The 57671-nt window shown below is 71.6% G+C and carries 43 protein-coding genes (2 of these 43 cut by a window edge); 30 read left to right on the forward strand and 13 right to left on the reverse strand.

The window, feature by feature from the left end; translation table 11 throughout:
- Both ACZ516_RS32040 and ACZ516_RS32045 read right to left on the reverse strand, forming a co-directional pair.
- On the reverse strand, positions 1 to 151 hold the 5' end (the start) of the coding sequence (locus ACZ516_RS32040; RefSeq protein ID WP_469013098.1) for a trypsin-like serine peptidase. The gene continues 1070 nt to the left of window position 1, outside the view; only the first 151 of its 1221 coding nucleotides appear in the window; its start codon is at positions 149 to 151; its stop codon lies off the left edge, out of view.
- Positions 152 to 433: 282 nt separating this feature from the next.
- Positions 434 to 1666, reverse strand: a complete 1233-nt coding sequence (locus ACZ516_RS32045) for a trypsin-like serine peptidase (RefSeq protein ID WP_469013099.1) — start codon at positions 1664 to 1666, stop codon at positions 434 to 436.
- 551 nt (positions 1667 to 2217) lie between these two features.
- On the opposite strand from ACZ516_RS32045, the gene ACZ516_RS32050 reads away from it, so the two are divergent.
- The 5 genes from ACZ516_RS32050 to ACZ516_RS32070 all read left to right on the forward strand — a co-directional run bounded on the left by ACZ516_RS32050 (position 2218) and on the right by ACZ516_RS32070 (position 10674).
- On the forward strand, positions 2218 to 3621 hold the full coding sequence (locus ACZ516_RS32050) for a diaminobutyrate--2-oxoglutarate transaminase family protein (RefSeq protein ID WP_469013244.1): 1404 nt from the start codon (positions 2218 to 2220) through the stop codon (positions 3619 to 3621).
- Positions 3622 to 3718: 97 nt separating this feature from the next.
- The gene (locus ACZ516_RS32055) at positions 3719 to 5692 is read left to right on the forward strand and encodes an IucA/IucC family protein (RefSeq protein ID WP_469013102.1); all 1974 of its coding nucleotides are present in this window, start codon (positions 3719 to 3721) and stop codon (positions 5690 to 5692) included.
- Between the two features lie 42 nt (positions 5693 to 5734).
- A complete protein-coding gene (locus tag ACZ516_RS32060) occupies positions 5735 to 6541 on the forward strand; it encodes a GNAT family N-acetyltransferase (protein WP_469013103.1) in 807 nt (268 codons plus the stop codon).
- A gap of 169 nt (positions 6542 to 6710) precedes the next feature.
- Positions 6711 to 8663, forward strand: coding sequence for an IucA/IucC family protein (locus ACZ516_RS32065; protein WP_469013245.1), 1953 nt, complete (start codon positions 6711 to 6713; stop codon positions 8661 to 8663).
- 40 nt (positions 8664 to 8703) lie between these two features.
- Positions 8704 to 10674 carry an ATP-dependent DNA helicase gene (locus ACZ516_RS32070; protein WP_358696513.1) on the forward strand — a complete coding sequence of 657 codons (1971 nt, stop codon included), beginning with the start codon at positions 8704 to 8706 and terminating at the stop codon, positions 10672 to 10674.
- Positions 10675 to 10768: 94 nt separating this feature from the next.
- On the opposite strand, the gene lexA is transcribed toward ACZ516_RS32070, so the two are convergent.
- Positions 10769 to 11554: a transcriptional repressor LexA gene (gene lexA / locus ACZ516_RS32075; RefSeq protein WP_223777175.1), complete on the reverse strand. Its 786-nt coding sequence runs from the start codon at positions 11552 to 11554 to the stop codon at positions 10769 to 10771.
- A 530-nt stretch (positions 11555 to 12084) separates the two neighbouring features.
- On the opposite strand from lexA, the gene nrdR reads away from it, so the two are divergent.
- Entirely contained in the window at positions 12085 to 12630 is a 546-nt protein-coding gene (gene nrdR, locus ACZ516_RS32080) for a transcriptional regulator NrdR (RefSeq protein ID WP_358912375.1), read from the forward strand.
- A gap of 138 nt (positions 12631 to 12768) precedes the next feature.
- Positions 12769 to 15669 (forward strand): vitamin B12-dependent ribonucleotide reductase, encoded by a 2901-nt coding sequence (locus tag ACZ516_RS32085; protein WP_469013106.1) that lies wholly within the window; start codon positions 12769 to 12771, stop codon positions 15667 to 15669.
- A 147-nt stretch (positions 15670 to 15816) separates the two neighbouring features.
- Here the strand turns inward: ACZ516_RS32085 and ACZ516_RS32090 are convergent, their stop codons facing one another.
- Entirely contained in the window at positions 15817 to 16398 is a 582-nt protein-coding gene (locus ACZ516_RS32090; RefSeq protein WP_469013108.1) for a TerD family protein, read from the reverse strand.
- Between the two features lie 115 nt (positions 16399 to 16513).
- Between ACZ516_RS32090 and ACZ516_RS32095 the strand changes: the two genes are divergently transcribed.
- Together ACZ516_RS32095 and ACZ516_RS32100 are read left to right on the forward strand one after the other, a co-directional pair.
- Positions 16514 to 17335 (forward strand): arylamine N-acetyltransferase family protein, encoded by an 822-nt coding sequence (locus ACZ516_RS32095; RefSeq protein ID WP_469013110.1) that lies wholly within the window; start codon positions 16514 to 16516, stop codon positions 17333 to 17335.
- Positions 17336 to 17368: 33 nt separating this feature from the next.
- Positions 17369 to 17974, forward strand: a complete 606-nt coding sequence (locus ACZ516_RS32100) for a YdbC family protein (RefSeq protein WP_358912368.1) — start codon at positions 17369 to 17371, stop codon at positions 17972 to 17974.
- A 24-nt stretch (positions 17975 to 17998) separates the two neighbouring features.
- Here the strand turns inward: ACZ516_RS32100 and ACZ516_RS32105 are convergent, their stop codons facing one another.
- Positions 17999 to 18646 carry a TetR/AcrR family transcriptional regulator gene (locus tag ACZ516_RS32105; RefSeq protein ID WP_361076540.1) on the reverse strand — a complete coding sequence of 216 codons (648 nt, stop codon included), beginning with the start codon at positions 18644 to 18646 and terminating at the stop codon, positions 17999 to 18001.
- Positions 18647 to 18811: 165 nt separating this feature from the next.
- Here ACZ516_RS32105 and ACZ516_RS32110 point away from each other — a divergent pair, with 165 nt between their 5' ends.
- From ACZ516_RS32110 to ACZ516_RS32120, 3 genes are read left to right on the forward strand one after another with little or no spacing between them, the layout of a single operon-like run.
- Positions 18812 to 20422, forward strand: coding sequence for an ABC-F family ATP-binding cassette domain-containing protein (locus tag ACZ516_RS32110; RefSeq protein WP_469013114.1), 1611 nt, complete (start codon positions 18812 to 18814; stop codon positions 20420 to 20422).
- Between the two features lie 34 nt (positions 20423 to 20456).
- Positions 20457 to 21116, forward strand: coding sequence for a histidine phosphatase family protein (locus ACZ516_RS32115; protein WP_358583316.1), 660 nt, complete (start codon positions 20457 to 20459; stop codon positions 21114 to 21116).
- Between the two features lie 12 nt (positions 21117 to 21128).
- Positions 21129 to 22037 (forward strand): ADP-ribosylglycohydrolase family protein, encoded by a 909-nt coding sequence (locus tag ACZ516_RS32120; protein ID WP_361076547.1) that lies wholly within the window; start codon positions 21129 to 21131, stop codon positions 22035 to 22037.
- Between the two features lie 54 nt (positions 22038 to 22091).
- Here ACZ516_RS32120 and ACZ516_RS32125 read toward each other — a convergent pair whose 3' ends face one another.
- A complete protein-coding gene (locus ACZ516_RS32125) occupies positions 22092 to 23648 on the reverse strand; it encodes an MFS transporter (protein WP_469013118.1) in 1557 nt (518 codons plus the stop codon).
- A 451-nt stretch (positions 23649 to 24099) separates the two neighbouring features.
- Here ACZ516_RS32125 and ACZ516_RS32130 point away from each other — a divergent pair, with 451 nt between their 5' ends.
- The 3 genes from ACZ516_RS32130 (at position 24100) to ACZ516_RS32140 (ending at position 26330) form a co-directional block, all read left to right on the forward strand.
- Entirely contained in the window at positions 24100 to 24717 is a 618-nt protein-coding gene (locus ACZ516_RS32130) for a TetR/AcrR family transcriptional regulator (protein ID WP_469013120.1), read from the forward strand.
- 106 nt (positions 24718 to 24823) lie between these two features.
- Complete coding sequence (locus ACZ516_RS32135; protein WP_469013122.1) at positions 24824 to 25525, forward strand: ribonuclease HII; 702 nt, start codon at positions 24824 to 24826, stop codon at positions 25523 to 25525.
- Positions 25526 to 25604: 79 nt separating this feature from the next.
- Entirely contained in the window at positions 25605 to 26330 is a 726-nt protein-coding gene (locus ACZ516_RS32140; RefSeq protein ID WP_469013125.1) for a hypothetical protein, read from the forward strand.
- Between the two features lie 179 nt (positions 26331 to 26509).
- Here ACZ516_RS32140 and ACZ516_RS32145 read toward each other — a convergent pair whose 3' ends face one another.
- On the reverse strand, positions 26510 to 27148 hold the full coding sequence (locus ACZ516_RS32145) for a hypothetical protein (RefSeq protein ID WP_469013126.1): 639 nt from the start codon (positions 27146 to 27148) through the stop codon (positions 26510 to 26512).
- Positions 27149 to 27447: 299 nt separating this feature from the next.
- Here ACZ516_RS32145 and ACZ516_RS32150 point away from each other — a divergent pair, with 299 nt between their 5' ends.
- From ACZ516_RS32150 to ACZ516_RS32185, 8 genes are all read left to right on the forward strand, one after another.
- Positions 27448 to 29607: a RecQ family ATP-dependent DNA helicase gene (locus ACZ516_RS32150; protein ID WP_469013127.1), complete on the forward strand. Its 2160-nt coding sequence runs from the start codon at positions 27448 to 27450 to the stop codon at positions 29605 to 29607.
- 199 nt (positions 29608 to 29806) lie between these two features.
- Entirely contained in the window at positions 29807 to 31333 is a 1527-nt protein-coding gene (locus tag ACZ516_RS32155) for a DUF4192 domain-containing protein (RefSeq protein WP_469013128.1), read from the forward strand.
- Positions 31334 to 31759: 426 nt separating this feature from the next.
- The gene (locus tag ACZ516_RS32160) at positions 31760 to 33670 is read left to right on the forward strand and encodes a glycogen debranching N-terminal domain-containing protein (RefSeq protein ID WP_469013131.1); all 1911 of its coding nucleotides are present in this window, start codon (positions 31760 to 31762) and stop codon (positions 33668 to 33670) included.
- Positions 33671 to 33799: 129 nt separating this feature from the next.
- On the forward strand, positions 33800 to 34561 hold the full coding sequence (locus ACZ516_RS32165) for an NUDIX hydrolase (RefSeq protein WP_358912357.1): 762 nt from the start codon (positions 33800 to 33802) through the stop codon (positions 34559 to 34561).
- A gap of 180 nt (positions 34562 to 34741) precedes the next feature.
- Positions 34742 to 36700 carry an ABC transporter ATP-binding protein gene (locus ACZ516_RS32170; protein WP_469013132.1) on the forward strand — a complete coding sequence of 653 codons (1959 nt, stop codon included), beginning with the start codon at positions 34742 to 34744 and terminating at the stop codon, positions 36698 to 36700.
- A 162-nt stretch (positions 36701 to 36862) separates the two neighbouring features.
- Positions 36863 to 37753 (forward strand): FadR/GntR family transcriptional regulator, encoded by an 891-nt coding sequence (locus tag ACZ516_RS32175; RefSeq protein WP_361076569.1) that lies wholly within the window; start codon positions 36863 to 36865, stop codon positions 37751 to 37753.
- A gap of 450 nt (positions 37754 to 38203) precedes the next feature.
- Entirely contained in the window at positions 38204 to 39751 is a 1548-nt protein-coding gene (locus tag ACZ516_RS32180; protein WP_358581525.1) for an RNA polymerase sigma factor, read from the forward strand.
- A gap of 162 nt (positions 39752 to 39913) precedes the next feature.
- Positions 39914 to 40747: a S1 family peptidase gene (locus tag ACZ516_RS32185; protein WP_358581523.1), complete on the forward strand. Its 834-nt coding sequence runs from the start codon at positions 39914 to 39916 to the stop codon at positions 40745 to 40747.
- A 189-nt stretch (positions 40748 to 40936) separates the two neighbouring features.
- Here ACZ516_RS32185 and ACZ516_RS32190 read toward each other — a convergent pair whose 3' ends face one another.
- The gene (locus ACZ516_RS32190; RefSeq protein WP_358581520.1) at positions 40937 to 41167 is read right to left on the reverse strand and encodes a DUF7455 domain-containing protein; all 231 of its coding nucleotides are present in this window, start codon (positions 41165 to 41167) and stop codon (positions 40937 to 40939) included.
- Between the two features lie 439 nt (positions 41168 to 41606).
- Here ACZ516_RS32190 and ACZ516_RS32195 point away from each other — a divergent pair, with 439 nt between their 5' ends.
- From ACZ516_RS32195 to ACZ516_RS32215, 5 genes are all read left to right on the forward strand, one after another.
- Positions 41607 to 43730 (forward strand): DNA gyrase/topoisomerase IV subunit B, encoded by a 2124-nt coding sequence (locus ACZ516_RS32195; RefSeq protein WP_358581518.1) that lies wholly within the window; start codon positions 41607 to 41609, stop codon positions 43728 to 43730.
- A 341-nt stretch (positions 43731 to 44071) separates the two neighbouring features.
- Entirely contained in the window at positions 44072 to 45217 is a 1146-nt protein-coding gene (locus ACZ516_RS32200; RefSeq protein WP_469013135.1) for a sensor histidine kinase, read from the forward strand.
- The gene (locus ACZ516_RS32205) at positions 45214 to 45960 is read left to right on the forward strand and encodes a response regulator transcription factor (RefSeq protein ID WP_469013137.1); all 747 of its coding nucleotides are present in this window, start codon (positions 45214 to 45216) and stop codon (positions 45958 to 45960) included. Before ACZ516_RS32200 ends, ACZ516_RS32205 begins: the two co-directional genes overlap by 4 nt.
- Before the next feature lie 116 nt (positions 45961 to 46076).
- Positions 46077 to 46637: a DUF485 domain-containing protein gene (locus ACZ516_RS32210; RefSeq protein WP_361077308.1), complete on the forward strand. Its 561-nt coding sequence runs from the start codon at positions 46077 to 46079 to the stop codon at positions 46635 to 46637.
- Entirely contained in the window at positions 46634 to 48226 is a 1593-nt protein-coding gene (locus ACZ516_RS32215) for a solute symporter family protein (protein ID WP_469013139.1), read from the forward strand. The genes ACZ516_RS32210 and ACZ516_RS32215 overlap by 4 nt, the downstream gene beginning before the upstream one ends.
- Before the next feature lie 31 nt (positions 48227 to 48257).
- Here ACZ516_RS32215 and ACZ516_RS32220 read toward each other — a convergent pair whose 3' ends face one another.
- The 4 genes from ACZ516_RS32220 to ACZ516_RS32235 form a co-directional block, all read right to left on the reverse strand.
- Positions 48258 to 48935 carry a response regulator gene (locus tag ACZ516_RS32220; RefSeq protein ID WP_361076583.1) on the reverse strand — a complete coding sequence of 226 codons (678 nt, stop codon included), beginning with the start codon at positions 48933 to 48935 and terminating at the stop codon, positions 48258 to 48260.
- On the reverse strand, positions 48932 to 50605 hold the full coding sequence (locus ACZ516_RS32225; RefSeq protein WP_469013141.1) for a sensor histidine kinase: 1674 nt from the start codon (positions 50603 to 50605) through the stop codon (positions 48932 to 48934). The genes ACZ516_RS32220 and ACZ516_RS32225 overlap by 4 nt, the downstream gene beginning before the upstream one ends.
- Positions 50606 to 50755: 150 nt before the next feature.
- Positions 50756 to 51676 carry a sucrase ferredoxin gene (locus tag ACZ516_RS32230; protein ID WP_469013144.1) on the reverse strand — a complete coding sequence of 307 codons (921 nt, stop codon included), beginning with the start codon at positions 51674 to 51676 and terminating at the stop codon, positions 50756 to 50758.
- 37 nt (positions 51677 to 51713) lie between these two features.
- A complete protein-coding gene (locus ACZ516_RS32235; RefSeq protein ID WP_469013146.1) occupies positions 51714 to 52994 on the reverse strand; it encodes a citrate synthase family protein in 1281 nt (426 codons plus the stop codon).
- A gap of 120 nt (positions 52995 to 53114) precedes the next feature.
- Between ACZ516_RS32235 and ACZ516_RS32240 the strand changes: the two genes are divergently transcribed.
- Together ACZ516_RS32240 and ACZ516_RS32245 are read left to right on the forward strand one after the other, a co-directional pair.
- Positions 53115 to 54290: a citrate synthase/methylcitrate synthase gene (locus tag ACZ516_RS32240; RefSeq protein WP_361076595.1), complete on the forward strand. Its 1176-nt coding sequence runs from the start codon at positions 53115 to 53117 to the stop codon at positions 54288 to 54290.
- Positions 54291 to 54544: 254 nt separating this feature from the next.
- Positions 54545 to 55822 carry a CobW family GTP-binding protein gene (locus ACZ516_RS32245; RefSeq protein WP_469013148.1) on the forward strand — a complete coding sequence of 426 codons (1278 nt, stop codon included), beginning with the start codon at positions 54545 to 54547 and terminating at the stop codon, positions 55820 to 55822.
- An 8-nt stretch (positions 55823 to 55830) separates the two neighbouring features.
- On the opposite strand, the gene ACZ516_RS32250 is transcribed toward ACZ516_RS32245, so the two are convergent.
- Positions 55831 to 57671: the 3' portion of a DNA gyrase/topoisomerase IV subunit A gene (locus tag ACZ516_RS32250; protein WP_361076601.1), read on the reverse strand. 613 nt of this gene lie beyond the right edge of the window; 1841 of the gene's 2454 nt are visible here — the last part of the coding sequence; the start codon falls outside the window, past its right edge; the stop codon is at positions 55831 to 55833.

The raw sequence follows: 57671 nt of genomic DNA on the forward strand, positions 1-57671 counted from the left end.
GGGAGGCGGCCGCGTCGGACCGGTCGCCCGCCTTGTCGTCGTTCGGGCCGCAAGCGGTGGCGGTGAGCGCAAGGGCCGCGGCGAGCCCGGTCGTGGCGAGCGCGACGCGCCGCCCGCGACGGCGGGCGAAGGGCGCAGGAGTGGAACGCATGGTGCTGTTACCCCCGAGAGAACGTGTGGGTGCGAGAGCGCGCGCGTGGCGGCGCGGCCTCGCGGAATTCGGAATCGTAGGTGCGGGTGCGGGTGCGGGTGCGGGTGCGGGTGCGGGTGCGGGTGCGGGTGCGGGTGCCGAGATGTTGTCATGCGCGTGTCACCTGTACGCCCCTGCGAGACCGCGCGGCTCCGCCTTGACACAACACCCCACTATGCCCATGAGGTTGGGGACGAACGGCGGCGGGGTCGTGAAGGTTTCCGGCGACCCCGCCGCACACCGTCAGTGGCCGGCGAACTTCTTGCTGACCGCGCTGTAGACGCCCTTGGCCTCCTTGCCCAGGCGCGGGCCGGCCAGCCAGCCCGCCGTCACCGGGCCGATGGAGGTGTTCGACACCAGGGCGGGCTCGCCGTCCCGGCCCTGCGCCACCCAGCCGCCACCGGACGAACCGCCCGTCATGGTGCAGCCGACGCGGTACATCGTCGGGTCGGACTTGGCGAGCGAGAGCCGGCCCGGCTCGTCGGCGCACTGGAACAGCTTCTGGCCGTCGTACGGCGGCGCCGCCGGGTACCCGGTCGCCGTCATGGACTTGATCTCGGGCACCGCCGGGGCGTTGAAGTCCACGGGGAGCGCCGAACCGACGGTCTCCTCGAGCGACTTGCCCTCGCTGCCCTTCTCGGGCTTCACGTGCATGACGGCGAAGTCGTACGGCGCGCCCTTTCCGCCCGTCGGACCACCCTGCTCGATCCACTGGTCGGAGGTCTGCGCCCAGTCGCCCCACCAGACGCCGTACGGAGCGACCTCTTCCTTCGGGGCGTTCCGCAGTTCCTCGGCCGACTTGCCGCTGTCGTTGTACGAGGGGACGAAGACCATGTTGCGGTACCAGCCGCCCTTGGCGCCCGCGTGCACACAGTGGCCGGCGGTCCACACCATGTTGGACTTGCCCGGGTGGGCGGGGTCCTTGACGACGGTCGCGGAGCAGACCATCGAGCCCTCGGGCCCGTCGAAGAAGAGCTTGCCCGACTCGGCGGCCCGGCCGTGGTACGGCGCCTGCACGGCGGCCGCCTTCACGGGGGCCGGTGCCGGGTCGGTGACGCCCTGGTCACCGGAGATGTCGCTGTCGTCGACCCTCCGGTCCGGATTCTTGTCGGCGTCCCGCATCCGGTCCGAGTCCCAGAGGTCCTCGATGATCGGGTTGACGAACTCGCCGGCCTCGCGCAGCCAGTCGTCCTTGTCCCAGTTCTTCCAGGCGCCGTTCCGCCACTTGTCCAGGTCGATCCCGTGCTCCTTGAGCCGGTCCCGGAGGTCGCCCGGTATCTGGACCTTGCCGTCGCCGGCGCTGTCACCGGGCTGCGTCGACGACGCGTCACCGCCGGCGTTGTCCTCGCCGGGGCCACAGGCCGTGGCGGTCAGTGCGAGCGCCGCGCCGAGCACCACCGCGGCCGCCACGGGGGAGGTTCTGGTGCGCGTCCTCCTCCCCTCGCGGGCAGTGAAGAGCGGACGTATGGGTCGCATCGTGAGATTCCCCCTGGGCCTCGAAATCTTTCCAAAGTGCCGGACATCCGGGCGCGCGGCACCCGTCGCACACCGGCGCGCCCCCTTCCGTGACTCGACGGGCGGCGCACCTGTCCCTGGTGAACGGCACCCCACACTATGCCGGTGCCGTTGGGGACGGCCGACGGAAGGGCAACGGTTCCGTCACGGCAAGGATCTTCCGATGACCCGTGATCCCGCGGGGTCGCCGTCGTTGGTACGTACGGGGGAGTCGCGGCCTGCGTTCATCTCCCCTGCCAACTTGCCCGCGCGTCCGGCCACATGGGCTCCCCGGGATCGCCCCGGACCGGACGTGCTCGTCCACAGCGGGAGGACCAACAGTCGTGGCCGTGACCGAGCCTGCGTCCGCGGCGGCGTCCGCGGCACGCTCCGCAACGCAGTCCGCGCCGTCAGGGGCATCTGCGCCGTCCGTGCCGTACGAGGTGTATGCGGCATTTGTACCTTCTGCGCCGTCTGCGCCTTCTGTTCCACCCGCGCCGTCCGGGTCCTCCGCTCCCTCCGTACAAGAGGGCATCCTCAGGCGGCAGGCCGCGCGTGAATCGGCGGCCCGCACCTACGCGCGAGCGCTGCCGATCGTGCCCGTGCGGGCGCGCGGCATGACCATCGAAGGCGCGGACGGAAGCCGCTACCTCGACTGCCTCTCGGGCGCCGGGACCCTGGCCCTCGGCCACAACCACCCGGTCGTGCTGGAAGCCATCAGGAAGGTCCTCGACTCCGGAGCACCGCTGCACGTCCTCGACCTGGCCACACCCGTCAAGGACGACTTCACCACCGAACTGTTCGCCACCCTGCCGCCCGCTCTCGCGGAGCGCGCCCGGATCCAGTTCTGCGGGCCAGCCGGGACCGACGCCGTGGAGGCCGCGCTGAAACTGGTCCGCGCCGCCACCGGCCGCGACGGCGTACTGGCGTTCACCGGCGCCTACCACGGCATGACGGCCGGGGCGCTGGCCGCCTCCGGCGGCGCGCAGGACGTACGCGTCGCGCGCCTGCCCTACCCGCAGGACTACCGCTGCCCCTTCGGCCTCGGCGGCCCGAGCGGGGCCGAACTCTCCGCCCGCTGGACCGAGAGCCTCCTGGACGACACGAAATCCGGCGTACCGCTTCCGGGGGCCATGATCCTCGAACCGGTCCAGGGCGAGGGAGGCGTCCTCCCGGCGCCCGACGCGTGGCTGCGCCGGATGCGGGAGATCACCGCGGCCCGCGGCATCCCGCTCATCGCGGACGAGGTGCAGACCGGAGTCGGACGTACCGGCGCCTTCTGGGCCGTCGAGCACAGCGGCGTCGTACCGGACGTGATGGTGCTGTCCAAGGCCATCGGCGGCAGCCTTCCGCTCGCCGTCGTGATCTACCGGGACGACCTGGACGTCTGGCCGCCCGGCGCCTACGCGGGCACCTTCCGGGGCAACCAGCTCGCCATGGCCGCGGGCACGGCGACCCTCGCGTACGTCCGGGCGAACGGCCTCGCCGAGCGTGCCGCCTCCTTGGGCGAGCACATGCTCACGCAGCTCCGCTCACTGGCCGACGCGCACACCTGCGTAGGGGAGGTGCGGGGCCGGGGCCTGATGCTGGGCGTCGAACTCGTCGACCCCGAGGAAGCGCCCGACGGCGCCGGGGCCCGGGGTGACAACGCCGGGAACGCGTCGGACGGCCCCTCCACCACCGCGTACGACCTGTCCACCCGAACCGCGCTCATCGCCCTGCCGGCCGCCGCCCGTCCGCGCCCGCCGGCACCCCGGCTGGCCGCCGCCGTGCAGCGCGAGTGTCTGCGCCGCGGCCTGATCGTCGAACTCGGCGGCCGCCACTCCAGCGTCGTACGACTCCTCCCGCCCCTGACCATCACCGACGAACAGGCGGCCGCGGTCCTGGACCGCCTCGCCGACGCGCTGGCCACCGCGGCGCACGCCCACCACGGATAGCAAGGACGGACCCGGGCCGCCCCCGCGGCCACGAGACGCCGGGCCCGCCCCGGCCACCGCCGCCACACGGAGCCCGAACAACCACAAGGAACCCCTCTTGAACGCCACCCCCACACCCGAAGGCCGCCCCCACCCCGACGCCCCCGGCGCGTGCGTCACGCAACCCTCACGGGTGACGGAGTCCGGCACGGTGCCCCGGCAGAAGGGTGGCGGCCACGAGGCCGAGCACCTGTGCGGCACATCCACCGACCTGCTCGAGCACCCCGATCCGCACATCGCCGCGCAGGCGGCGGCCGTGGAGAACCTCCTGCGCTGCTGGGTCAGGGAGAACGACCTCCCGGCACCGGACCACGGCGCCCTGCGCGTCCCCCTCCACGCCAGCGGCACCGCCCTGATCGTCCCCGTGCACTACTGGTCGGTCACCGGCTGGCACCGCTTCGGCCTCCCCTACCTGGAGGACGGCCCACCCGGCGCGCCCCCCGTCGACGCCGTGACGGTCGCCGCCCTCCTCGGCCGCGAAACCGCCCGCCGCGGCGAGGAACCGGCGAGCGCCCCGAGGGACACCGGCGCCGAACCCACCGCCGCTTCCGAAGCGGCGCACCCCGCACGCACCGGAGACGGCGCCGACCTGGTCGGCCGGGTCGCCGACTCCGTCCGACGCACCGCCGAGTTCCTCGCGGACCGCCGCGCCGACCCGCAGGACGAGCCCGACCTCTTCCTCGCCGCCGAACAGTCCCTCCTCCTCGGGCACCCCCTGCACCCGACCCCCAAGAGCCGCGAAGGGCTCTCCGACGCCGAATCCCGGCTCTACTCACCGGAGTTGCGCGGCGCCTTCCCGCTGCACTGGCTGGCCGTCGACCGCTCCGTCCTCGCCACGGACTCGGCCTGGACCGAGCGCGGCCGCGCGATCCCCGCCGAGCAGCTCACCGCCCGCCTGGCGGAAGCGGAACTGCCACTGCCGGACGGCTGCGCCGCCCTGCCCGTCCACCCCTGGCAGATCCGCGAACTGCGACACCGCCCCGCGGCGGCCGAACTCCTCGACGCCGGGCTCCTGCGGGACCTCGGCCCGCACGGCGCGCCCTGGCACCCCACCTCCTCCGTCCGCACGCTGTACCGTTCCGGCGCGGCCGCCATGCTGAAGCTCTCGCTGGGCCTGCGCATCACCAACTCCCGGCGCGAGAACCTCCGCAAGGAACTCCACCGGGGCGTCGAGGTGCACCGGCTGCTGCGCAGCGGCCTCGGAGACCGGTGGCAGGCGATCCACCCCTGCTTCGACGTCGTCCGCGACCCGGCGTGGCTGGCCGTCGACGGCCCCGACGGCGCTCCCGTCGCCGGCCTCGACGTCATGATCCGGCACAACCCCTTCGGCCCCGGCGACGATGCCACTTGCGTCGCGGGGCTCGTCTCGCCGAGGCCCTCGGCGCGGCCCGCCGGCCAGGACCTCCACCTCATGCGCTCCCGGCTCGGCGAGATCGTCACCAGGCTGGCCGGCCGCACGGGCCGCCCCCGAGGGGCCGTCGCCGCCGAGTGGTTCCTGCGCTACCTGGAGAGCGTCGTCCGCCCCATCCTGTGGCTGGACAGCGAGGCGGGCGTCGCCCTGGAGGCCCATCAGCAGAACACCCTCCTGCTGCTCGACCCGGACGGCTGGCCCATCGGCGGCCGCTACCGCGACAACCAGGGCTACTACTTCCGCGAGTCCCGCCGCGTCGAACTCGACCGGCGGCTCCCCGGGATCGGCGAGCACAGCGACACCTTCGTCTCCGACGAGGTGACGGACGAACGGCTCGCCTACTACCTCGGCATCAACAACATCCTGGGACTGATCGGCGCCCTCGGCGCCGAACGGCTCGCGGACGAACGGCTCTTGCTCGCCGCCTTCCGGCGCTTCCTGCGTGACGTCGCGACCGGCCCCGACAAGCTGCGCACCTCTCTGCCCGCCACGCTGCTCGACTCACCCGTGCTGCGGTGCAAGGCCAACCTCCTCACCCGGCTGCACGGTCTCGACGAGCTCGTCGGCCCGGTCGACACCCAGTCCGTCTACGTCACCATCGCCAACCCCCTCCATTCCTGAGGAACATGCCCACCTCCTCCGACTCCTGACAGGAGCGACGCCGTGCCTCCCACCGATGCGAGCACCGACGCCGAAGCCGATGCCGGAACCGAGTCCGCGGCCGCGGACTCGGACTTGGCCGCGGGTGCCGACGGTGCCGACGGCGCAGACACTCTGGACCTGCGCCTGCCCGACGAACTCATCGCGCTCCTGGCCGAGGGCGAGGAACGCCCTGCGCGCGCGGCACCCATCGACCGGTCGGAGCGGGCGCGGGGCCCCGCTCCGGGCACGGTGGTCGAGGACCTCCTGGACAACATCGCCGGCTGGGGCCCGGTCACCACCCCGGTCGGCGTCTTCCAACTCGTACCCGTCCGCCTCGAACGTGACCTCCCGCTGATCAGCCGGTGGATGAACGACCCCGCCGTGGCCGCCTTCTGGGAACTCGCCGGTCCCGAGTCCGTCACCAAGGCCCATCTCAGCCCCCAGCTCGACGGCGACGGGCGCAGCGTGCCCTGTCTCGGCGTGCTGGAGGGCGTGCCGATGAGCTACTGGGAGATCTACCGGGCCGACCTCGATCCGCTGGCCCGGCACTACCCCGCGCGCCCGCACGACACCGGAATCCACCTCCTCATCGGCGGCGTCGTCCACCGGGGCCGCGGCCTCGGGACGGCGTTGCTGAGAGCCGTCGCCGATCTCGTGTTCGACCACCGGCCCGCGTGCGCGCGCGTCATCGCCGAACCCGATCTGCGCAACAGCCCTTCCGTCTCCGCGTTCCTGAGCGCCGGCTTCCGGTTCTCCGCCGAAGTGGAGCTGCCCGACAAAAGGGCGGCGCTCATGGTCCGTGACCGCGCCCTGCGCGCGGTGCTCTGACCTGATCACTCCTGCCGCACCACCCGCCCCGACCCGGTTCCCTCACGGAGGAGTCCCTGTGCCGCATCCGTCCGCACACCCGTCCCCCCGGCCCTCTGCCGCGCTCTACGACCCGCCCGAGCTGACCGAGACCAGATGGCACGCGGCCGGACGCCGACTGCTCGCCAAGATGATCGCCGAGTTCGCGTACGAGGAGCTCATCCGACCCGTGCCGGTCATAGAGAACGGGGCGGACGGCCGTGACGCGTCCGCCGAAGGGGCCGGACCCGGCGACAGCGCGAGCCCTTACGCAGGGGGCGCGTCCGGGGGAGAGGCCGGGCCCGCCGAGTACCGCCTCTACCGCCTGTACCTCGAACCGGCGGAACCGGCGGACCCCGACGGACCGCTCGCCCCGGCCCGACGCATCACCCCCGGGGGCAACGTCACCACCGCCCCCGGCGTGAGCACCACCCCTGCGAAAGGCCCCGCCGCCGCCCCCGGCGCCAGCCGCAGCGGCGCCCTCCTCACCTTCCGTGCCCGCCGGGGCGCTTACGGCGGCTGGCAGGTGAGCCCAGCCGGCCTGGCCCTGTCCGAGGGCGGCGCGCCCGCCGTCCCCTTCCACGACCCCCTGCGCTTCCTCGCGCTGGCCCGCCGGACCCTCGGACTCGACGGCGCCACCCTCGGCCACCTCATCCGCGAGCTGAGCGTCACGCTCAGCGCCGACGCCCGTATCGACCACACCGCGCTCGGCGCGGCCCAGCTCGCCGACCTCGGGTACGCGGAGCTCGAAGGGCACCAGACCGGCCACCCCTGGCTCGTCCTCAACAAAGGGCGCATCGGCTTCTCCGCCGGCGACACCGCCCGCTGGGCCCCGGAGTGCCGCCGTTCCACGACGCTGCCGTGGATCGCCGTCCACACCGACCTCGCCGTGTACCGGGGCGTACGCGGGCTGGACACCGCTCACCAGCTCTACGCGCGCGAGCTGACCGCGGCCACCCGAGAAGAGTTCGCGGAGTTACTCCGCGCGCGCGGGGTCGACCCGGAGGAGTACCTCTACCTCCCCGTGCACCCCTGGCAGTGGGACGAGATCGTCCTGCCGCTCTTCGCGCCCTCCGTCGCCGCGAACGCCGTCATCCCGCTCGGGAGCGACGGCGACCTGCGTCTCCCGCAGCAGTCCATCCGTACGTTCCTCAACGCGTCCCGCCCCGACCGGCACACCGTGAAGCTGCCGCTGTCGGTCCTCAACACACTGGTGTGGCGGGGCCTGCCGACAGAACGCACCGTCGCCGCGCCCGCCGTCACGGCGTGGATGCACGCGCTGCGCGACGCCGACCCCTTCCTGCGCGACGAGTGCGGGGTGATCCTGCTCGGCGAGGTGGCCTCCGTGGCCGTCGAGCACCCGGTGTACGACGGGCTGCCCGAGGTCCCCTACCAGTACAGGGAGCTGCTCGGAGCCATCTGGCGCGAGCCGATCACCCGCTACCTCGCCCCCGATGAACGCGCGCGCACCCTCGCCTCACTGCTGCACGTCGACCCGGACGGCAAGGCGTTCGTCGCGGAACTCGTGGCACGCTCCGGGCTCGCCCCCGCCGTCTGGCTGCGCCGGCTGTTCGCCGCCCTGCTGCCCCCGCTGCTGCACTTCCTCTACCGCTACGGAACCGTCTTCTCCCCCCACGGGGAGAACGCCATCGTCGTCTTCGACGACCAGGACGTGCCCGTCCGGCTCGCCGTGAAGGACTTCGTGGACGACGTGAACGTCAGCGCCACGCCGCTGCCCGAGCACGACTCCATGCCGGCCGACGTGCGGGACGTACTGCTCACCGAGCCGCCCGACTTCCTCACCCAGTTCATCCACTCCGGACTCTTCGTGGGGGTCTTCCGCTACCTCGCGCCGCTGTGCGAGGAACAACTGGGCGTTCGAGAGGGCGACTTCTGGTCCGCCGTACGCGCCGAGATCCTGCGGCACCAGGCGCGCGCCCCGGAGCTCAAGGAGCGATACGAGATGTTCGACCTGCTCACACCCCGTATCGAGCGGCTGTGCCTCAACCGGAACCGGCTCCTCCTCGACGGGTACCGGGACCGCCCGCAGCGCCCCCACGCAGCCGTGCACGGGACGGTCCCCAACCCTCTGCACCAGCCGTGATCGCGGGATTGTCAGTGGGGCACCGTAGGGTGGTCGCGCTATGACGAAGCCCTCCCTCCCCGAGCTCCTGCACGCCGCCGTCACCGCCGTCGGCGGCACGGAACGCCCTGGCCAGGTGGCCATGGCCGAGTCCGTCGCCGAGGCGATCGACGACGGCTCCCATCTGCTGGTCCAGGCCGGCACCGGCACGGGCAAGTCCCTCGGCTACCTCGTGCCGGCCCTGGCGCACGGGGAGCGCGTGGTGGTCGCCACGGCCACCCTCGCCCTGCAGCGCCAGCTCGTGGAGCGGGACCTGCCGCGCACGGTGGAGGCGCTGCACCCGCTGATGCGCCGCCGCCCCCAGTTCGCGATGCTCAAGGGCCGCTCGAACTACCTGTGCCTGCACCGCCTCCATGAGGGCATGCCCCAGGACGAGGAGGAGGGGCTCTTCGACCAGTTCGAGGCGGCCGCGCCCACCAGCAAGCTGGGCCAGGACCTGCTGCGGATGCGGGACTGGGCGGACGAGACCGAGACGGGCGACCGCGACGATCTCACCCCCGGGGTGTCCGACCGCGCGTGGGCGCAGATCTCCGTCTCCTCCAGGGAGTGCCTCGGGGCCTCGAAGTGCGCGTACGGGGCGGAGTGCTTCGCCGAGGCGGCCCGCGAGCGCGCCAAGCTCGCCGACGTCGTCGTCACGAACCACGCGCTGCTCGCCATCGACGCCATCGAGGGCGCCCCCGTCCTTCCCCAGCACGAGGTGCTGATCGTGGACGAGGCCCACGAGCTGGTCTCCCGCGTCACCGGCGTCGCCACCGGCGAGCTGACCCCCGGGCAGGTCAACCGCGCCGTCCGCCGCGCGGCCAAGCTCGTCAACGAAAAGGCGGCCGATCAGCTCCAGACCGCCGCCGAGGGCTTCGAGCGGCTGATGGAGCTGGCTCTGCCGGGCCGCCTGGAGGAGATTCCCGAGGACCTGGGGTACGCGCTGATGGCTCTGCGGGACGCGGCCCGCTCGGTGATCACGGCGCTCGGCTCCACCCGCGACAAGTCGGTCCAGGACGAGGACGCCGTCCGCAAGCAGGCGCTGGCCTCCGTGGAGTCGATCCACGACGTGGCGGAGCGCATCACCAACGGCTCCGAGTGGGACGTCGTCTGGTACGAGCGCCATGACCGCTTCGGCGCCTCCCTGCGCGTGGCCCCCATGTCCGTGTCGGGCCTTTTGCGGGAGAAGCTGTTCGCCGACCGCTCGGTGATCCTCACCTCGGCGACGCTCAAGCTGGGCGGCGACTTCAACGGGGTCGGTGCCTCCCTCGGCCTGGCCCCGGAGGGCACCGAGTCCGAGGACGCGCCCCAGTGGAAGGGCCTGGACGTCGGCTCGCCCTTCGAGTACGGCAAGCAGGGGATCCTGTACGTCGCCAAGCACCTGGCCCGCCCGGGCCGCGAGGGCACGCGCGACGACATGCTCGATGAGCTGGCCGAGCTGATCGAGGCGGCGGGCGGCCGCACGCTGGGGCTGTTCTCCTCCATGCGGGCCGCCCAGGGCGCGGCCGAGGAGCTGCGGGGCCGCCTCGACATGCCGATCCTGCTGCAGGGTGAGGAGACCCTGGGCGAGCTGATCAAGGGCTTCGCGGCGGACGCGCGCACCTGTCTGTTCGGGACCCTTTCGCTCTGGCAGGGCGTGGACGTGCCGGGCCCCAGCTGCCAATTGGTGATCATGGACAAGATCCCCTTCCCGCGTCCCGACGACCCGCTGATGAGCGCTCGCCAGAAGGCGGTCGACGAGGCCGGGGGCAATGGGTTCATGGCGGTCGCCGCCACGCACGCGGCCCTGCTGATGGCCCAGGGCGCCGGTCGCCTCGTCCGAGCGTCCGGGGACCGTGGGGTGGTCGCCGTACTGGATCCCCGCCTGGCGACCGCTCGCTACGGCAGCTATCTGCGGGCCTCGCTGCCCGACTTCTGGTACACGACGGACCGCAATCAGGCCCGTAGGTCCCTGGCCGCGATCGACGCGGCCGCGAAGGCGGCCGAGGCGTAGCCCTGCGGCTGGCCCCGGTCCCAGCGAGGTGCCGGACACAGCAGGGCCCCGGAACCGGCGCAGTTGGTTCCGGGGCCCGGTCAGGGGCGGTGGCTCACACCCGCCGCAGCACCGCCACGACCTTGCCGAGGATCGTCGCCTCGTCGCCGGGGATCGGCTGGTACGCGGAGTTGTGCGGAAGCAGCCAGACGTGCCCGTCCTCCCGCTTGAACCGCTTGACCGTCGCCTCGCCGTCCAGCATGGCGGCCACGATGTCGCCGTTCTCCGCGACGGGCTGGCGGCGGACCGTGACCCAGTCGCCGTCGCAGATGGCGGCCTCGATCATCGAGTCACCGACGACCTTCAGCACGAAGAGCTCGCCGTCGCCCACGAGCTGGCGGGGGAGAGGGAAGACGTCCTCCACCGACTCCTCGGCGAGGATCGGGCCACCGGCCGCGATGCGGCCGACGAGCGGGACGTACGAGGCGGCCGGCTTGCCGGTGGTGTCGGTGGGCTGGCTGCTCGGCTGGTCGGAGCCGCGCACCTCGTACGCCCGGGGGCGGTGGGGGTCGCGGCGGAGGAAGCCCTTGCGCTCCAGGGCCATCAGCTGATGCGCGACCGACGAGGTGCTGGAGAGACCCACCGCCTGCCCGATCTCACGCATCGACGGTGGGTAACCACGCCGCTGCACCGAGTCCCTGATGACCTCGATCACGCGTCGCTGCCGGTCCGTGAGTCCCGAGCTGTCGGCACGGATGCCTGGAGGTCGGCCCGGCAGGGAGCGAGCGGGCTTGGGCCCCTCCTGGTTCGTGGCTGCGTCATTCATGGCATGCACCGGCTCGAGTCGGCTCTGGGAGCGGTCCTGGGCAGTGATGGTGGCGCTGTCTGCGGTGGTGGTCACGTCGGTCGGCCCCTCTCGAGATGTTCTCTCCCTAGCTAGCCAACGGTAGTTGCTTTCGAAAGGTTGCGCCAAACACACGTTCGAGTGAAAAACCAGCGATTACCTGACGTGATCAGGCATGCAGGTGTATGGCCCGCGACCGGGCAGAACGGCAATTCGGTTCATTACGGTACGATTCACCGCCGGGCCCAGGAGCCCCTCGGTGGCGCTCCCATACTGCCACCCGGTGCCTCGTCGGACCCGCACCGACCCCCGTTCCGGCCCGCCCCCGGCCCCCGGTCCCGCCCGGCCCGGGGTGTCGCGGTGGGCGACTTCGTAGGTCTGACACGCTTCGGGGCGGTGCGACACGCTAGGGGCCGAAAAAGCGGCTCAACCCCAGATCTAGTGGTTGGATTGCGGCAGCAGCCCAGAAGTTGTGGTCCCTGGTCCTCCAGAGGTGCAGGGATCGCCTATGCTGGGGGCTGCTTCGAGGGGCCCCGAGGGCCCACTGAGGCTTATGAGTCGTGCCGTCAAGGAGGGTTGGAAGTTCCATGCACTGCCCCTTCTGCAGGCACCCCGACAGCCGCGTGGTCGACAGCCGTACCACCGACGACGGCACGTCGATCCGAAGGCGCCGCCAGTGCCCTGACTGCTCCCGTCGTTTCACGACCGTGGAGACGTGCTCACTGATGGTGATCAAGCGCAGCGGCGTCACCGAGCCCTTCAGTCGTACCAAGGTCATCAACGGCGTCCGCAAGGCGTGCCAGGGGCGGCCGGTCACCGAGGACGCTCTCGCCCTGCTCGGCCAGCGGGTCGAGGAGGCGGTGCGCGCCACCGGAAGCGCCGAGCTGACCACTCATGACGTCGGACTGGCCATACTCGGTCCGCTGCAGGAACTCGACCTCGTCGCCTACCTGCGCTTCGCGTCCGTGTACCGGGCGTTCGACTCGCTCGAGGACTTCGAGGCCGCCATCGGGGAGCTGAGGGAACAGCGGCTCGACGCGGAGCCGCGCGAAGCGGGCGCGGAGCGCGTCGTGGATGACCGCGGGGCCGGAGGGACTGTCGAAGTCCCGGTGCCCGCCACCGCCGCCGACTGACCGGCTGACCGACCGGCCGGCGGCGAACACAGACCTGTCGTGGGTTTCCTTTGCGATGCCCGCGACGCCAGATACACATCCGTGCCACGGGAAGAACGTGGTACTTCAGGGCGTTTTAGCCTGAAACAGGGAGGCGGCATGACCGAGACGACGAGCGGCCCGGCACGAGGTTCCCGCGCCAAGGGATCCAAGGCCAAGGGTCTGCGCATCGAGCGCATCCACACGACCCCCGGCGTGCATCCGTACGACGAGGTGGTCTGGGAGCGCCGTGACGTCGTCATGACCAACTGGCGCGACGGCTCGATCAACTTCGAGCAGCGTGGCGTCGAGTTCCCCGACTTCTGGTCGGTGAACGCGGTCAACATCGTCACCAGCAAGTACTTCCGCGGGGCCGTCGGTACCCCGCAGCGCGAGACCGGCCTCAAGCAGCTGATCGACCGCATCGTGAAGACCTACCGCAAGGCCGGCGAGGACTACGACTACTTCGCCTCGCCCGCCGATGCCGAGATCTTCGAGCACGAGCTGGCGTACGCCCTCCTGCACCAGATCTTCAGCTTCAACTCGCCGGTCTGGTTCAACGTCGGAACGCCCCAGCCGCAGCAGGTGTCCGCCTGCTTCATCCTGGCCGTCGACGACTCCATGGAGTCGATCCTCGACTGGTACAAGGAAGAGGGCATGATCTTCAAGGGCGGCTCCGGCGCCGGCCTGAACCTCTCCCGGATCCGTTCCTCCAAGGAACTGCTCTCCTCCGGAGGCAACGCCTCGGGCCCCGTCTCCTTCATGCGCGGTGCCGACGCCTCCGCGGGAACCATCAAGTCCGGTGGCGCCACGCGCCGCGCGGCCAAGATGGTCATCCTCGACGTCGACCACCCCGACATCGAGGGCTTCATCGAGACCAAGGTGAAGGAAGAGGAGAAGATCCGCGCCCTGCGCGACGCGGGCTTCGACATGGACCTGGGCGGCGACGACATCACGTCCGTCCAGTACCAGAACGCCAACAACTCGGTCCGCGTGAACGACGAGTTCATGAAGGCCGTGGAGTCCGGCTCCAAGTTCGGCCTGCGTGCCCGGATGACCGGTGACGTCATCGAGGAGGTCGACGCCAAGTCGCTCTTCCGCAAGATGGCCGAGGCCGCCTGGGCCTGCGCCGACCCCGGCATCCAGTACGACGATACGATCAACGCCTGGCACACCTGCCCGGAGTCCGGCCGGATCAACGGCTCGAACCCGTGCAGCGAGTACATGCACCTGGACAACACGTCCTGCAACCTCGCCTCGCTGAACCTGATGAAGTTCCTGAAGGACGACGACAAGGGCACCCAGTCCTTCGACGTCGAGCGCTTCTCGAAGGTCGTCGAGCTGGTCATCACCGCGATGGACATCTCGATCTGCTTCGCGGACTTCCCGACGCAGAAGATCGGCGAGAACACCCGCGCCTTCCGCCAGCTCGGCATCGGCTACGCCAACCTCGGCGCCCTCCTGATGGCGACCGGCCACGCGTACGACTCCGACGGCGGCCGTGCCCTCGCCGGCGCCATCACGTCGCTGATGACCGGTACGTCGTACAAGCGCTCCGCCGAGCTGGCCGCGGTCGTCGGGCCCTACGACGGCTACGCCCGCAACGCCACGCCGCACAAGCGCGTCATGAAGCAGCACGCCGACGCCAACGCCGCCGCGATCCGCGTGGACGACCTGGACACGCCGATCTGGGCCGCCGCCACGGAGGCCTGGCAGGACGTGATCCGCCTCGGCGAGAAGAACGGTTTCCGTAACTCCCAGGCGTCCGTCATCGCGCCGACCGGCACCATCGGTCTCGCGATGTCCTGCGACACCACGGGCCTGGAGCCCGACCTCGCGCTGGTGAAGTTCAAGAAGCTCGTCGGCGGCGGCTCGATGCAGATCGTCAACGGCACCGTGCCGCAGGCCCTGCGTCGCCTGGGCTACCAGGAGGAGCAGATCGAGGCGATCGTCGCCCACATCGCCGAGAACGGCAATGTGATCGACGCCCCGAGCCTGAAGACCGAGCACTACGAGGTCTTCGACTGCGCCATGGGTGAGCGTTCCATCTCCGCGATGGGCCACGTCCGCATGATGGCCGCGATCCAGCCGTGGATCTCGGGCGCCCTCTCCAAGACGGTCAACCTTCCGGAGACCGCCACCGTCGAGGACGTCGAAGAGGTCTACTTCGAGGCGTGGAAGATGGGCGTCAAGGCGCTCGCCATCTACCGCGACAACTGCAAGGTCGGCCAGCCGCTCTCCGCCAAGAAGAAGGAGGCGGAGAAGACCGAGATCACCGAGAAGGCCGAGGAGACGATCCGGGCCGCGGTCGAGAAGGTGGTCGAGTACCGCCCGGTCCGCAAGCGCCTCCCGAAGGGCCGTCCCGGCATCACCACCTCCTTCACGGTGGGTGGCGCCGAGGGTTACATGACCGCGAACTCCTACCCGGACGACGGTCTCGGCGAGGTCTTCCTGAAGATGTCCAAGCAGGGCTCGACCCTCGCGGGCATGATGGACGCCTTCTCCATCGCGGTCTCCGTCGGCCTGCAGTACGGCGTGCCCCTGGAGACGTACGTCTCCAAGTTCACGAACATGCGCTTCGAGCCGGCCGGCATGACGGACGACCCGGACGTGCGGATGGCGCAGTCGATCGTCGACTACATCTTCCGCCGCCTGGCGCTGGACTTCCTGCCCTTCGAGACGCGCTCCGCGCTCGGCATCCACTCCGCCGAGGAGCGTCAGCGTCACCTGGAGACGGGCTCCTACGAGCCGTCGCTGGAGGACTCCGAGGTGGACGTCGAGGGGCTGGCCCAGTCGGCTCCGCGCGCGACCGAGTCCCTGAAGGCCGTCGCCACGCCGAAGGCGGAGGCCGAGGCGGCCAAGCCCGCCCCGCAGCAGGCGCACACCAGCGCCGAGCTGGTCGAGATGCAGCTGGGCATCCAGGCAGACGCCCCGCTGTGCTTCTCCTGCGGCACGAAGATGCAGCGGGCCGGCTCCTGCTACATCTGCGAGGGCTGCGGCTCCACCAGCGGCTGCAGCTGACGCCAGGGGCCTGCCGGCGGTCGGCGGCCCGCTGACGGACGGCGGCCGCCGCTCACCGGTGGCGGCTACCGGCTGAAGGCTCCACGGAGGGGATCGACGCGATGCGTCGGTCCCCTCCGGCGTGCGCGGGGGGCTTGCCCCAGGCCGTCAGCGCTTGCCTCCCATGGCGGCGGTAAACGTCGCCAGGTCTCCGTCGAAGCCGTGGACGGCCTCGCGGAACGCCCACGCCCCGGCTTCGTCCCGGGTGAACTCGGCCACCGTCGTGGCCGTGCACGCGGCGACGTCGGCCAGATCGCTCTGCGCCAGCTCCGTGTAGCCCTCGCGGATCCGCACCGCCGTGTTCGGGATGTCGCCGAAGACCTTGGGATCTTCCTGCTGCTGGATCGCGACCCCCACCACGACGCGGGAGTACCTCGGCGCGAGGCGGTCCAGTTCCAGGACCATGACCTCGTCGAAGCCGAAGCCCTGCCCCGTCCGGCTGTCGCGGTTGAGCGCGATGGTGCCGTCCGGTGAGCGGCTGTCGAAGTGCACGAGGTAGTCCGGGGCTCCGTACGGGTCGTCCGACGTGTACGTCGCCGCGATGAGGTCGAGATCGTTGGGCGACGAGCCGGCCGGGCTCGGGTCCCACTTCAGACCGATCTCGACCTTCCTGAGTCCCTTGCTGACACTGCTCACTGGACTTCCCCCTCCTCGTGACCTGGGCGCTGCGGGACGCCGGGCATGTCCCACCCACACGCTACGACGCGGGACTGACAACGGCGTAGCGTCCCTGGTCAGGCACGTCCAACGGAGCGGCCGCCCCGGCTGGTTGGCATCCGGGCCCACCCCCGGAGATCATTGCGCCATGACATGGAACGGGGAAGAGCTCGACGTCGACGCCTACTTGGCGAGACTCGGGCACACGGGCGGGACGAAGCCGGATCTGGACACCTTGCGCGCGCTCCACCGAGCGCACGTGACGGCGATTCCCTTCGAGAATCTGGAGATGATGCTCGGCCGTCCCGTACCGCTGGACCTGGCCGCGTTGCAGGACAAGATGGTGCGCGGGCGGCGGGGCGGCTACTGCTACGAACAGAACCTCCTCTTCGCGGCGGCCCTCGAACGCATCGGCTTCGACGTCACGGGACTGGGCGCGCGTGTCAGGGCGGGAGCGTCCGCCACGCGCGCGGTGACGCACATGCTCCTGAGGGTCGAGGCGGACGGCGAACAGTGGCACTGCGACGTCGGGTTCGGCGGCGACGGCCTGCTCGAACCGATCCCCATGCGTGGCGGGGTGGAGGTGCGACAAGGAGAGTGGCGTTTTCGGACCCGGCAGGAGGACGACGGGGCGCTGGTCCTGCAGACGTGGCGCTCCGACGGCTGGTTCGACCTGTACGGCTACACCCAGGAGCCCCGCCTGCCCGTCGACTACGTAGTGATGAACCACTACACGTCGACCTACCCCAAGTCGCCTTTCGTCCGGCGCCCCGTGATGCAGAGGGTTGCTCCGGACGTACGCCGCAGACTGACGGGCGCCCAATTCAGCGTCACGTTCTCGGACGGCTCGGTGACTGAACGAGACGTTCCTGTGGGCGAATTGAGGAGCGTCCTCGATCTAGAGTTCGGGATCGAACTGGACGACACGGACGCGGCCGAGCTGATCAGGGTGCACTACGCCGGAGCGTGACCCCGGCCGTGCTCCGCGCCGTACGATGGCGCGGTGCTGGTCAAGTGGATTCGCTGCACCGTGGTCGACCGTCGGGGGTTCGAGCGAGGGCAGCGAAAGTGGGCGGGGCTTCTGGGGGAGCCGGGGTTCCGGGGGCAGGGCGGGGGGTGGAGCCGAGGGCGGCCAGGCGTCGCCCATGTCTTCACCTTCTGGGAGAGCCGCGCCTTCTACGACTCCTTCATGGCCCGTTCGCACGATCGCCTCGCGGCCGCGCAGACGGGTACGTACAAGGACCTTCAGGCCAAGCTCTTCGATCACCGTTTCGACGTGAAGACGGGCTTCGAGCCGCGGTTCACGGGTGCCGACGTCGTGCGGGTCGCGCACTGCCGGGTCCGTGAAGCGCGGGTGGAGCACTTCGCGCTGATGCAGGAGAAGGTCTGGAACCCGGCGATGGCCGGCTCACCCGGAATGGTGCGCGGGCTTTTCGGCGAGGCGCCGGGGCACGAGTTCCTCATCCTCTCCATGTGGCATTCCGCCGCCGAGCACGGGAAGTACCGGGCCGAGCGGGTGGAGCGCCTGTCGCTGCGCGCGCAGACGGAGGCGGATGTCTCCGCGCTCGCCGGGGACATCGTGCAGCTGGAACCGTCCTGGATCGTGTGAGCCCCGGCTCTCGCGGGTCCGGTGTCACCTGCGGGCGAAGGCCCCCTCGCGGGTCGCGGCGATCGCCGCTGCCGCCGCCTGGTCGGCCAGCGCCGCGTCGATGGGCTCCCGTGTGATGAACACGCGGAGCAGAAGGGGCGCGGACACGGCGCGCACGAGCGCCGCCGCGTCGGTGTCGGGGGCCGCCTCGCCGCGCTCCACGGCCCGCGCCACGACTGCCTCGCAGCGCCTGAACCGCTCGGCGTAGAAGGCGTGGAGGGCCTCGGCGGCCCGCTCCGACTGGAAGGCCGCGGCGACGAAGGCGGTGGGCGCCGCGGCCTTCGCCTCGTCGGAGAAGGAGTCGACCACCTCGCGAGCCAGCTCGCGCAGATCACCCTCCAGGCTCCCGGTGTCGGGCGGTGTCCACGTGTCCTCGCCCGCCAGGTCCAGGGCGTCCGCGACCAGCCCTTCGAGGCCGCCCCAACGGCGGTAGAGGGTGGTCTTGTGCACCCCCGAGTGATCGGCCACGTACTCGACGGTGAGCCCGGGGTAGCCGTGATCGGCCAGGCCGCTCAGCACGGCGTCGCGCACGGCGGCACGGGTGCGGGCGGTGCGGCCGCCGGGGCGGCGCGTGCCCGGAGCGGCGTCGGCCGTCGGCTCTTTCTCGCCGGTCGCGACCACCTTGTCCGTCATGGCGTTCCTCTCCGTCGCTCCCCGCCCGGGGGAGATCGTCGTGGGTGAACAAGTGCAACCTCTGTTGCGTTAGCAGTGACACTGTGCCACACTCGTCGTAATGCGACACGAGTTGCGTTTGTGTGGCGTGGATGCGTGGTGTGGATACGAAACCCGGGGGTGCCCTTGCCTACTCAGATCTCTCTGCACGGCGTGACCAAGGCCCATGGTGAGCGGCTGCTGTTCGGCGGGGTGTCCTTGGCGATCAGGCCGGGCGAGCGCATAGGCGTCGTGGGGGAGAACGGCGCGGGCAAGTCCACGCTGCTGCGCCTGATGTCCGGTGACGAATGCCCCGACGAGGGCGAGGTCGTGACGGTCGCGGAGCGCGGAGCGGCTCTGCTCGCGCAGACTCCGAGCCTGCCCGCCGATCACCGTGTCGGTGACGCGATCGACGCGGCGCTGGCCGATCTGCGGGCCATGGAGCGGCGGCTGCGCGCTCTGGAGGCGGAGCTGGGTTCCGCTTCGGAACGCGTTTTGGGGGAGTACGGAGACCTCCTGACCGCGTTCGAATCGCGGGGCGGCTATGAGGCCGACGCGCGCGTGGACAAGGCGATGCACGGGCTGGGGCTCGGGCACATCGGCAGGGACAGGGTCCTGGGCAGTCTGTCCGGCGGCGAACAGGCGCGGCTGGGCCTGGCCTGCCTCCTCGCGGCCGCGCCGGAGGTCATGCTCCTGGACGAGCCGACCAACCACCTGGACGAGGGCGCGCTCGACTGGTTGGAGGGCGCCCTGTCCGCGCATCGCGGGACCGTGGTCGCCGTCTCCCACGACCGCACCTTCCTGGAACGGGTCACCACGGCCATCCTCGAAGTGGACGCCGACCGCGGGACGGTCGTGCGGCACGGCGGTGGATATCAGGGACTGCTCGCCGAGCGGGCAGCCGCCCGTGCCCGCTGGGAGCAGGAGTACGCGCAGTGGTGCGAGGGGAGAAACCGGCTCCAGGAGTTCATGGCGACCACCGCGCATGCCATCGCCGGTGGCCGTGCCATGAAGGACAACAACAAAATGGCGTACGACCGGGCGGGCGGCCGGGTTCAGGCATCGGTCGCGGGCCGCGTGCGCAGCGCCCAGGAGCGGCTCCGCAGGCTCCAGGAGCAGCCGGTGCCCAAGCCTCCCGAGCCGCTGCGGTTCGCGGCACGCCCGATGGCAGGCGCCGCCCAAGGGGCCTTGGTGGCCTTGCGGAACGTGCGCGTGGGCGACCGCTTGGCCGTCGACGAGCTCACGGTGTCGGCCGGCGAGCGGCTGCTGATCCACGGGGGCAACGGCGCGGGGAAGACCACCCTGCTGCGCACCATGGCGGGCGTACTGGAACCCGACGCGGGCACCGTCCTGCGCAAAGGACGGATCGGCTACCTCGCGCAGGAGATACCGACACGGCGTCCCGCCGAGAGCGTGCTCGCCGTGTTCGGCCAGGGCCTCGGGCTGACAGAGGAGGAGCAGACGGAGCTGCTCCTTTCGTTCGGTCTCTTCCGGGCGCGCGACCTGCACGTGCCGGTGGGGGCGCTCTCCGCCGGGCAGCGCCGCAGGCTGGCTCTCGCGCGGCTGCTGGCCCGGCCCCCTGATCTGCTGCTCCTCGACGAGCCGGCCAATCACCTGGCGCTCGGCCTGGTCGAGGAACTGGAGGCCGCGCTCGATCAGTGGACCGGAGCGCTGGTCGTCGTCTCGCACGACCGGGCGCTGCGCCGGCGTTTCACGGGTCGAATACGCCGGATGGAGTCCGGACGGCTACCCGCCTGAGTCACGTGACGGCACGGCGATCTAGGGTTTCCGCATGGCACGCCCGCGGCGCATCATCCTGGTCCGGCACGGCGAGTCGGCGGGAAACGCCGACGACACCGTGTACGAGCGCGAGCCCGATCACGCGCTCGCCCTCACCGAGGCGGGGTGGGCGCAGGCGGAGGAGAGAGGCAAACAGCTCCGGGAAGTGCTCGGGCGGGAGCGGGTGAGCGTGTACGTCTCGCCGTACCGCCGCACCCACGAGACGCTCCAGGCGTTCCGCCTCGACCCCGAGCTGGTGCGGGTGCGCGAGGAGCCCAGGCTGCGGGAGCAGGACTGGGGCAACTGGCAGGACCGCGACGACGTGCGCCTGCAGAAGGCGTACCGGGACGCGTACGGGCACTTCTTCTACCGCTTCGCGCAGGGCGAGTCCGGAGCCGATGTCTACGACAGGGTGGGAGCCTTCCTGGAGAGCCTCTACCGCAGCTTCGAGGCCCACGACCACCCGCCGAACGTCCTGCTGGTCACGCACGGGCTCACCATGCGGCTGTTCTGCATGCGGTGGTTCCACTGGTCGGTGGCCGAGTTCGAGTCCCTGTCCAATCCGGGGAACGGCGAGATGAGGATGCTGGTGCTGGGCGAAGACGGCAAGTACGCGCTGGACCGACCGTTCGAGCGCTGGCGCCGGCCAGAGCCGTACGGCGTCACCGGATAGAGTGGCAGGGCGATGACCGCTGACTCCTCTCCCGACCGGCGCCTGGAGCGCGCACTGGCCAGCCTGCGCGGACTGGCGGTGGGGGACGCCCTGGGCTCCCAGTTCTTCGTTCCCGCGCACTACCCACTGCTCAAGCACCGGCAGTTGCCGGACGCGCCGTGGCAGTGGACCGACGACACCGAGATGGCATGCTCCGTGCTGGCCGTGCTGGCCGAGCACCGCCGGATCGACCAGGACGCGCTCGCCCGGTCCTTCGCCGAGCACCACGACTTCGACCGGGGTTACGGCCCTGCCGTGAACCGTCTGCTGCGGCAGGTCCGCGAGGGCGGGGACTGGCGGGAGCTGGCCTCCGCGCTCTTCAAGGGCCAGGGCTCCTGGGGCAACGGCGCCGCGATGCGCATCGCCCCGCTCGGCGCCTGGTACGCGGACGACCCGGAGCAGGCGACACACCAGGCGGAGATCTCCGCCTACCCCACGCATCAGCACCGGGAGGCCGTGGTCGGGGCCATGGCGGTGGCCGCGGCCGCGGCGCTGACGGCCTCTCCCCAGGGGCCGCCCACACCGCAGGCGCTCCTCGACGGGGTCATCGCGCTGGTTCCGCGCAGTGCGGTCGGGGCCGGGCTGCGCAGGGCGCGGGACATGCTCGACTACGACGACCCGGGCACGGTCGCCGCGGTCCTCGGATGCGGGCGCCGTACGACGGCCCACGACACGGTGCCGTTCGCGCTGTGGTCGGCCGCTCGCGGGCTCGGCGCGTACGAGCGGGCGATCTGGGACACCGCGCAGGTCGGTGGCGACATGGACACGACCTGCGCCATCGTGGGCGGTGTGATCGCCGCGGGAGAGGCAGGCGCGCCGCCCGTGGAGTGGCTGAAGCGGACCGAGGCCCTGCCGGGCTGGGTGCCCGGCGGGCAGGGGTGACTCCGGGGCCTCCCGGAGCCTTCAAGCCGCCTCTCGGCGTACCCCTCGTAACCCTCAGAGAGCTGACGCACCCGCCTTGCCGCTCAGCGCTTCCAGGTCGCTCTTGCGGACCTGGATGACGAAGAGGGAGACGAGCGCCGCCGCGACGGCCATCGCGGCGGCGGCGATGAAGGCACTGCCGATGCCGTGGCTGAGGACCGTGTCGCCCCACGGCGCGGGCAGCTTGTGGGTCTGGGCGAAACGGGCCTTCTGTTCGACTGTGGCCTCGGCGAGGAACTTCCGGGTCTGGGTCTTGCCCTCGTCCTTGGCCGCGTTGCTGAACACCGTGGTGAGAATGGACAGGCCAAGCGCGCCACCCACCTGCTGGGTGGCGTTGAGCATGCCGGACGCGGCACCGGACTCGCTGTCCGAGACGCCGGACACGGCGGTCAGGGTGAGGGTGACGAAGTTCAGGCCCATGCCGATGCCGAAGAGCAGCATCGGGACCAGCAGACCGCCGAGGTAGGAGCTGCCGGGGTCGAGAAGGGTGAGCCAGGCCATTCCGGTGGCCGTGAGCAGGCAGCCCACCACCATGAAGGGCTTCGGGCCGAGGCGGGGCAGCAGACTGCTGGAGAGCCCCGCGCCGACGGCGATCGCGGCGGCGACGGGCAGGAAGGCGAGGCCGGCCTCGACGGGGCTGTAGTGCAGCACGTTCTGCACGAAGAGCACGATGAAGAAGAACATGCCGAACATCGCGGCGGAGAGGCTGAGCATGATCGCGTAGGTGCCGGAGCGGTTGCGGTCCGCGAAGAGGCGCAAGGGCGTGATCGGTTGCGAGGTGCGCCGCTCGACGAGGACGAAGGCGGCGAGCAGCACCAGCGCGGCGGCGAAGGAGATGAGGGTGAGGTCGTCGCGCCACCCTTCCTCCGAGGCGCGGATGAAACCGTAGACGAGAGAGGCCATGCCGAGCGTCGAGGTGAGCGCGCCGGTCAGGTCGAACCGGCCGGGATGGCGTTCGGACTCCCTGATGTAGCGCGGCGCGAGGACGGCGATGACCAGCCCGATGGGTACGTTGACGAAGAGCACCCACCGCCAGTCCAGCCACTCGGTGAGGACACCGCCCGCGAGGAGGCCGACGGCGCCACCGCCCGCGGAGACGCCGGCGAAGACACCGAAGGCGCGGTTGCGTTCGGGCCCTTCGGGGAACGTGGTGGCGATCAGCGCGAGGGAGGTCGGCGAGGCGATGGCGCCGCCGACGCCCTGCAGCGCGCGGGCCGCGAGCAGCTGCCAGGGCTCCTGCGCGAAGCCGCCGAGCAGCGAGGCGAGCGTGAAGAGGGCGATGCCCGTGATGAACATGCGGCGGCGGCCGAGCAGGTCCCCGGCACGTCCGCCGAGCAGCAGCAGTCCGCCGAAGGTGAGGGCGTAGGCGTTGATCACCCAGGTGAGGTCGCTGGTGGAGAAGTCCAGCGCGGTCTGAATCTGGGGCAGGGCGATGTTGACGATGGTGGCATCGAGCACGACCATCAGCTGGCACGCGGCGATCACGGTGAGGGCGATGCCGGGGTGCGCGGGGCGTGCGTCGCGATGGGGCTCGGGCGCGGATGAGTACGTACGAGTCTGTTCGTGGGTCACGAGCGTTTCCCCCGGAAGTGAATTAGTGAACGCAGCCGTTCACTACGAGGGACGGTATCGAGCCCGCTCCCGCGAACGCAAGCATTGACAGGGCGAGTTGACCGCTCTGTGGGCGCCCTCACACGGCGGCTGTGCCGTGGGCCGCGACGGCGCCGTGCCGTTGAGATGAGCGCGGGTCGCCACCTCAGTGCGCTGCCGCCTCAAGGTCGGGCCACCCCAAGGTCGGACCGCCTCAAGGCCGAACCGCCTCAACGGCACGGAACCGTTCCCTCCGCCCCGCCCGACGGGAGACCCCGTCCGCGCCGGCCGCCAGGTGATCGCCGACAGGTATTACCGGACACAGGGCCATCGAAGGGCACCCGCCGGCCTGGCATGCTGGGCGAAGGCGCGGTGCCGCCGGGCCGCCCCCGGGGTCGGCGCGCCGACATGCTGGCTCGACGGAGAGAAGGCGATGGTTGCTTCGCGCTGGACGGCGGCTGCTCCCGCCCGGACGGCTGCCCCGCGGCGCCGGGGCGCCGTCCTGGAACAGGCGATCCTCGACGCCGCCCTGGAACAGCTCGGCACGGTCGGCTGGAGCGGCCTGACGATGGAGGGCGTGGCCGCGGCCGCCCAGACGGGCAAGGCCGCGGTCTACCGCCGCTGGCCGTCCAAAGTGGACCTCGTCGCGGACGCGCTGCGCGCCGCGCTGCCGAGGTTCGACGGCGCACCGGACCTCGGCGGCGTCCGGGAAGATCTTCTGGCGCTGTGCGCGAGAATGCGGGCGGCGATGTATTCACGCCCCGGATTCGCCCTCCGCTCCGTGCTTCACGAATGCGACACGGCGACGGCCGAGCGTTTCCATGACGTGATCTTCCGGGGCCTCATCGAACCGAGCGTAAGGCTGATCAAGGAAGTCGTACGTAGGGGAATCGAGCGTGGAGAGGTGCGCTCGGACGGCACGGCCGACTATGTGTGCGACGTCATTCCGGCCATGCTCATGTATCGCTCGAAGGTGTGCGGGAGCGAATGGCGGGACGAGGACTTCGAGGCCCTGATCGACCAGGTGATGGTGCCATTGCTGCGCCCCTGAAAGGCGGGCACGGCGGCCGGTCCGACGCGCCGCCGCGGGCCCCGCGACGAGCGGGGGAGACCTGGGTGTCGCGGGCGGCCCCCGGCGGCGTAGGCTATCTGGCGCCATGCCGTACGAAGCACCCACCCACACCGTCGAGCGCTCCTTGCGCGCCACCACCGGAGCGAAGATCGTCGCCGGTGTCGACGAGGTCGGCCGCGGTGCGTGGGCGGGCCCCGTCACCGTCTGCGCGGCGGTCACCGGACTGCGCCGGCCGCCCGAAGGGCTCACCGATTCCAAGCTGATCACCCCCAAGCGGCGCACCGCGCTCGCGGCGGAGCTGGAGAGCTGGGTCACGGCGCACGCCCTCGGACACGCCTCGCACGAGGAGATCGACCGACTGGGGATGACGGCCGCGTTGCGGCTCGCCGCGGTGCGTGCGCTGGAGGGGCTGCCGGTCCGTCCGGACGCGGTCATCCTCGACGGCAAGCACGACTACCTCGGCACTCCCTGGCGGGTCCGTACGGTGATCAAGGGGGACCAGTCCTGTGTGGCCGTCGCCGCCGCTTCGGTGATCGCCAAAGTTCGGCGCGACAAAATGATGGCCGAACTGGGCATCGAACATGCAGACTTCGGTTTTGCGGCCAACGCCGGCTATCCGTCGCCGGTGCACAAGGCCGCGCTGGCGGAGCGGGGGCCCACCCCGTACCACCGGCTTTCGTGGGCGTATCTTGATGCGCTGCCCCAGTGGCGGCACCTCAAGAAGGCCCGCAGTTGGGCGGACGGAAGCGTTCCGGAAATCGAGGGTCAGCTCGGCTTTGAGTTCTGACCCTTTTCCGGCACGTCCGATGGCACTCATGTGCCACCCGCCGACGCGAGTCGCATCGGCGTTTGATAGACAACACATCATGCCTCTCATTCCCGAGGAGCCTCAGATTCACGAGAGTGCCCAGGGTCCCCGCGTCACGCCGGCCAGTGGCCGCACCGCGCCGACCCCCCGCCCCGTACCCGGCCCGCGTCCCGCGGCCTCGCCGCGCCCCGGCCGCCCGGGTCCTGCCCGGCCGATGCCGCCCGCGCAGCGCACACCGCGCGACCCGGGCGCCAAGCCCGCGCCGTCCGCCCCCGCAGCCGCTTCCGCGGTGGCCGCCCCCGTAGCGACCGCTTCCGGAGTGGCTGCTCCCGGAGCGAGCGCTTCCGGAGTGGTCGCTCCGGCAGCGCCCGCCGACCGCGTCCCCGTGTCCTCGGTCCCGCAGATCCAGCTGATCCCGGCCTCGGCCGAGGGCGCGCTGGACGCGGCCGAGGAGGCCGTCGACCTCCTCCTGGACTCCGGGCGCGCGCCCGGGGACGTCCTGGTGGTCACCACCGGCGACCCGCATCCGTGGGCCACGCACGAGCTGTCCTTCGGTGAAGCCGCCTACTGGGCGCAGCACGACGCGGGCGACGACGTCTTCTACGCCGACTCCGCCGCGCTGAGCCGTGCGGCGTCCCGGCCGGTGGTCGTCGTCGCCGTGAACGGCGGCAGCGAAGAGGCGGCGCTCGCGGCGCTGCCGACCGCTGTGACCCGGGCGGGGACTCTGTTGATCGTGTGCGGCGACCCGCAGCGGATCAACTCGATGCTGGGCGCGGGCGTCTGACGCTCGGGCGACGCGCGCCCGAGCGTCCCGGCACCTTCGCGCGTCCCGGCATCGGACGCCCGGTGGGGCAGTACGTCGGTCGGTGCGGGCCGTACGGCGGCACAAGGCGCCGTACGGTGTCCGCCGTGCCGTCGGGCCCGTGTCGGCCCGCGCGCAGGGGGCGACGTCGGGCCGGGTGATCAGCGTGCCGCCGCGCGCCGGAGCACATCCGAAGCGGCGCCTCCGGTACGAGGTCCCGGCAGATCGGCCCCGGCCAGCGCCTCGGGCTGTGATCCGACGCTCGGTCTGCGCCCCCCGCGCCCCTCGCCGAGGACCTGCCAGCCGTCCCGGGTCAGCGTGATGTACGCGCCGCAGCGCAGCCCGTGCAAGGTACAGGCGTCCCGCAGGCCCCACATCCAGGCGCCGTCCTCCTGGGTCCAACGCCCGTCCCCGTCACGGCAGTGGAGCAGTACGGCGGTCCGCACCGGTGTTCGGCGTCGCAGATCGTGCGGGATGATCCGGCGCAGTTGTGAGAGCAGCGTGTTGCGGAAGACCCAGCCGTCCGTGACACTCGCGCGACGGCTGAACGAGGCGCTCGCGCACAGCCGTTCGTCCTGATCCAGTACGGCCACGACGGCTGTGGCGGCTGTGGGTCGATGTCGAGAGTGCAGCCCGCAGACGATCTCACGCGGGTTGCGCAGCAAGGGGATCCCCGCGGCCGACCACTCCGCCGGCTCGAGCACCCGGGCCAGTCGGTGGGCGGCATCGGCGGACATCTCGGTCGGCGGCGAAGGCGGCGGCGGCGAAGCCGCATCGGACGGAGTGAATCCGAAGGTCACGGTCCTCCCTTCGGCTACGCGCCCCTACGGAGGGCGGGGGTCGGGCTGGGGGCGCACCGCGGCACAGCCCTGCCGGGCCGTGGAACCGCGCGGGATGCGGTTCCAATTCTTCCCGTCGCGCGGACTCGCGGCAACGAGCAATTGGGGCCGTACGCCGGTATCAGGTGATGCGTCGTGTATATCCCTGCCCAGCTCGCGGCCCTTCGATGCTCCCCTCGGCCCCGCACGACCAGGACCGAGGGCCACACCGCTGCCGTCCGCGTTGGGCGATTGTCGGTGGCATCGGGTTGCATGGGGCCATGGACAACCATGCGCTCCGCGCCGAAGCCGATGCCATCCTCGCCGAGCTCGTCGGCGATCCGGGGGGTTCCGCGCGCCTGCGGGAGGACCAGTGGCAGGCCGTGGCGGCCCTGGTCGAGGAGCGTCGACGGGCTCTGGTGGTGCAGCGCACGGGCTGGGGCAAGTCGGCCGTGTACTTCGTCGCCACCGCCCTGCTGCGCCGCCGTGGCTCCGGCCCCACGGTGATCATTTCGCCGCTGCTCGCCCTCATGCGCAACCAGGTCGAGTCGGCCGCGCGGGCGGGCATCCGGGCGCACACGATCAACTCGGCCAACCCCGAGGAGTGGGAGGCCATCTACGAGGAGGTCGAGCGCGGCGAGACCGACGTGCTCCTCGTGAGCCCGGAGCGCCTCAATTCCGTGGACTTCCGTGAGCAGGTGCTGCCCAAGCTGGCGGCCACGACCGGCCTGCTCGTCGTCGACGAGGCACACTGCATCTCCGACTGGGGGCACGACTTCCGCCCCGACTACCGCCGCCTGCGGGCGATGCTCGCCGAGCTGCCCGCCGGTGTGCCGGTGCTGGCCACCACCGCGACTGCCAACGCGCGTGTCACCGCGGACGTGGCCGAGCAGTTGGGCACCGGCGCGGGCGAGGCACTGGTGCTGCGCGGTCCGCTGGAGCGGGAGAGTCTGCGCCTGGGTGTGGTGCGGCTGCCGGACGCCGCACACCGGCTGGGCTGGCTCGCCGAGCACCTGGACGAGCTGCAGGGCTCGGGGATCATCTACGCCCTCACCGTGGCGGCGGCCGAGGAGGCCACCGCCTTCCTGCGCCAGCGCGGCTTCCCGGTGGCCTCCTACACGGGGCGCACGGAGAACGCCGACCGCCTCCAGGCCGAGATCGACCTCCAGGAGAACCGGGTCAAGGCGCTGGTGGCGACTTCCGCGCTCGGCATGGGCTTCGACAAGCCGGACCTGGGCTTCGTGGTGCACCTCGGCTCGCCGTCCTCCCCGATCGCCTACTACCAGCAGGTCGGCCGCGCGGGCCGCGGTGTCGAGCACGCCGACGTGTTGTTGCTGCCCGGCCAGGAGGACGAGGCCATCTGGCGCTACTTCGCCGATACGGCCTTTCCGCCCGAGGCCCAGGTACGCCAGACCCTGGCCACCCTCGCCGATGCGGACCGGCCGCTGTCCGTACCGGCCCTGGAGGCGGCGGTGGACCTTCGGCGCACCCGCCTGGAGACCATGCTGAAGGTGCTGGACGTGGACGGAGCGGTCAAGCGGGTCAAGGGCGGCTGGACGTCCACGGGCCGGCCATGGGCCTACGACTCGGAGCGGTACGCCTGGGTGGCGCGGCAGCGCGCGGCCGAGCAGCAGGCCATGCGCGACTACGTGAGCACCGGCGAGTGCCGGATGGAGTTCCTCCGCCGGCAGCTGGACGACGAGGGCGCGGCCCCGTGCGGCCGTTGCGACAACTGCGCCGGCGCGTGGGCCGACGCCTCCGTCTCGCGGGAGACGCTGACCGGTGCGGCGAAGGAGCTGGACCGACCCGGAGTGGAGATCGAGCCGCGCCGGATGTGGCCGACGGGCATGCCGGCTCTGGGCATCAGCCTCAAGGGGCGTATCCCGGCCAAGGAACAGTGCGCCACCGGACGGGCCCTCGGGAGGCTCTCGGACATCGGATGGGGAAACCGGCTGCGCCCGCTGCTGGCGGAGAACGCGCCCGACGGCCCGGTCCCCGAGGACGTCCTGCGGGCGGCGGTGTCCGTGCTCGCCGACTGGGCACGCTCGGCCGGAGGCTGGGCGCCGAACGTCCCGGACGCCTCCCCCCGACCGGTGGGCGTCGTGGCCGTGCCGTCCTTGTCCCGGCCGCAGCTGGTCGATTCCCTCGCCCGAGGAATCGCGTCCGTCGGCCGCCTTCCCTTCCTCGGCACCCTCGCGTACACGGGCCCGGACGGCGCGCACACGGCTCGCCGCAGCAACTCCGCCCAGCGCCTCAGGGCGCTTTCCGGCGCCTTCGCGGTCCCCGAGGAGCTGGCCGCCGCGCTGCGGGCCGCCCCGGGCCCCGTCCTGCTCGTGGACGACTACACCGAATCCGGCTGGACCCTCGCCGTCGCCGCCCGTCTGCTGCGCCAGTCGGGCAGCGAACAGGTGCTTCCGCTGGTCCTCGCGGCAGCGGGCTGAACCGCTGCCCCGGCCCCCTTTCGTGCTCGGTACGTACACGCGCCAGCGCCGCCCGCAGCTCACATTCTGACCGCCGCGCGGGATATTCGGGGAGGCTGTGGATAACTCTGGACCGGGCCCGGCACCCCCTTGGCGTGCCCCTGATCAGAGTTATCCACAGGTCCAACCGGAATGCCGCGTTCTGCGGGACAGTCGGCGCATGACGAATCACAGCGAAGCAATCGGCCCGATCGAGCCGGACGACGCGTCCCGTTCCGAGGACCCCGCCATCGAGCCGGACGGCGGTGGCCCGGCCGGCGACCCGTTCGGCGAGCCCGTCGTCACCTTGCGCACCCCCGCCGAACTGGCCGATGCCCTGCCGTACTTGCTCGGCTTCAAGCCGGAGGAGAGCGTCGTGCTCATCGCCCTGCACGGCGAACGCGGCCGCTTCGGTGGCCGCGTGCGGCTGGGCATCCCCGAGCGCCCGGAGGACTGGCCCTCCGTCGCGGAGCAGCTGGCCCACTGCCTGGTGGGCGGTTGCGAGCGACGGGGGGCCCGCCCCGATGGCATCGTCGCCTTCCTCTGCCAGGAGCCGGGCGCGGCGGAGACCGGGCAACAGGTGGTGGAACGCCTGCGGCCGCTCGCGCAGGTGCTGCGCACCGCATGCGGTGCCCTCGACGTCCCGGTGTTCGAAGTGGTGTGCATCTCGGGAGACCGCTTCTGGACCTACTGCTGCCCGGACGTCCGGTGCTGTCCGCCCCAGGGCATTCCTCTGCTGCGGCCGGGCACCTCGGTCCTGGCGGCCGCCGCGACCTACGCGGGAATGCGGCCGGTCGCGGCGCAGGGAGACATCAGGGCACGGCTCACCCCCTGGGGAACCGCCGCGGCGGTCGAGCAGGAACGCGCGCTGGACGCGGCCGGCCTCACGCTCATCCCGAGGATGCTGACTCAGGAGGCCCGCGTCGTCGCAGCCGACACGCTCGACCTGGCCCGCCGGGTCATGGGGCGGCTGGCCGCCGCACCACCTGCCTCCGGGGCGCGCGAGGCGGACGTCAGGGACGACGAACTGATCGCGCACGACGAGGCGGCCGCACTGATCATCGGCCTCCAGGACCGCACGACACGCGACCGGGCCGCGGAGTGGATGGAAGGCGACGAGGCACCCTCCGCCCTGCGGCTCTGGCGAGCCCTGGCCCGACGCTGCGTCGGCGCGTACGGGGAACACGCGGCGGCGCCCCTCTCCCTCGCCGGTTGGGTCGCCTGGTCCCTCGGCGACCTCACGGAAGGCCGGGAGGCCCTGACCATGGCAGTGTGCGCCGACTCCGAGTACATGTTCGCCCTGCTCCTGCTCCAGGCGTGTGGTGAGGACACGGACCCGGAGCCGATCCGTCGCTGCCTGCGCGGAAAGCGCGAGGAGCCGGATGACGAGCTCGATCCGGGCGTGGCCTTCGAGCCGGCGGCAGGGGCACAGGGCACGGCCTCCCCGAGCGGCACGCCCGAAGCGCCGGACACCAACCGCCTGTTGGAGGCAGACGCCTCGGTAGATCGGACGGGAAGGGCACAGGAAGGTGCTTCCCGCCGTCGTCGCCGCCGATTGCCGCGCCTGCCGGGAAGCGGCAGCGATTTGCGGAGTGCCGCCGGCCCCGGCACCCCAGGCGGGCCCGGCAACCTTCGCCCCTCCGGCGCCCCCGGCGCAGGACCCCGGAATCGGCGGGTGGTCAGGCGCGGTGCGAGGCCCGGCCGATGAGCGCGTCCCCCCGGCGGTGGGCCGGGTGGTCAGGAAGGGCGGCGTGGCTGCGCACGGCAGTGGCGTCCGTACGAAGTTGGCTCCAGGTGGTCGACTTCCCGCCGAGGAAGCGTGACTTGCGGCGGGGCGGGCCCGTTCACCTGAGTGGCGGTACGTGCGGCAGGGTCGCGCCGCCGTGGCACCGCCTCCGACCTTCCGTAGCGCAGACAACGCCGAAGAAGCCGCCCCATGTCCCTTTCCGCTCCGTCTCCCGCTCCATCTCCTGCTCCCGCTTCCGCTGCGTCTCCCGCGTCCGACAGAGAGGGGCCCCGGCGGGTCGCGCCGGCCCCCGCGTTCCGTCCCGGCGCCCCACGTCCGCCCGGCGCACCCGCTCTGGCGCTGCGCCCCGCGGCCGAGCTTCCGCCCGCCCACACGGCCCTGATCTGCGTGGCCCTGCCCGCCTTCGCGATCTCGACGGACCAGGGGCAGCTGACGGGCCGTGGCCTGGAGGGCTTCTACCGCTCGGGCCGCCGCGTCCTGTCGCGTTGTCGGCTACGGGTGGCGGGACGAGAGCCGGTCGCCGTACAGGCCCGCATGCTCTCGGCGGACAGTGCCCGTTTCGTGGGGACGCTGCGCCTGTCGACCGATGCCCGTCCCGACCCCGAGATCGTCGTCGAACGGGTGCGTCACGCGGACGGTACGGAGCGGATCACCCTGCACAGCGCGGCCGAGCGCCCCCTGCGGCTGCCCGTAGAGGTCTCACTCGGCACGGACCTCGCCGAGTTGGGGCTCGTCGCCTCCGGCCGAGCCGGCCCCGAACTGCCCGCCGACGTGCACGACTCCGGTATGCGATGGTCCTCCGCTACGGCCCGCTGCACGGTCACCGCGGACCCGGCGCCCGCGGACGCCCTGGCCTCGGCAGGGCTGCTGCGGTGGGAACTGGACCTGCCCCCGGGTGCTTCCCGGAGTGTGGAGCTGCGGGTGAGGGCTGACAGCGCCGGGCCGATCCGTGCGACGGGCCACGGAATGAAGCGCTCCCTCACCACGGCGAGCGCCACCGGGGACGACCCCAGGGTCCAGCCACTGCTCGCCCGGTCCGTCGAGGACCTACGGGCGTTGTTGCTGCGGGACCCCGACCATCCCACCGACATGTACCCGGCGGCGGGCGCTCCCTGGCGCTGCGGACTGGCACCCGCCGAGGCACTGGCCGCCGCCCGCATGGCCCTGCCCCTCGGCACCCGAGTCGCCGCCGGTACTCTGCGCACCCTCGCCCGAAGCCAACTCACGGGCCCGGGAACGCGGTCCGGCATGATTCCCGGGCCGCTGAGGGACGCGGGCCCGCATCTGCCGCCCGGCTGCACCGGCACCGAAGCCACGCTGCTCTTCCCCGTGCTCCTCGCCGAGGCGCGACGCTGGGGACTGCCCGAGCAGGAGGTGGAGGAACTGCTGCCCGCGGCGCAGGGATGCCTGCGGTGGCTGCGCACCGCGGTCGGCGACGGCACGTTCTTGCCGGATGCCGACCCGGACGGGCCGGCACGCTGTGAGACCCAGGCGCACGCGCACCGGGCCGCGCTGCTCGGCGCCGACCTGCTGGAAGCGTACGGCGTCGAGGGCGGTGCGGCTCTGCGGCAGTGGGCCAACCGGCTGCGGTCCGCCTTCCGGGCGGAGTTCTGGGTGGAGGACCGGGCAGGAGGCCGACCGGCCATGGCCCGCCTGGGCGACGGCCGCCTCGTGCCGCACCTCGCCGGGGGAGCGGCCCACCTCCTGGACACCGGCCTGCTCGGGTCCGGGACGCTCGCCCCAGGGCTGCTCGACAAGGTGCAGACCGAACAGCTGGCCCGGCTGCTCGGCGGGCCCGCCATGGACTCCGGGTGGGGCCTGCGCAGTCTGGGGTCCCAAGAGGCCGCGTACAACCCGTTCGGGCACCGGGGCGGTGCGGTCCGGGTGCAGGAGACGGTGGTCGCCGTCTCGGGTCTCGCGTCGGCCGGGTACGAGAAGGAGGCCGGTTCCCTGCTGCGGGGGATGCTCGCGGCATCCGAGTGCTTCGGTCACCGGCTGCCCGAGATGTACGCGGGGGAGCAGCGCTCCGAGGGCGGGGCTCCGCTGCCGCACCCGACCGCCTGCCGTCCGGCGGCGACCGCCGCGGCCGCCGGGGTGCATGCCCTCACGGCGCTCGTCGGGATCCGTCCCGACGCACCGGCCGGCACGGTGACGCTCGGTCCGGTGCGCAGCGTCCCTCTGGGCGAGCTGGGGCTGACCGCACTGAGCGTCGCGGGCGCCCCGTTCTCCGTACGCGTGAGCCGACTGGGCCTCGCCATGGTCGAGGAGGCGGCCGAAGGCCTCCAGTTGGGCGTCTGAAACGGCAGGCCCTCAGCTCGGGTCCGGGGCGAGGGCGGAGGCAGGCCCGGGGCGACGGCGCGAAGAATCGGACCGGAGGGCCTGGGCGAAGGAGATGTTTATCGTCAGGCAGACGACTATGATCGCGGCATGCCCCCCTACGACCCGTCGGCCTTCCCGCCCTTCGCCGTCACCGTCGACCTGGTCGTGCTGACCGTGCGCCGCGACGCCCTCTGCGCGCTGGCCGTGCGGCGCGGTGAGCAGCCGTTCCAGGGGCGTTGGGCGCTCCCCGGAGGATTCGTACGTCCCGACGAGGACCTCTCGGCCGCGGCGGCGCGCGAACTCGTCGAGGAGACGGGTCTGTGCGCCCACGACCCCCAGGCTCCGGCGCAGGCCAACGGAGCGCACCTGGAACAGCTCGCCACCTACGGCGACCCCGAGCGGGATCCGCGGATGCGGGTGGTGAGCGTCGCGCATCTCGCGCTCGCTCCCGACCTGCCCGCTCCCCGGGCGGGCGGCGACGCGCACAGCGCACGCTGGGCGCCGGTGGAGTCCCTGCTCGGCGAAGCGGCGTTCGGGCGTGACGGCGAGCCGGCCGCGCCGCTCGCCTTCGATCACACACAGATCCTCGCGGACGGCGTGGAGCGCGCCCGTTCCAAAATCGAATACTCGTCACTGGCCACGGCCTTCTGCCCACCGGAGTTCACCGTCGGAGAGCTGCGACGCGTGTACGAGGCGGTCTGGGGCGTCGTCCTCGACCCGCGCAACTTCCACCGCAAGGTGACCGGCACCCCCGGTTTCCTCGTGCCCACGGGCGGCACCACCACCCGGCAGGGCGGTCGCCCCGCCCAGCTCTTCCGCGCGGGAGGGGCGACGCTCCTCAACCCGCCGATGCTGCGCCCCGAAGTCTGAGCACCACAGGTCGTCCCCTTCCTGCGCCGTGCGGCGCCCGGAGGACACCAGCGGCCCACCTCCTGCCCGAAAAGCGGGAAATATCGCGTTATCTTGCTGGAGTACCCACGGGGTTCGCCCGTCCCTGAACCGGCGGACGGTCCCGGCCGTCGAGCGGTCGCACATCCTGCGAGAGAAGCGATGATCCAGGCCATCGGACTGACCAGCAACCCCCGCCAGGAGCTCCCGCCCGCCGTCGACGACGTGTCCTTCGAGGCGCGCACCGGCCGTGTCACGGCGCTGCTCGGCGCTAAGGACGCCGGCAAGACCACGGCGCTGCGGCTGATGCTCGAACTCCAACAGGGCCGGGGCGTCACGTACTTCAGAGGCCGCCCCCTGCACCGCATCGCCCATCCGTCGCGTGAGGTGGGCGTCCTCCTGGGCGATGTCCCCGGGCACCCGGCCCGCACGGTCCGCGGACATCTGCGCATGCTGTGTGCCGCCGCCGGTGTGCCCGTCCAGCGCGCCGACGACGTCCTGGAGGCCGTGGGGCTCGTCAGCCTCCGGGACCAGCGCCTCGGCACCCTCTCGCGCGGCATGGACCGCCGCCTCGGGCTGGCCTGCGCCCTGCTGGCCGACCCGCACACGCTCGTCCTGGACGGGCCGACCGACGGGCTCTCGCACCGGGAGGGGGCCTGGCTGCACGAGATCCTGCGCGCGCACACGAGCCAGGGCGGCACGGTCCTGTTCACCACGGACGACCCCAAGGAAGCGGCACGGACCGCCGACCGCGTCGTCACGCTGGAGGCGGGGCGGCTCGTCGCGGACCAGGACGCCGCGGACTTCGCCCGGACCAGGCTGCGGCCCCGGGTCGCCGTCCTGAGCCCCTACGCGGCCCGTCTCGGCGCGCTCCTCGCCAAGGAGGCCCGCGCGCGGCAGCGTTCCATCGAGGCGGTCAGCGAGGGCGGCAACCGGCTCTCCGTCTACGGCAGCAACTGCGCCGAGGTGGGGGAGACCGCCTACCGGCACGGCATCCTCATCCATCAACTCGCCGACGAGGTCGGTGCCGCCGGGCCCACACGGCCGCCCGGGACCGGGGAGCGACCGGAGCCGCCGAGACCTCGGCCGATCACCCTCCTCGAAGGCGAGGCCACCCTTGACGCGCCCCCTGAAGTCCGAGCAGAAGGGCACCACCCCCCGGCGCCGAGCCCGCCGGGGGCAGACGACACGGGCCTGCTCGCGAGCGACGAGGGAACGCGCGCCGACGCCACCTCACCTGCCCCCGCCACTGCTGCCTCACCCGCCTCTCCTGCTTCCGCTGCCGCCCCCGCCTCACTCGCCACCCAGGCATCCGTCTCGTCCCTGCCGCCGCCCATCACCGTGCGCCCGGGCCGCAGCCCCCTCCGTCCGCTGCGGTACGAGCTGCGGCGCCTCACCGGCGTGGGGACCGGTTACCTCACGCTGGCCGCCGTTCTTGCCGCCTCCGCCCTGATCTGCGTCTTCCTTGCGCGGGCCGGGCACACCCCCCAGCCCCGCCTGCTCGCCGCGTGGCCCGAGGATTTGCCGCTGCCCCCCGCGGCCCTGGGGGCCGGACTGCTCGGCGCTCTGGCCTTCGGGGACGAGTTCCGGCACCCCGCCCTCGCCGCCGACCGCGGCACCGTCCCGCGCCGACTGGGGCTCCTCGTCGCCAAACTGGTCGTCGCCGCCGCCACCGCGCTGCTGATGGGCGCACTCACGGCCGGTACCGACGCCGCGCTGCTTCACCTCGTATACGGAGAGGAGCTCGCCGGAGTTCCCGCCGACTGGGTTCCCTTGGCGGCGAGTTGGGCGGCCCTGGTGACAGGGTGCGCCTGGGCGGGCGTGCTGGCCGCCGGCGTGTTCCGGTCCACGACGGCGGGGCTTGCCGCGGTGCTGGCGGTGCCGATCATCGTCGTACCTCTCGTACAAAAGGCCGTTGAGGGTCCTGCTGTGCGATCTGCGGCCGGGCTGTCTGGGCGGTTGAGGAACCTCGTGCTGATGCAGTGGCCGTTCGGGGGGGAGCGATTTGTGGCGGGCGGGGTCCGCGTCATCGCACAACCTGTGGGTGGTGCGCTGACGTTGTCGCTGACCGCTCTGCTCTGCGCTTATGTGCTCACGGCGGTGCGCGGCAGGGTCCGCTGAGGGCGGTCCGGCGCCTTCCGTTTCGACGCTGTGCGCAACTCCTCGGGCGACGCTCATTTCTTTCCGATAAGGCGTCAATTGCGGCGGGGTAAGCGATCACCCTTTCGTGTGCTTTTCACCAAAGACCTCAAGGGAGTTGGAGGCCACGCCGACAACTGATCCGTGAGTACCCTTGCGCACACCCTGATGACCACCGCCCGCTCCGCCGACTCCGGTCTCGCCGGCCCGGGCGACCTCGACCGCTATCCCTTCGCCGAGCCCTCCGGCGGCGGCGACCGCGTGGTCGCCCCCGCATGGGACGGCGCCGACCACGACCTGGGGCGCGTGAGCCGGCGCGCGTCCGGAAGCCGGGGCCGCGGGCTCCATGGCCAACTCGTCCAACAGCTGGGCCAGATGATCGTCTCCGGCGACCTGGGCGCCGACCGCCCGCTCGTCCCCGAGGAGATCGGCCAGCGCTTCGAGGTCTCCCGCACCGTCGTGCGCGAGTCGCTCCGCGTCCTGGAGGCGAAAGGTCTCGTCAGCGCCCGGCCCAACGTCGGCACGCGCGTGCGTCCCGTCAGCGACTGGAACCTGCTCGATCCGGACATCATCGAGTGGCGGGCCTTCGGGCCGCAGCGGGACGATCAGCGGCGCGAGCTCGGCGAGCTGCGCTGGATGATCGAGCCGCTCGCCGCCCGCCTCGCCGCGGGGCACGGCCGCGAGGAGATGCAGCAGCGACTCGCCGACATGGTCGAGATCATGGGCCACGCGTTGACGCAGGGTGACTCGCTCACCTTCTCGCGCGCCGACGCGGAGTTCCACTCGCTGCTCATCCAGGTCGCCGGCAACCGCATGCTGGAGCACCTCTCCGGCATCGTCTCGGCCGCCCTCCAGGTCTCCGGTGGCCCGGTCACCGGCTGTGACCGCCCTACCGAGAGCTCCCTCGTGCACCACTCGCGCGTGGTCGACGCCCTCGCGGCGGGCGACGGCGCGGGAGCCGAGGCCGCCATGCGGCAGCTGCTCACCGTCCACCCGGAGGTGGAGCGCGTCGTGCCCGCTCCCCGCGAACACTGACCGCGCCCCCGCCGCCCGCGGTGCGCGCGCCTCGCGGCAGCCGTCCCGTCGCTCCCGCGCCCTCGACGGCACCGCCGCCACACCGGACGTCGCCGGACCTCCACGGGCTCCCAGTGAGCCCGGCGGGGTCCGGCGGCGCGATTGTGAGGGTTGCTTCAGGGGGCAACGGGGGATCATTCGTGCATGCGTGTAGGTCGCTTCTGGCCGTATCTGGATACTTTTGAGTACATATGGGGTGTGACTCGGGCCACGTAGATTGGGCGTAACGCTCGAAGGAACAGCGCGATGACCTAAGAGGTGATAGCCGAGGAGGGAATACAGCGGTCGTTCGCGACGCTGTGTGACTTTCCGGCCCCCGCCCGCGCCGTCGGCCCGAATCCCCAGCCGCCGGTCGTCGGCTCCGGTCCACAGTGGACGGGGCCGGAAGCCGTTTTCCAACGTTCCGAGAGGTTGTTCGTGTCGGCCAGCACATCCCGTACGCTCCCGCCGGAGATCGCCGAATCCGTCTCTGTCATGGCGCTCATCGAGCGGGGAAAGGCTGATGGGCAGATCGCCGGCGATGACGTGCGTCGTGCCTTCGAAGCTGACCAGATTCCGGCCACTCAGTGGAAGAACGTTCTGCGCAGCCTCAACCAGATCCTCGAGGAAGAGGGTGTGACGCTGATGGTCAGTGCCGCGGAGCCCAAGCGCCCCCGCAAGAGCGTCGCAGCGAAGAGCCCGGCCAAGCGCACCGCGACCAGGACGGTCGCGGCCAAGACCACCACGGTCAAGCCCACCGCGACCGCCGCCGCCACCGGCGCGCCGACCGCGGACGGCACCACCGAGGACGCGCCCGCGAAGAAGGTCGCCGCCAAGAAGACGACGGCCAAGAAGGCCGTCGCGAAGAAGACCGTCGCCAAGAAGGCGACGGCCAAGAAGGCCACCTCCAAGAAGGACGCCGACGAGCTCCTGGACGAAGAGGCCACTGACGAGGCACCCGCCGCCGGCAAGCCCGGCGAGGGCGAGCCGGCCGAGGAAGGCGCCCAGGGCTTCGTACTCTCCGACGAGGACGAGGACGACGCGCCGGCCCAGCAGGTCGCCGCGGCCGGCGCCACCGCCGACCCCGTCAAGGACTACCTGAAGCAGATCGGCAAGGTCCCCCTGCTCAACGCCGAGCAGGAGGTCGAGCTCGCCAAGCGCATCGAGGCCGGCCTGTTCGCCGAGGACAAGCTCGCCAACGCCGACAAGCTCGCGCCGAAGCTCAAGCGCGAGCTGGAGATCATCGCCGAGGACGGCCGCCGCGCCAAGAACCACCTCCTGGAGGCCAACCTCCGTCTGGTGGTCTCCCTGGCCAAGCGCTATACCGGCCGCGGCATGCTCTTCCTGGACCTCATCCAGGAGGGCAACCTCGGTCTGATCCGCGCGGTCGAGAAGTTCGACTACACCAAGGGCTACAAGTTCTCCACGTACGCCACCTGGTGGATCCGTCAGGCGATCACCCGCGCCATGGCCGACCAGGCCCGCACCATCCGTATCCCGGTGCACATGGTCGAGGTCATCAACAAGCTGGCCCGCGTCCAGCGCCAGATGCTCCAGGACCTGGGCCGCGAGCCCACCCCGGAGGAGCTGGCCAAGGAACTCGACATGACCCCGGAGAAGGTCATCGAGGTCCAGAAGTACGGCCGTGAGCCGATCTCCCTCCACACCCCTCTGGGTGAGGACGGCGACAGCGAGTTCGGTGACCTCATCGAGGACTCCGAAGCGGTCGTGCCGGCCGACGCGGTCAGCTTCACGCTCCTCCAGGAGCAGCTCCACTCGGTCCTGGACACGCTGTCCGAGCGTGAGGCGGGTGTGGTCTCCATGCGCTTCGGTCTCACCGACGGCCAGCCCAAGACCCTCGACGAGATCGGCAAGGTCTACGGCGTGACGCGTGAGCGCATCCGCCAGATCGAGTCGAAGACGATGTCGAAGCTGCGTCACCCGTCGCGCTCGCAGGTCCTGCGCGACTACCTCGACTAGGCCGCGACAGCCGTCAGAGCGTTACCGAAAGGCCCGAAGTCCTCAGCGCGAGGCTTCGGGCCTTTCGCGTCCATGAGCTGTGGACCGGTCGCGCGCGGGTGCGCCGCCTGCGCCGCTGGATGACGCTGGGTGGGCGTTCGCAGCCCAGAGTGAGGAGATCGCATGCGTCGTTCCTTCGCCCGATCGTGGAGAGGGCCGCTGGCTCTGGCGGCCGCTGCCGCCGCCCTGCCGCTGGCCGTCCCGCCCCCCGCGAGAGCCGACAGCGTCATCATCGGGGGCAGCCCGGTGCAGGTGTCCGAGAGCCCGTGGGTGGTGGCCCTCTCCAGCCGTGACCGGTTCGGGGGTACCCGCTCGGGCCAGTTCTGTGGTGCTGTGGTGACGGGTCCCTCGACGGTCCTGACGGCCGCCCACTGCATGAGCAAGGACGTACTCGGTACGCCGCTCCACGGCATCTCGGACCTGAAGGTCATCGCCGGCCGCTCGGACCTGCGGACCTCGGAGGGCACGGAGACCCCGGTCCGGGAGGTCCGCGTCAACCCGGAGTACGACGCCTACACCAACTCGGGTGACTTCGCGGTGCTGACCCTCTCCGCGCCGCTCCCGGAGAAGTACGTGATCCCCGTGGCGGGGCAGGGCGACCCCGCGTACGAGGCGGGGACGGAGGCGACCGTGTACGGCTGGGGGGACACCACGGGCGCGGGTCAGTACGCCTCCACGCTCCACGCGGCCGGGGTGCGGGTGCTGCCCGACACCGTGTGCAAAGAGGCGTACCCGGGCAGTGCCGACGGCAAGTACGAGGCCACCACCATGCTGTGCGCCGGGGAGCTGGACGGTCGGCGCGACGCCTGCCAGGGGGACAGCGGTGGGCCGCTGGTCGCCAAGGGGCGGCTCATCGGGCTGGTGTCGTGGGGGAGCGGCTGCGGGCGCGCCGGGAGCCCCGGTGTCTACACGCGGATCTCGAACGCGGTCAAAGTGATCGGGGCAGGCCGCACCTGAGGCGTGGAGTCCCTGGGAGCGGGCCGGCGGCGGTGGGCTGCCCACCGGCCGGTCCCGGGCCGAGGAGGGCCCTTGTAGCCCCGTATGGGGGCGCGGAGACGAGAGCGGGCGGCCACCCCTGCTGGTTGACAGGGGTGGCCGCCCGTACGCCGGCCTGTTCGCCGGAGCTGCTCGTCGTGGTGCGAGGTGTCAGCGTTCCTCTTCGGGGTCGCTCTCCGGAGCGGCGGTCAGACGCTCCGTCTCGTCCTGTATCTCAGCGGCGATCTTCTTGAGTTCCGGCTCGAACTTGCGGCCATGGTGGGCGCAGAAGAGCAGTTCGCCGCCGCTCAGCAGGACGACGCGCAGGTAAGCCTGGGCGCCGCAGCGGTCGCAGCGATCAGCGGCCGTCAGGGGGCTCGCGGGGGTCAGAACAGTAGTCACGTCGCCTCTTCTCTAGCTCGACGAGCTGTCGTACCAGGGTCAACATCCAACCAGGCCGAAAACGTTCCCGCTCGCGGCTTTTCCTCGAAATTTATTTTGAGGAGGCTGTCCGTTGCCGGTTGGCGGCGAATGTGCCGTATTGCGTCTCTTACGTGTCTTACGGTTTCGCGCTGTCTGTCAGGTCGGTGTCCTCCGGCTGGCTTGCCGGTTGTTCATGAGGACGTGCCCGGAGCCTAAATGGTTCATGCCTCGAAGGGAACGTGACGTGCGCTTCACTCCATCGAGGGATCGAACACGCATGCGAGCGTCAGCTAGTCTGCGTGGGGACGCGGGTGGCGTGACAACGGCTCTACCAGGCCTCGGTACCCTCTGACGGGCAACCGAAGCCGCGTCCTTACCCCAAAGGACCCCCCTTGAAATTCAGCGAGGAGCGAACCGCGTGACCGCCGAGACGTCCGTGCCGTCCACAGCGTTGCTGACCGGAGCAGACCGGGACGGTTCCAACTACACCGCGCGGCACCTGCTCGTCCTGGAGGGGCTCGAGGCCGTCCGCAAGCGTCCTGGCATGTACATCGGGTCCACGGACAGCCGCGGCCTGATGCACTGCCTCTGGGAGATCATCGACAACTCCGTCGACGAGGCCCTGGGTGGCTACTGCGACCACATCGAGGTCATCCTCCACGACGACGCCTCCGTGGAGGTCCGGGACAACGGCCGCGGCATCCCGGTGGATGTCGAGCCCAAGACCGGCCTCTCCGGCATCGAGGTCGTCATGACCAAGCTGCACGCCGGCGGCAAGTTCGGCGGGGGCTCCTATGCCGCCTCCGGCGGCCTGCACGGCGTGGGCGCCTCCGTGGTCAACGCGCTCTCCGCCCGCCTCGACGTCGAGGTGGACCGCGCCGGGCACACGTACGCGCTCAGCTTCCGGCGCGGTGTCCCCGGCTCCTTCGCCAAATCCGGGCCCGAGGCGCCCTTCGAGCCGTCGTCGAAGCTCAAGAAGTCCAGGAAGACGCCCAAGGCGGGCACCGGCACGCGCGTGCGTTACTGGGCCGACCGGCAGATCTTCCTCAAGGACGCCAAGCTGTCGCTGGAGAACCTCCACCAGCGCGCCCGCCAGACGGCCTTCCTGGTTCCGGGCCTCACGATCGTCGTACGGGACGAGTTCGGCCTCGGCGAGGGCGGTTCGAAGGGCGAGGAGTCCTTCCGCTTCGACGGCGGCATCAGCGAGTTCTGTGAGTACCTCGCCCAGGACAAGGCGGTCTGCGACGTCCTGCGCTTCTCCGGACAGGGCACCTTCAAGGAGACCGTGCCGGTCCTGGACGACCACGGCCAGATGACCCCCACCGAGGTCACCCGCGAGCTCGCCGTGGACGTGGCCCTGCGCTGGGGCACCGGGTACGACACGACCGTCAGGTCCTTCGTCAACATCATCGCCACCCCCAAGGGCGGCACCCACGTGACCGGCTTCGAGCGCTCCCTCACCAAGACGATGAACGAGGCCATGCGCAGCCAGAAGGTGCTGCGGGTCGCCGAGGACGACATCGTCAAGGACGACGCCCTGGAGGGCCTCACGGCGGTCGTCACGGTCCGTCTGGCGGAGCCGCAGTTCGAAGGCCAGACGAAGGAGGTCCTCGGCACCTCCGCGGCCAACCGCATCGTCGCCAATGTCATCGCCAAGGAACTGAAGGCCTTCCTGACGTCCACCAAGCGGGACGCCAAGGCCCAGGCCCGTGCCGTGATGGAGAAGGCCGTCGCCGCGGCCCGCACCCGCATCGCGGCGCGCCAGCACAAGGACGCCCAGCGTCGGAAGACCGCCCTGGAGTCCTCGTCGCTGCCCGCGAAGCTCGCGGACTGCCGCAGTGACGACGTGGAGCGCAGCGAGCTCTTCATCGTGGAGGGCGACTCCGCGCTCGGCACCGCCAAGCTCGCCCGGAACTCCGAGTTCCAGGCGCTGCTGCCGATCCGCGGCAAGATTCTCAACGTTCAGAAGGCGTCCGTGACGGACATGCTGAAGAACGCCGAGTGCGGCGCGATCATCCAGGTCATAGGAGCCGGGTCCGGCCGGACCTTCGACATCGACGCGGCGCGCTACGGAAAGATCATCCTGCTCGTCGACGCCGATGTGGACGGCGCGCACATCCGGATCCTGCTGCTGACGCTGTTCCAGCGCTACATGCGGCCCATGGTCGAGGCGGGACGGGTCTTCGCCGCGGTGCCGCCCCTGCACCGCATCGAGCTCAGCCAGCCCAAGAAGGGCCAGGACAAGTACGTCTACACGTACTCGGACCGCGAGCTGCGGGAGACCCTGCTGGAGCTGCAGCGCAAGAACGTGCGCTACAAGGACTCGATCCAGCGGTACAAGGGTCTCGGCGAGATGGACGCCGACCAGCTGGCGGAGACGACGATGGACCCCCGGTACCGCACGCTGCGCCGGATCAACATCTCCGACCTCGAATCCTCCGAGCAGGTCTTCGATCTGCTGATGGGCAACGACGTCGCGCCGCGCAAGGAGTTCATCACCAGCTCCGCGGCGACGCTGGACCGGTCGCGTATCGACGCCTGACGGCCGCGCGCGGTGCGGCCCGCGGTGCGGGGCCGTGCCGGCTCGACCGGGTCGCGGGAGCTGTGTGCTCCGCCCATGCGCCACGGAGCCGGGTGTCCACCCACGGGTGGAGCACCCGGCTCCACCCGTGATCCACCTCTGATCCACCCCTGCTCCGATCTCTCGGCCAGGCGATTTCCGTAGCGTCGAAGGCATCGATCCTGCTCACGTCCCTCGGATCGGCCCTTCCTTCCCCTCGCACGGAGGCAGCCATGTCAGCTCTCACCGACGCAGCTCGGCGCCCGGCGCCCGGCGTACGGTATGGCGGACGCGGCGTACGAGCCGATGGGGAAGGACCCCGTGTGAGCTGGGACCGGTGGACGAGATGGCCTTCCCGAGAGGCGTTGACCTGGGCGGGCATGAGCCTTGCCAGGCTGTGGTTCGCCCGGATCGTGCGCGTGGTGGTCCTCGGCATCCTGATGTGGGACGCCTTCCATGAGAACCGCGGCTGGCACCTGGCGGCCGGTCTGGCCGTGGTGGCGGCGGTCTCCTGCGCGGGGTGGGCGTTCTTCCGTGTCTCGTTCGACCACCGGGTGTGGCCTTCCCTGGGGCTGATGGCGCTGCTCATAGGCGCTGCGCTTGCCGCCGATCTTGGCGGCTGGCGCGTGCCGGCCCTGGTGCTGTGGTGCGGCACGGCCGTCTCCGCGATGGAGCGGCTGCCGCTCGTCGCGGGCGCACCGTGCGTCTTGGCGGCGATGACCGGGTACGCCGTGTACACCGACGACGGCTGGCTCGTCACGGTGCTCACCATCATCGGGCTCGTGCTCGCCGGGTACACCTTGCGGCTGGACGCCGAGGCACGGGGCAACAACCACCGGCTGCTGGTCCAGGAGCGGGCCGCGCGGGCCGCGGAGGCGGAGTCGGCCGCGCTCGCCGAACGGGGCCGCATCGCCCGCGAGATCCATGACGTGCTCGCCCACAGCCTCTCCGCGCAACTCGTGCACCTGGAGGCGGCCCGACTGCTGATCGAAGGCGATGCGACCAAGCAGCAGATCCTGGACCGGGTCGTGGCGGCGCGCTCCATGGCCAGGGAAGGACTCGCCGAGACCAGACAGGCGCTGTCCGCGCTGCGCGGGGAGATGACCCCGGTCGAGGACTTCCTGCGCGAACTGGTCACGGCCGACCACGCCTCGGTCGCTGTCACCGGGGAGCCGCGCCCCCTGCCCGCCGAGGCGTCGCAGGCGGTCCGCAGAGTGGCGCAGGAAGCCCTGACGAACGTCCGCAAGCATGCGCCCGGGGCGAAGATCCAGGTGCGCCTGGAGTACGGGAAGCGCGAAGTGCTGCTGGACGTGCGGGATTCGGGCGGGCGGTCGCCGGGGGAACTCGCCGCTTCCGGCGCCGGGTACGGTCTGCTCGGGATGCGTGAGCGGGCTGAGCTGCTGGGCGGGTCCTTGGAGGCTGGGCCGGGCGAGGAGGGCTTCGTGGTGACGCTGAAGGTGCCGACATGACGTGGAACGAAGGCGCCGCAAGAACCACCGGCGAGCGGGGCGAAGGGCCGGAAGTGGCGCGAGCGGCGGAGGGCAGACCACCCGCGCGGGTGATCGTGGTCGACGATCAGACCGTCGTACGCGAGGGAATCGTGATGCTGCTCGGGCTGCTGCCCGGCATCGAGGTCATCGGCTCCGCCGGCGACGGCGAGGAAGCCGTACGCCTGGTCGGCGAACTCTCCCCGGACGTGGTGCTCATGGACCTGCGCATGCCTCGCTGCGACGGGGCGGAGGCCACCCGGCGTATCCGCGCCCGGTATCCGGGGACCCAAGTGGTCGTGCTCACCACCTACGCCGACGACGACTCGCTGTTCCCGGCGCTCAAGGCGGGTGCCCGCGGCTATCTCACCAAGGACGCCGGCGGGGAGGAGATCGTGCGGGCGGTCGAGAGCGTCCTCTCGGGTGACGCCGGGCTCTCCCCACGGATCCAACGGCGGCTTCTGGAGCGGCTGTCGGAGCCGGAACCCGTGGGCGCCGGGGAGCCGCCCGACGACCTGACCGCGCGGGAGACGGAGGTGCTCGTCCTGATCGCCGAGGGCATGTCGAACCACGAGATCGCCCGCGCGCTGCACGTCTCCACGGCGACGGTGAAGACACACATCAACAACCTCTTCGCGAAGGCCGGCCTCAAGGACCGTGCCCAGGCCGTCCGCTACGCCTATGACCACGGGCTCGTCACGCCACCGGGGCGTGCTCGTACCTGACGAAGCTTCACCTGATGGGGTGAAGAGCACCGGGAGAAGTGTCTCGGAACCACACGATCTGCCCATCCTTGGGCACGCGGCCGAACAGCGCTGCGGACAAGGAGAGTTCGGTGGAGATGCGCGACGGGCCCGATGTCGAGCAGGGCCGGATCGTCCCGGACCGGCGCAGGGCCGGTGATCCGAAAGACCCCTGGCACGACTCGCCCGCCTCCGGGTGGGGCGAGCCGGACGGTACGGGCGCGTCGGCAGCCGTGGTGGCGCCGAGGGGTGCCGCCGGGCAGCGGAGTGCGAGCGAGAGCGCTGCCGACATCTACCTGGAGGTCCAACGCAGCGATGCCTTCCAGGAGGTACGCAGCCGATATCGGAGGTTCGTCTTCCCGACGGTCGCCCTCTTCTTCACCTGGTACGTGGCGTACGTCGTGACCGCGACGGCGGCGCCCGGGCTGATGGCGCACCCCGTCGTGGGGGCGGTGAATGTGGGGCTGCTGGCCGGTCTCGGACAGTTCGGCACAACGTTCCTGCTGACCTGGGCGTACGCCCGGCACGCACGGCTGCGCAGGGACCGCGCGGCGCTCGATCTGCGGTGGTCCGTCTTCGAGCAGGAGCGGGAGCAGGGCCGCGAGGTGGAGCGGCGGCGGGAGCGCGGCGTGGTGCCCGAGCAGGGAGGCGAGCGATGACCGGCGATCACCAGACACTCGCCCTGCTGCTGTTCGGTGCCTTCGTGGCCGTCACGCTGGCGATCACGACGTGGGCGAGCCGTGACCGGCACGGTACGGCTGAGGAGTTCTATGTCGGCGGGCGGCTCTTCTCCCCGATGGAGAACGGTTTCGCCATCGCCGGTGACTACATGTCGGCCGCCTCCTTCCTCGGTATCGCGGGACTGATCGCGCTCTTCGGGTACGACGGGCTGCTCTACTCGGTCGGCTTCCTGGTCGCATGGCTCGTCGTGCTGTTCCTGGTGGCCGAACTGGTCCGCAATTGCGGCCGGTTCACGCTCGCGGACGTCGTCGCCTCGCGGATGAGGGAGCGGCCGGTGCGGATCGCGGCGGGAACTTCCTCGGTGACCGTCTCCGTTCTCTATCTGGTGGCGCAGATGGTGGGGGCGGGCTCGCTGGTCGCGCTCCTGCTCGGCGGGACGAGCGGCGCGGCGCAGACCTGGACGGTGGTCGGCGTCGGCGCGCTCATGGTGATCTACGTGTCGTTGGGAGGGATGCGGGCCACCACCTGGATCCAGATCGTGAAGGCGGTCCTGCTGATGGGGGGCACGGTCGCGCTGACCGTGCTCGTCCTGGCGCGCTTCCACGGCGACTTCGGCCAGCTCCTGAGCACCGCAGCCGAGCGCAGCGGCCACGGAGAGCGGTTCCTGGCGCCCGGGCTGAAGTACGGCGGTGACTGGACCGCGCGGCTCGACTTCATCAGCCTCGGGCTCGCGCTCGTGCTCGGCACCGCGGGGCTGCCGCACATCCTGTCGCGTTTCTACACCGTGCCGACCGCACGGGCCGCGCGTCGGTCGGTCGTCTGGTCCATCGGCCTCATCGGCGGCTTCTACCTGATGACGATCGTGCTCGGCTTCGGGGCGGCCGCGCTCGTGGGCCCGGAGGCGGTGCGCGGTTCGAACGCCGCGGGGAACACGGCGGTTCCGCTGCTCGCGCTCGACCTGGGCGGCGGCGAGGGCTCCACGGGCGGCACGGTTCTGTTCGCGATCGTCGCCGCCGTCGCCTTCGCAACGATCCTGGCCGTGGTCGCCGGGGTCACCCTCGCGTCCTCCGCGTCGGTGGCGCACGACCTGTACGCCTCCTTGCGGCGGCCCGGCGCCGAGCCGCACAGTGAGGTGACCGTCGCGCGCGTCGCCGCGGCGGGAATCGGCGTGGTCGCGATCGGCCTCGGGTTGCTGGCCCGCGATCTCAACGTCGCGTTCCTGGTCGGCCTCGCCTTCGCGGTCGCCGCGTCCGCCAATCTGCCCGTGCTGCTCTACTCGCTGTTCTGGCGGAACTTCACCACGCGCGGGGCGGTGTGGTCGGTGTACGGGGGGCTGCTGCCCGCGCTGGCGCTGGTGGTGCTCTCGCCGGTGGTCTCCGGAGGGCCGCATTCCCTCTTCCCCGGGGTGGACTTCCAGTACTTCCCGCTGGAGAACCCGGGGCTCGTCTCCATCCCGCTGGGCTTCCTCGCGGGCTGGTTCGGCACGGTGACCTCGCGGGAGCCCGCGGACGAGGCCAAACACGCGGAGACGGAGGTGCGGTCGCTGACCGGCGCGGGAGCGGCGTGACGAGACCCTTCGGGGCGTCCCTCACGCCGTCCTAGGCGCCGGGCGACCACGCGTAACGATGCTCCGGGCGGCCCGTGTCGCCGTACCTGAGGCTGAGCCTGACCCGGCCCGTGCGCTCCAGGAGTTTCAGATAGCGCTGCGCCGTTTGCCGGCTCAACCGGGTCCGGTCGGCCAACTCCTGCGCGGAGAGCGGGCCTTCCGCCGCCATCAGCGCCCGGCGCACCAGCTCCGCGGTGGTGGGGGAGTGGCCCTTGGGCAGTTCCGTCGCCGGGGTCGCGGAGAGCGCGCCGAAGATCCGGTCGACCTCGGCCTGCTCGGCCTCACCCCCGCCGTCCCAGGTGCGGCGCAGCGTCGCATACGCGTCCAGCTTGGCGCGCAACCCCGCGTAGGAGAACGGCTTGACCAGGTACTGGAGTGCTCCGTGCCGCATTGCTGCCTGCACGGTGGCGACATCGCGGGCGGCGGTCACCATGATCACGTCGGTCTGGTGCCCGCGCTCACGCAACGTACGTACGACCGACAGACCCGTCCCGTCGGGCAGATAGTGGTCCAGCAGCACCAGATCGACGGGGGCGACATCGATGAGCCGCAGCGCCTCGGTGGCGCTGTGGGCCTTGGCCGCCACCCGGAAGCCGGGGATCTTCGCCACGTAAGCGGCGTTGACGTCCGCGACCCGGACATCGTCGTCCACGACGAGGACATCGATCACCGTGTCGTCTCCGTGCCCTCGATCAATGTTGACTCCTCCGTGGCGGCGAGCGCGGGTTCCGTGAGTGCTTCGGGCAGGATCACGGTGAACTCCGCGCCTCCATCGGGCGCTTCGTAGACCCGGGCGCTGCCGCCCTGCCGTTCGGCGAGCCTGCGCACCAGGGGGAGGCCGATTCCCCGCTTGCCGTGCGCCGGCGGCTCCTTAGTGGTCCAGCCCTCCGTGAAGATCGTCTCTCGCAGCTCGGCGGGCACTCCGGGGCCGGTGTCGCGCACCCGGAGGACGAGGGAGCGGCCTTCGGCGCGGGCGGCGACCTCCACGCGCGCGTGGGGGCTGCCCGCGCCCGCGGCGGCGTCGACCGCGTTGTCCACGAGATTCCCGACGATCGTGACGAGCCCGCCCGGGTCGATGAGCCGGTCGGGCAGCGCCGTGTCCCGGGGCACGGAGAGCGCGACCCCTCGTTCGGCGGCCACGGTCGCCTTGCCGACCAGTAGGGCCGCGAGCAGCGGATCGCGGATCTTCTCCGTGATCTGCTCGGCGGTCACGCGGTGGGCGCCGGCCACCTCGCCGACGAACTCGGCGGCCTCCTCGTACATCTCCAGTTCGAGCAGGCCGAGGAGGGTGTGCATGCGGTTGGCGTGTTCGTGGTCCTGGGCGCGCAGGGCGTCGATGAGGCCGCGGGTGGAGTCGAGTTCGCGGCCGAGCTGCTCCAGTTCCGTGCGGTCCCGCAGGGTGGCGACGGCGCCGCCGTCGTCGGTGGGCATGCGGTTGGCGAGCAGAACGCGCCGGCCGCGCACGGTCAGCAGGTCGGTGCCGGTGACGCGGCCGGCGAGTACGTCCGTCGTACGCCCTGGGCCGAGTGCGTCGTCGAGCGGCCGGCCGAGGGCCTCGGCACCGAGGCCCAGGAGGCGTTCCGCTTCGTCGTTGAGCAGCCGGATCCTGCCGCTCCGGTCCAGGGCGACGACCCCTTCGCGGATGCCGTGCAGCATCGCCTCACGCTCCGCGAGGAGCGCGGAGATGTCGGAGAAGGCCAGGTCGCGGGTCTGACGCTGCACCCTGCGCGAGATCACATACGCGGCGAGCGCGCCGACGGCGAGTGCCCCGCCCGCGTAGGCGAGCAGTCCGGGAATGGAGTGGATCAGGCGGGCCCGCACGCTGTCGTACGCGATGCCGACGGACACCGCGCCGACGATGACGCCCTCGGCGTCGCGCAGCGGCACCTTCCCGCGGGCCGAGCGGCCCAGGGTGCCGTTGTCGATCTCCATGACGTCGTGGCCGGCGAGGGCGTCGCTCGGGTCGGTGGAGACGACCTCGCCGATCTGGGTCCGGTCGGGGTGGGACCAGCGCACCCCGTCCTTGTTCATGATCACGACGTACTCGGCGCCGCTGGCCCGGCGGATCCGGTCGGCCTCACGTTGGACGGGCCCCGCGCCCGTGGGCGGCGAGGATCTCAGCTCCTCGGCGAGCCGTGGATGGGCGGCCGTCGTCTGGGCGATGGCCAGAGCGCGGCGCATCGCCTGGTCGTCCAGCTGGTCGCCGAGAGGGGCGAGGAAGAGCCCGGTGGCCAGTACGGCGACCCCGGCGGCGATCGCCAGCTGCATCAGCAGGACCTGCGAGAACACGCGTCGCGGCAGACCGAGACGGAGGCGTCGCGCGGACGGGGCGGGGCTCATGTGTACGAACGGTACGGCCGGTGGCGGGCTACGCCGAAGCCACTGTGGCAGGGATCTCGTCAACCACCGTGGTCCGGATCCGGCCACTCTCTGAGCGGCGGATCTCCGCGAGGCGGATCCCGACGGCCGCCGCGCGGTGCGTCCCCCGAGTCACTCCGGCGTGAACCCCGTAAGGGGACGTACCGCCACCACGTCCATCCGCGCCGGGGTCTTGAGAGCCGCGCCGCAGCTCTCCGGGCGGGGCGGCTGTGCGGGGCCCTGGGCCACGGTCACTTGCCACCGGCGTCCATCCCCGTGCGCCACGGTCACCTCCCAGCGCGGGGCGGCGCCGTCGGTCCCGGCGACGGTCAGGGCCCCTGCGGCGTCCTCGCCCGTCGATGCGCGTACGGCCAGTTCGGCTGCTTGCCCGGGCCGCTCCCAGGCGGAATTGCCTCGGCAGCCCTCGGTGACCACACGCTGCGCGCGGACCGCTTCGAGGATCTCCTTGACGGCGGGTGCCCCGATCCGGCCGTACGCGTAGCCGTACGGCAGCACCAGCAGCGTGGGGGAGAAGCGGTGGCCACCCAGATGAGTGATCTCCCACACTCCCTCTTCACCGGTGGCGGCCAGCTCGGCGGCGAGGGGCCGGCCTAGCAGGGCACAGCAGCGGTCCCGTTTGCCGTTGGTGCAGACGAGGGCCAGAGGGGCGCCCGTGTGCGGGGTGCCGAAGCCGCCGTGGTCCCCCGCGCCGAGAGCCGCGAAATCGAGGTCGAGCAGTTCCCTGGGGTCCTCCGTCACCCGGGAGCGCAGCCAGGTGCGGCCCGGGACGGTGTGCGCCACGTACACCTGCTGCCGCGTCGGCGTGTGGCAGTCCGCGTGGCGCTCGGGGCGGCGGATCAGGGCGATCCGCACGCCGGTGCCTTCGGCGGCCTTCTCCAGGGCGCGGCCGACCTCGGGGTCGAGACGGCTGGACGTCAGCGCCTTGGCGCCCCAGGGCCCCGGCTGTTCCACCAGGAGCCAGGTCCTGGCGGTGGCCGCGGTTCCCGCGAGGGGCTCGTCCAGGTCCCGCGAGGCGGTCGCGCACGTACTCACGCAGGCGAGCCTAACTTGCGTCCCCTGCCGCGGTGGATCAGGCCTCTTCGGAGAGGTCCGCCGACGAAGAAGATGGCATTGGCCGGGGCGGGCGCACGCCGACGTACTGGCCGCTGGGACGCATCCGCAGCGGCCGCTCGCCGTACTCCTCCAGGGCATGCGCGATCCAGCCCGCCGTACGGGCCACCGCGAAGATCGTCTCGCCCGCCTCCGCCGGCATCCCGGAGGAGGCGGTCAGGACGGCCAGGGCGAGGTCGACATTGGCCCGCAGGTCCGTGTGGCGGGCGGTGGTGGCCACCACGTCGCGGGCCGCGGCGAGGGCGGGGCCCGCCTTGGGCAGCACCTCCAGGAGGCCGAACAGCGCCTGCGCGCGCGGGTCCTCGCCGGGGTAGAGGCGGTGGCCGAGGCCGGGGACGCGGCGGCCCGCGCGCAGTTCGTCGGCCACCACGGGCGTCGCGCTGCCCCGGTCGAGCACGTCGAGGAGCATGCGGTGGGCGAGCCCGCTGGCCGCGCCGTGCAGCGGGCCCTCCAGGACGCCCAGCCCCGCCGACACCGCCGCGTAGGGGTGGGCTCGCGCCGAGGCGGCGACCCGCACGGCGAGCGTCGACGCGGCGAGGTCGTGGTCGACCAGCAGCGCGAGGGCGGTGTCCAGGGCGTGCAGGGCGGCCTCGTCGGGCCTGACGCCGCTCAGCCGGCCCCACAGCCGCCGGGCCAGCGGCCCTTCGTCCCGGTGGGTGGGCAGGATGGGCGGGAGCGCGGCGACGAGCGTGGGGATCAGCGTGCGCGCGGTACCGATGACCGCCTCTTCGGAGAGGTCGAAGCGGAGTGGGTCGGCGGCTCCGGCCGCGATGGCCGCCACGCGCAGCCGGTCCGCCGGTCCACTGTGCTCGGGCAGCGCGCTCACCGCGCGACGGGCCGCCGAGACGGTGTCGGCGGGGGCGGTGAAGCGGACGCCGGGGCTCAGGACGCCGGTCCACAGCCACTCGGCGACTTCCTCGTAGGAGTGCGTGAGCGCGAGCTCGGTGGCGTCCACACCTCGGAAGTAGTAGCGATCGCTGTCGATGAGCGTGATGCGGGTGCGTACGGAGAGTTCGTCGCCCGTGGTCGTGGCGGCGGGGGCCCGTCGGTTTCTGCGGGCCAGCGCCTCGACCTCCCCGGCGTCGAACGTGCTGCCCCGTGAGCCCGGCCCGCGTCGGCTGCTGAGCTGGCCGCGACTCACGTACGCGTACACGGTCTCGGGCTTCACGCCGAGCAACTCGGCGGCTTCTCTGGTGCTCAGCCGCCGTCGGCCGTCCTGCGCGGTTCCGTGATCCGTCATGGGCGACACCGTATCCGTATCCCGACATCTGGATGTCTGTATTGATCTAATCAATATTGACAACGTCTCAGTCAAGCATGGACAGTCGAATCAAGTCCAGGGAGGAAGTCGAGGAACAACATGCCGATCAATGGCTCCGCCGCCACCCCCACCGCACCGGTCGAGGTCCCACGAGGACTCGCGGGTGTCGTCGTCACCGAGACGGAACTCGGCGACGTGCGGGGATACGAAGGCTTCTACCACTACCGCCAGTACTCGGCCGTCGAGCTCGCGCAGAGCCGCAGCTTCGAGGACGTCTGGCACCTGATGTTCCACGGAGAGCTGCCGGACGCCGGACAGGCCGCCGCCTTCACCGCGCGGACCGCCTCACTGCGCCGTCTGCCCGAGGAGGTCCGCGAGGCGCTGCCCGCCATCGCCCGCGCCAGTGCGCTGTCGGGGCCGCTCTCCGGGCTGCGCACCGCCCTGTCGCTCTTCGGGGCGTCCAAGGGCTTCCGTCCGGTGTACGACATCGGCGAGGACCGTCGCCGCGCCGACGCCCTGGCCGCGTCCGCCGTCGTGCCGACGCTGCTCACCGCGTTGTACCGGCTCGGCCAGGGCCTCGAACCCGTGGAGCCGCGGGACGACCTGTCCTACGCCGCCAATTACCTCTACATGCTCACCGGTTCGGAACCGGACGCCGGCCGGGCGCGGGCCATCGAGCAGTACTTGATCTCAACCATTGACCATGGGTTCAACGCCTCGACGTTCACTGCCCGGGTCATCACGTCCACCGGCGCCGATGTGGCGGCCTGCCTGGTGGGCGCGGTCGGGGCGCTGTCGGGGCCGTTGCACGGAGGGGCGCCGAGCCGGGCCCTGGACACCCTCGACGCGATCGGGAGCCGTGACCGCATCGACGGATGGATCCGCGAGCGGGTCCTCGCCGGGGACCGCATCATGGGCTTCGGGCACCCCGTCTACCGCACCGAGGACCCCCGCTCACGCATGCTGCGGGACATCGCACGGCAATTCGGCGGCGACATGGTGGAGTTCGCGATCGAGGTCGAGCGGCACGTCGAGGCGATCCTGGCGGAGCTGAAGCCGGGACGTGAGTTGCACACGAACGTGGAGTTCTACGCCGGGGTCGTCATGGAGCTGTGCGGGTTGCCGCGCGAAATGTTCACCCCGACGTTCGCCTCGGCGCGAGTGGTGGGCTGGAGCGCCAACATCCTGGAGCAGGCGCGGGATTCGAAGATCATTCGGCCCGCGGCCCGCTATGTGGGCCCGCCCGCACCCCAGCCGGTGCCGACAGCCGACTGACGATGCGCGAGCCGTAGGAACTGCAAGCCCCGCGAGCCCCGCAAGCGCCACAAGGACCGGGGCGCCCTGTCAGACGCGTGTCCCCCGCGCGCCGCTGGCAGTCGTTCACTTCGCGGCATGTCCCGGCAGCCCTATCCTGGGGCGATCGTCACTTTCCACACGGGATCCGGCGAGGCCCGCATTCCGGCGGAGAGGACCCGAGGTCCGGTTTTCGCCCGGCGGGTCGCCCCGCCGCGATCCGTACGCACGCCGGTATGAGGGGCCCACGGTTGAACACGCAGCAGATCCCGGTCATCGTTCTCGCCGGATTCCTCGGTTCCGGCAAGACCACCCTGCTCAACCATCTCCTGCACCGCAGCGGTGGCAGCCGGATCGGGGCGATCGTCAATGACTTCGGTTCGATCGAGATCGACGCGATGTCGGTCGCGGGGCAGCTCGGCGACTCGACCGTCTCGCTCGGCAACGGCTGTCTGTGCTGTGCCGTGGACGCGAGCGAGCTGGACGAGTACCTGGAGCGGCTCGCCCGGCCCTCCGCCGGGATCGACGTCATCGTCATCGAGGCGAGCGGGCTCGCCGAGCCGCAGGAGCTGGTGAAGATGCTGCTCGCCAGCGAGAACCCCCGCATCGTGTACGGGGGGCTGGTCGAGGTCGTCGACGCCGCCGAGTTCGACGCCAACAGGCAGCGGCATCCCGAACTCGACCGGCATCTGGGCATCGCCGATCTCGTCGTGGTCAACAAGGCCGACCGGGTGCCCCCGGCGGAGCAGGAGCGCGTCCTCGGCGTCGTGCGCGGCCTCGCCGGGCGGGCGGCCGTCGTCGCCGCTTCCTTCGGGCGGGTCGACGTGGAGCTGTTCTTCGACCGGGCGCCCGTGGGGGAGCGGGTCGGCCAACTCTCCTTCGACGATCTGCGGGACGATTCCGACGATCTGCCGGACGACGCCGCCGACCCCGAAGGCCACGCGGACTCCGGGGACGCCTGCGGGCACCACGACCACCTGCACTCCGCCTACGAGAGCCTCGCCTTCAGCTCCGAGGTGCCCCTGGGGCCGCGTCCCTTGATGGCCCTGCTCGACAGCCGGCCCGAAGGGCTCTACCGCATCAAGGGGTACGTCGATTTCGGCGCCGCCGACCCGCGCAACCGGTACGAGGTGCACGCCGTTGGGCGGTTCCTGCGCTTCTATCCGCAGCCGTGGGCTCCGGGCGAGCCGCGGCTGACCCAGCTGGTGCTCATCGGGTCGGGCATCGACGTACCGGCCCTGGAGGAGGAGCTGGAGGCCTGTCGGGCGTACGCCCCGCAGGCCGACGAGCAGGCCATGTGGGGCGTACTGCGCTACGTACAGGAACCGGACGCCGACCACCCGCAGGCCGCGGACCCGGACACCGCGAGGCCCGAAGCCGAAGACCCGCACGCCGCGGACCCGTATGCCGCGGACCCGCATGCCGAAGACCCGTATGCCGCGGACCCGCATGGCGAAGACCCGTATGCCGCAGAACCGGACGTCGAGGATCTCGGCGCCGGGCCCACGGCCTGAACCCGCGGCTACACCGGTCCCGCGACCGCCGCCACCGGCTTCGCGAGCGAGACGCCCGAGCCGTCGCGGCGCGGGTCCATCTCGGGCAGCTCGGCCGGCATGCCGTTGCGCTGGGCCGCGTGCGGTGGCGTCGGGCCCGCCCACGCGAAGCTCAGGCAGTCCTCGCCCTTCAGGAACCGCTGGACGCGCACGCCGCCCGTGGCGCGGCCCTTGCGCGGGTACTGGTCGAACGGCGTCAGCTTGGCCGTCGTCTGCACCGAGTCGTCGAGGGTGCCGCGCGAGCCCGCCACCGTGAACACGACCGCTTCCGTCGCCGGGTCCACCGCGGTGAAGGAGATGACCTTCGCCCCCGCCGCGAGCTTGATGCCCGTCATGCCGCCGGCGGGACGGCCCTGCGGACGCACCTGGGAGGCCTGGTAGCGCAGCAGCTGGGCGTCGTCCGTGATGAAGACCAGGTCCTCCTCGCCGGTGCGCAGCTCGGCCGCGCCGACGATCCGGTCACCGTCCTTGAGGGTGATGACCTCCAGCTCCTCCTTGTTGGACGGATAGTCGGGCACCACCCGCTTGACCACGCCCTGCGCGGTGCCGAGCGCGAGTCCCGGCGACGACTCGTCGAGCGTCATCAGGCAGATCAGCTTCTCGTCCCCGCTCAGGGGCAGCAGTTCCGAGACGGGCGCCCCACCGGAGAGATTGGGCGCGCCCATCGTCTCCGGCAGCTGCGGGAGGTCCACCACGGACAGGCGCAGCAGCCTTCCGTGGGACGTGACGGCACCCACCTCGCCGCGCGCCGTGGCCGGCACCGCCGAGACGATCGCGTCGTGCTTGACGCGCTTGGTCTCGCCGTCCGAGAACGGCTCGCCGTTGGCCGTGCGGGCCAGCAGGCCCGTCGACGACAGGAGCACGCGGCACGGGTCGTCCGCCACCTGGAGCGAGACCGTCGCGGCCGGGGAGCCCGCCGACTCCAGGAGAACCGTCCGCCGGTCGGTACCGAACTTCTTGGCGACGGCGGCCAGTTCCGAGGAGACCAGCTTGCGCAGCTCGGCGTCCGACTCCAGGATGCCGGTCAGCTCGTCGATCTCGCCGTTGAGCTTGTCGCGCTCGGACTCCAGCTCGATGCGGTCGAACTTGGTCAGCCGGCGCAGCGGCGTGTCCAGGATGTACTGCGTCTGGATGTCGCTCAGCGAGAAGTGCTCGATCAGCCGCTCCTTGGCCTGCGCGGAGTTGTCGCTGGAGCGGATGAGGCGGATGACCTCGTCGATGTCGAGGAGGGCCACCAACAGGCCCTCGACCAGGTGCAGGCGGTCGCGCTTCTTGCCGCGGCGGAACTCGCTGCGGCGGCGCACCACGTCGAACCGGTGGTCGAGATAGACCTCCAGGAGTTCCTTGAGGCCGAGGGTGAGCGGCTGGCCGTCCACCAGCGCGACGTTGTTGATGCCGAAGGACTCCTCCATCGGCGTCAGCTTGTACAGCTGCTCGAGGACGGCCTCCGGGACGAAGCCGTTCTTGATCTCGATGACCAGGCGGAGGCCGTGCGAGCGGTCGGTGAGGTCCTTGACGTCGGCGATGCCCTGGAGCTTCTTGGCGCCGACCAGGTCCTTGATCTTGGAGATGACCTTCTCGGGGCCCACGGAGAAGGGCAGTTCGGTGACGACGAGGCCCTTGCGGCGCGCCGTCACGTTCTCCACGGCGACCGTGGCGCGGATCTTGAAGGAGCCGCGGCCCGAGGCGTAGGCGTCCTTGATGCCCGTCAGGCCGACGATCTTGCCGCCCGTGGGCAGGTCGGGACCCGGCACGAACTTCATCAGCGTCTCGAGGTCGGCCCCCGGGTGCTTGATCAGGTGCCGGGCCG

The organism is Streptomyces sp. NPDC034037, assembly GCF_055575715.1.

Bases quoted from the DNA above. Each gene is read 5' to 3' on its own strand.
- ACZ516_RS32045 (WP_469013099.1), bottom strand. From the start codon at position 1,666: ATGCGACCCATACGTCCGCTCTTCACTGCCCGCGAGGGGAGGAGGACG.
- ACZ516_RS32065 (WP_469013245.1), top strand. From the start codon at position 6,711: ATGATCGCCGAGTTCGCGTACGAGGAGCTCATCCGACCCGTGCCGGTC.
- ACZ516_RS32070 (WP_358696513.1), top strand. From the start codon at position 8,704: ATGACGAAGCCCTCCCTCCCCGAGCTCCTGCACGCCGCCGTCACCGCC.
- nrdR (WP_358912375.1), top strand. From the start codon at position 12,085: ATGCACTGCCCCTTCTGCAGGCACCCCGACAGCCGCGTGGTCGACAGC.
- ACZ516_RS32085 (WP_469013106.1), top strand. From the start codon at position 12,769: ATGACCGAGACGACGAGCGGCCCGGCACGAGGTTCCCGCGCCAAGGGA.
- ACZ516_RS32095 (WP_469013110.1), top strand. From the start codon at position 16,514: ATGACATGGAACGGGGAAGAGCTCGACGTCGACGCCTACTTGGCGAGA.
- ACZ516_RS32105 (WP_361076540.1), bottom strand. From the start codon at position 18,646: ATGACGGACAAGGTGGTCGCGACCGGCGAGAAAGAGCCGACGGCCGAC.
- ACZ516_RS32115 (WP_358583316.1), top strand. From the start codon at position 20,457: ATGGCACGCCCGCGGCGCATCATCCTGGTCCGGCACGGCGAGTCGGCG.
- ACZ516_RS32120 (WP_361076547.1), top strand. From the start codon at position 21,129: ATGACCGCTGACTCCTCTCCCGACCGGCGCCTGGAGCGCGCACTGGCC.
- ACZ516_RS32130 (WP_469013120.1), top strand. From the start codon at position 24,100: ATGGTTGCTTCGCGCTGGACGGCGGCTGCTCCCGCCCGGACGGCTGCC.
- ACZ516_RS32135 (WP_469013122.1), top strand. From the start codon at position 24,824: ATGCCGTACGAAGCACCCACCCACACCGTCGAGCGCTCCTTGCGCGCC.
- ACZ516_RS32140 (WP_469013125.1), top strand. From the start codon at position 25,605: ATGCCTCTCATTCCCGAGGAGCCTCAGATTCACGAGAGTGCCCAGGGT.
- ACZ516_RS32150 (WP_469013127.1), top strand. From the start codon at position 27,448: ATGGACAACCATGCGCTCCGCGCCGAAGCCGATGCCATCCTCGCCGAG.
- ACZ516_RS32155 (WP_469013128.1), top strand. From the start codon at position 29,807: ATGACGAATCACAGCGAAGCAATCGGCCCGATCGAGCCGGACGACGCG.
- ACZ516_RS32165 (WP_358912357.1), top strand. From the start codon at position 33,800: ATGCCCCCCTACGACCCGTCGGCCTTCCCGCCCTTCGCCGTCACCGTC.
- ACZ516_RS32170 (WP_469013132.1), top strand. From the start codon at position 34,742: ATGATCCAGGCCATCGGACTGACCAGCAACCCCCGCCAGGAGCTCCCG.
- ACZ516_RS32185 (WP_358581523.1), top strand. From the start codon at position 39,914: ATGCGTCGTTCCTTCGCCCGATCGTGGAGAGGGCCGCTGGCTCTGGCG.
- ACZ516_RS32205 (WP_469013137.1), top strand. From the start codon at position 45,214: ATGACGTGGAACGAAGGCGCCGCAAGAACCACCGGCGAGCGGGGCGAA.
- ACZ516_RS32210 (WP_361077308.1), top strand. From the start codon at position 46,077: ATGCGCGACGGGCCCGATGTCGAGCAGGGCCGGATCGTCCCGGACCGG.
- ACZ516_RS32215 (WP_469013139.1), top strand. From the start codon at position 46,634: ATGACCGGCGATCACCAGACACTCGCCCTGCTGCTGTTCGGTGCCTTC.
- ACZ516_RS32225 (WP_469013141.1), bottom strand. From the start codon at position 50,605: ATGAGCCCCGCCCCGTCCGCGCGACGCCTCCGTCTCGGTCTGCCGCGA.
- ACZ516_RS32235 (WP_469013146.1), bottom strand. From the start codon at position 52,994: ATGACGGATCACGGAACCGCGCAGGACGGCCGACGGCGGCTGAGCACC.
- ACZ516_RS32240 (WP_361076595.1), top strand. From the start codon at position 53,115: ATGCCGATCAATGGCTCCGCCGCCACCCCCACCGCACCGGTCGAGGTC.
- ACZ516_RS32245 (WP_469013148.1), top strand. From the start codon at position 54,545: ATGAGGGGCCCACGGTTGAACACGCAGCAGATCCCGGTCATCGTTCTC.